Consider the following 57,671-nt stretch of genomic DNA (forward strand, 5'->3'; position numbering starts at 1 on the left):
CGCAGCAAATTTCATCGAAAACATGCCCGATTCGCATAAACTCCAGAAATTCGGCGCCCGATGCCTGATGGGTATTGGTCATGAGCACCCTTTTTTTCACGCCGAGCTCTCCGATCGCCTGCATCAAACCGCCGTGAACCTCGAAGCGGTGCGGAGCAGCCAGCATTTCTCGACGCACTCTGTTAAAAGCTTCGTCCAGCTTCATGGCCGGCAGCTTGTATTTATGGCTGAACATGGCCGCAATGCACCACGGATCGCCGATATGAAGCAGTTCCCCGTCCAGGATCGAATCGAATTTATACACCTTTTTGCGCATCGGGACGGATGAACCGTCCCAGGCATATCCCCTCGCTAATCCATCCTCCAGCCGAACGACCAGGAGATCGTCTTTCAGATGGTAAAAGTGGCCGAGCCCGAAAAAATGCTCCCCGGACCGGATCGCTTTTCCCATGCTTATGGCCGCCTCCGTATCCGCTTCATGCTCCGTTCCTTCGAGCAGATATCGGATATACCGCTCCATGAAGGTATCTTCCTGATACAACGTGCCGTCCATATCGAAAATAACGACCTTGATCTTTCCCAACCAGTTGTCTTCCGTCATACCGGACATGTTCCTTTCTATTTGCCGAGCAGTTTGTTGGCTTTTTCAGCCGCTTCATTGAGCGCGTCCTGCGGGGTCGTCTTCGGATCGATGATCGCCTTTTCGATCGCATCACCCAAAATGTCCGCCACTTCCGGATAAGCGTTCTCCATCGGGCGCGGTCTTGCGTATTGAAGCTGGTCGACGGCTACCTTGTACTGCGGATATTGCTTAAAGTGTTCCTGCAGCTCTTCGCTTTCGACCGCGGACGTGCGCGTCGGCAAGTAACCGACGTGTTTGTGCTGGTAAATCGTGTTTTCTTTGGAGGTCATCCACTTGATAAACTCCCATGCCGCTTCCTTCTCTTCGGGTTTGCTCTTCGAGGTCATGACAAGCTGACAGCCGCCGGTCGGAACGCCGTAATCCTTGTTGGCAGGCATGAACGCCGTTTGCAGCTCAAAGCCGTTGCCCTGGGCGATTTCCAGGCTCTCCGCCACGCCTGCGGTCGAACCGAACTTGAAGGCGGAAATTTGGTTCGCCCAATCCTTGTCCGCGGTCGCTCCGGCCTCATCGCCGACCGGCATTTTGATCAGGCCTTCGCTGGAGAGCTTTTTCCAAAACTCGACCGCCGCGACTCCCGGCGCTTCGTTGAAAGCCGCCTTTTTGCCGTCCTCGCTTAGCATCTGTCCGCCGCTTTGGGCCACCAGCGCTTCGTAAAACCAGATATCCACCGGAACCGTCATGCCGAACTTGCCTTTTGCCTTCAGCACGCGCGAGTATTCCTCCAGCTCCTGCCACGTTTTCGGGCCGGCAGGGTCCAACCCGGCGTCTTTCAGCATCGTCACGTTTTTATACATAATCGGGGTGCTGCGCATAAAAGGAAGCCCGTACAGCTTGCCGTTGACGTAGGCGTTCCCCATCAAACCCGGAATAAAATCGTCCAGCTTGACCTGATCCTTATCCTTTTCCACGTACGGCGTCAGCTCTTCCAGCATGCCGGAATTGGCGAACACGCCGGTCGAAGCGATCTCGAGATCCGTCACGGCCGGGGCGTTGCCCGCGGCAAACGCGGCCTGCACTTTGGCATGAAGATCGTCGTATTTGCCTTGATGTTCGGCCACGACCTCGTATTTGTCCTGCGATTCGTTAAAGGTTTTGACCATGTGCAGCTTCGCTTCCTCGATTTTGTCCCCGTAGGCGTACCAGTATTTGATGACCACCTTTTTGGCCGGCGCAGCCGCTTCAGCTTTCCCTTCGACTTCGGCCGCATCGCCTCCGCCCGAACCGCAGCCCGCCAAAGACACCGCCATCAACGCCGCAAGCGTAAAAGCCGTTACCTTCTTCTTGAACACAGTCATTCCTCCACCCTTTTTTTGTAAAATAAGGCCGGAAGTAGCAAAAAGAAACCCGAAAAACGAACGGCAACATGCGTCAGCCGCAGCAGATCAGGTTTCTCCAAGACTCCAACCGGTTTATTTACTTGTCGATACCAGATTAATGGACAACTGTTAAATCTGTTCCCGCGATGCATTAATTTTCGGTCAAATTTCGTTCCGGTATGCCCCACAGCTCCGGCCGGGAAGAAGAAATGGCGGTTGCGCCATGGTTCAGGCAGGCTTCGGCGTGCGCTTCTTCGTACAATAAGCCTCCCGTAATGATGGGGAGCGACGTAAAAGACTTCACCTTGCAGATGATGTCCGGAATCCGGGCAGGCATCAGTTCGATGATATCCGGTTCGGTTTGCGAGAGGCTTTTGGCGATGTTGTCCAGCCCTTCGCTGTCGACGAGAAAAAAACGCTGGATGGTGATCAGCCCCATTTTTTTCGCGTTTTTGACGATGTTCGTTTTGGTAGAAATCACCCCGGACGGCCGGATGCTTTTAGCCAAATATTCCAGGCCGTAGCGGTCGGTGCTGAGACCGCCGATTTTCTCCAGATGCATAAACACGGGCAGGCCGTGCTCCTTGAATACGTTGACGTACCCTTTGACGACGCCGATATGCCCCATCAGCAGAAAAACGCCGCTCAGCTGATCCCGCCGGCGAAGGGCCAGCTCGATATGCCGAGGATCTTTGATGGAAGCGATGCGTTTATGTTTTTCGAGCCCCCGGCAAAAATCCTCCTTGGTGATCGCATCCTTCATTGCTGCAGCCTCCTTGGTTCCATTTGCAATTAGCGTCATCATTTCGCTTGTCGACGGCTTTTTTCAGTCCTTGTCCCTTCCCATCCATCGTACGCGTTAAAGGTTTCCTTAAGGTAAAATGAGGCTCATCGTTTTGTAAACGTTGGCAGGCAAAAACTTAAGGCTCGGGGAGCGGATCGCGAAAAAAGCCAACGTTTGAGGGGCGTCCTGCCTCCGCACGGTTGGCCCATGGTCAAAGGGGACGTCGACGCCCCTCGTCAAAAAGCCCGGAAGGTACGCCTTCCGGGCTTTGGCTATCCAATATATACAACGGCTCCGCCGCGCCTGTATGCCTTCGGCAGTTCCGCTTCAAGCAGCTCCAGCCTGCGCAGCATATGCTCCAGATCATCCCCGTGCATGTTGGCCCGCGCCCATTCCTTTAACCGGGAGACTTCGCCCAAAACCGCGGGAACGTCCTCCTGCTCCACATCCACGCCGTTCTCGAACAACGCCAGCCACTGAAGGTCCAGATCCGCGATGGCCGGCAACCAATATTGCCGATAAAACGACTCCGTCGCGACCGGAATCGTAAAGGAACGCTCGAAATCGTCCACGGGATCCACGATAAAAACCGCGATCGACATTTTATTTCACTCCAAACCGTATCGAAAATGTATAATCCGGAAATTCCTGCCGTAGCCGGTTCAAGCTGTTCTCCGCCGCCTCCCGCAGCGCCGGCGAGTCCCCGTCCAGCTGAAACTCGAAACGCCGGATGCCCCTGATTTGCTCAAGCGTCGGGATTTCCGCCGTTCCGTCCGGCGTCGCCCGCGTTCCCGCCGCTTTTTGAAGATTGTGGATCCGCACCTTCGTTTTCTGGTACAGCTGTTTATCCGTAAACTGCTGCGGCGTCTGCTGCGGTTTGCCCGTTTTCGGGTGGATGCGGTCGAGCCCCTCGGCCGACTTCGCTTCATAGAAAACGCCCCTATCCAAATCGATCCCGTCGATTTCCCCAAGCGGAGAATTCCGGCTGTCGTACAGCTCAACGCCGCGGTATTTCGCTTTGCTCCAGTGAACGTAATCGTCCGCATCGCCGCGCGGCGGATTCTCTTCGGGTTCCTGCCCGGACGGCCGTTCCTTTCCTTCAGGCTTGCGCCCCGGCTTCTTCCGCTTCGATCGATTAACCAGGCCTTCTTTTTTTAAGGAGTTAAAACTGACCAGTCAGTTCAAAAAAATCTTCAAAAGAAAGCGACGGTGTTACGCATGGAATGGAATGAAAACGGTCTGCTGCCTTTGGATTGGTTTAAGCAAATGCGCAACGGCTCTCCTGTCGTTCAATCCGAAGGGACTGGACTTTGGAGCGTTTTTAAGTACGAGGACGTTAAATACGTCTTCACGAATTACGACATCTTCTCTTCCCAAGGGTCCCCGTCGTCGGAAGATCCGCTCGAATCGAGCATCTTGCGCCAGGACCCGCCGAAGCACCGTCAGCTCCGCAAGCTGGTCTCGCAGGCGTTCACCCCGCGCGTGGTCGAATCCCTTGCCCCGAAAATCCAAGCGATCACCGACGCCCTTCTTGACGAAGCCGAACAAAGGGGCCGGATGGATGCGATCGCGGATTTGGCCAGCCCGCTCCCGATCACCGTCATCGCCGAAATGCTCGGGGTATCGATGGAACACAGGGAAAAGTTCAAGGAATGGTCGGACGCCCTCGTCGGCGACCATCCCGAAGCCTATTACGCCTGCCAGCGGGAGATGAGCGCCTATTTTGCGGACATCGCCGAAGACCGCAGGCGGCATCCGCAGGACGATTTGATCACCAAGCTGGTGCAGGCCCGCATCGAAAACGAACATTTGACCGATTTGGAAATCATCGGGTTTTGCATCCTGCTGCTCGTGGCCGGCAACGAAACGACGACCAACCTGATCGCCTCCGCCATGCTGGCCGTCGACAGTCTGCCGGAGGTCCGTTCGCAGCTGCTTGAAGACCCCGGATTGATTCCGGGCGCCATCGAGGAAACGTTCCGTTATTTCTCCCCGGTGCAGCTCATGTTCCGCCATGTCAAGCAGGATACCGAACTGCGCGGGCAAAAGCTGAAGCAGGGACAATTCGTCCACATCTGGATGGCATCGGCGAACCATGATGAAGAAGTGTTCGAGCACCCGGAACAATTCGACATTCACCGGAATCCGAATCCGCATCTGGGACTGGGCAGCGGCATCCATTATTGCCTCGGTTCCCAGCTCGCCCGGCTGGAATCGAAAATCGCCATCGAAACGCTGCTAAGACGCTTCCCGGATTTCCGCCGCGACCGTTCCGCGGAGCTTGTCCGCCAGGAAAGCACGATGATGTTTGCGCTCAAGGAGCTGCCGGTGATTTTGAAATGACGCGGTCCGAGAGAGCACTCCTATTTTTCATATAAAAAAATCGCGCATCCTGCCCGGAAGCAGACATGCGCGATTTTTTGCACCCAAAACGAAATTAGAAGTTAAAATTGTCCGGATCGGCCCCAAAACGGCGGTTTTCGTTCAACCCGTTGATTTGCTCCATTTCGTCCGCCGTCAATTCGAAATCGAAAATGTCGGCATTTTCGACGATCCGCTTCGGATTGACCGATTTCGGAATCGTCACGATTTCATTTTGAATGTCCCAGCGAAGGATGACCTGCGCCGTGGATTTGCCGTATTTCGCGCCGATCGTTTTCAGCACTTCGTTATCTAGCAGATGCCCTTGCGCCAACGGAGCCCAGGCTTCGATCTGGATGCCTTGCGATTTGCAGTATTCGCGCAGCTCGGCCTGGTTCAGCAGCGGATGCAGCTCCACCTGGTTGACGGCAGGCTTCACGCTCGCATCCTTCATCAAATCCTCCAGGTGGTGGATATGGAAGTTGGATACCCCGATCGAACGGACTTTTCCGTCCTGCTGCAGCTTCTCGAGCGCCCGCCACGTGTCTTTGTATTTTCCTTTGACCGGCCAGTGCACCAAGTAAAGATCCACGTAATCCAGTCCCAGTTTATGGATGCTTGTTTCAAAAGCCTTCAACGTGCTCTCGTATCCCTGATCCGAGTTCCACACTTTGGTCGTAATAAACAATTCCTCGCGCGGAACGCCCGATTCCCGAACCGCTTGCCCAACGCCTTCCTCATTGCCGTAAAGCGCAGCCGTGTCGATGCTCCGGTAGCCGTGGGCTATCGCCGTTTTGACGGAATCGACCACTTCCTGGCCTTCCTGCACCTTGTATACGCCCAGCCCAAACCATGGCATGGCATGGCCGCTGTTCAAGGTTGCCTTCGATTGAAGATTTTTCATGAAAAGACGCCTCCTTCGGATGATTCAGTGAGGGATGTCCAAAGACACCCGGTACAACCCAAGATAAACCAGCGGCGCGCCAAAGTCAAAACCATGTCATGCATCCCGCCTTCGGAGTTGCAGAAAGAGGTTTTTCGGCTGCAAAATGGACCCAACGTACAGAGACCCGAAGGAATTGCTATAATAGATTGAACCATTTGGCAGATCCGCTGTTTCTTGCCGCGTCAATCCTGGAAAAGCATTTTTTTGAAACCCAGCAAAAAAAAGAAAAAAGGAGCTTAAACCACATGCAAAGAAGCTTGCAAGACGACGTGATTTCTACGGCCGAAAGTTTTGCCGCCAATTTCGCGGACCGGGGGAATTTTGATTTCGGCGTGGAAAGCCTGCGCCTGCTGGACGATCTGTTGGACGAAATCCGCGATTTTGTGACGGACGACGATCCCTTGGATTCCGTATGTTCCATGGCAGGATGTTATATTTTCGAGGTGGCCCGGCGGAATTACGGCGGGAAATATTATTGGGCGGCGGAAAAGGAGCAACCCGTTCTGGTTACCGGGGAGCCTGCTTTTTCGGTCTCGATCTTCGCTTTCGACAAAGTGAGGGGAAGAATCGTCAACGGCAGCGAGGACGATATCCCTTTTTATTTTGACGGATATGTCAAAGCCGTGGAGGAAGGAAAAAAGACGGGGTACTGCGCGACGATCGTGTAGAAATTTTCTGCAAAACGGTTACGAACGATGTTCCGCAAGCGTTTAGCTAAAAACGCCGATCATCGTCTGCATTTTTCTTTTTCTCTTTTCGATTGTAAGAAGCATATAATGTATGATGTTTGTTCATGCAGGATGTAACCAAAGAGGCGCCAGTGAAGCGAAAATTGCCAACCGCTGGTTCGCATCATAGGGCAGCAACGGAACTGGTTGCTAATTTCAACGGAAGCCTGTTATAGATTCATGACCACCTTAAAAGAGCTGCATTCCAAAAATACGCTGGCATAACATGCCTGGGAGGAGGAAGCATGATCCGTGCACAAGAGCTCGACCAGATCGAGTCGCTCATGGCCTCATTCGCAAAGCCCTGGTTCATTGCCGGGGGCTGGACGATCGATTTGGCCGTCGGAGAAGCGACTCGAAGCCATAAAGATATGGATATTTGCATTTTTAGAGAGGATTTGGAGTATGCGCTCTACTTCTTCAAAGATTGGGACATCAACGTAGCCATTCCCGGGGAACACAGGCTGGATCCGGTCCGTCATTTGGGAGATGTCGAACTGCCGCGATATTGTCTGCACCTGTTCAAAGGCCCGCAATTTCTCGAAATTCTCCTGACCGAACGAAACCAAGAGCAAGTCATTTTCCGTAAAAACCGGAACATCACCATGCTACTCGACGACTTTGCGATGGGAGACTTGCCCCGGCCTTACGTCAATCCGGCGTGGCAGCTGCTGTTCAAAAGCCTGGGCACGCGGCCGGAAGACGAGCATGACTTTCGCGTCTATTTGGAGCGGATCGATGATCGCCGATCGAAGGCGTGGCTGCTGAAGCATCTGATCCAGGCGGGCGGGAACAAGCTGTGGGTTGAAGCGCTGAAAGATGATTTGGAACGGGAGAATGGTGCATAAATCACATCCAAATACATACCGCCTCCAATCCATTTTGCGTTTGCATCATGAAAAAGAGGCGGTATTTTTAACTGGCATATTTAAACGTACATACTCCACGCATGTACCGCTCTCCGCCGATTTTCACGCTATCTTCCGAAATCTCTGCGATCCGCCCGGCGCCGACGAGTTCATTCCCGATAAAAACGACGATCGGCACGCGTTCAGCCATCGCGGTATACAGGTGCAGCGAAGAGGTCAGCGGCTTCATAAAACGGCTCATTTCGATCACCTCGCATATGCTTCCCTAAATTCTACCATAAGCGCGCCCTCTTGTCGCAGTTTGAGGCTGGCGGCAGACGGCCATCGACCGTAACGGTCTGACACGAATCCTGCTTTCCCCTATCGTTTAGCCGGGGATATTTTCGTTTTTATTTCGAGAGAGGACAAAAAAAGCGTCCACCGAAAGCCGAGACTTTTCGTGCACGCTTTTTCCTGTTTGATGAATGGAACTCGATCGGAGTAGCGGGATTTGAACCCACGGCCTCACCCACCCCAAGGGTGCGCGCTACCAGACTGCGCCATACCCCGATGAAAGAGGAATGTATGATTCAGTGCTGTTATGCATCTGCCCTTTGTATTTCAACGATTCCAGGCATATGACCACTTCTCACTTGCTGTAATTATTTACTATTATAAAATGATCGTATTTATGTGTAAAGAGGACGAAAAATCATTAGAGTATCGCCTCCATCCCCTCTTCTGCTAAAACGCTTAACTTTTTAATTCATTAACACTTAATTAAATTAGAAGACACTTTGAGGAGGAAAATAAATAGATACGATTATGATTTTTAGCTTACGGACGAAATATAAAATGATACGGAAAACAAAAAAAGATCAAACTAAGAAAGAATGGATGCCAACCTCCTTTAATTTTTCCATGTCTTCCTAAGTACAGTTATTAAAACAAACGAGTGAAGCCGTCTCTTTTAAATTGTACATAAAACAATTAACAAGCAGCACTTTAACTACAAGCAAAAATATGATTCAATATGTCTATAGGAAAATATATCTATTTTACGGAGGAATTGTCTAGTGCAGAATATCAACGGCTATGAGATTATCCGAAATTTAGGTGGGGGAACCTTTGGTACTACTTATCAAGTTGAAAAAAACGGAATCTATTACGCTTTGAAATTAATTCGGGAAAACATTATGAACAAAGAAGCTATAGATTCTAGAAGAATTGAAAGGGAGATTAGAATCCTTAAAGAAATAGATAATCCATATGTGGTGAAATATATAGACGATGGTTTTATTAGTGATGGACTTCAAAAGTACCGCTATATCGTAATGGAGTACGCTCAAGGGGATACACTAGAGGAGTATTTAGCAAAAAACACTCTTACTATACAAGATGCCTGCTTATTAGCAAAAAACCTTTTCCTCGGTATAAACGCTCTTCATAAGGAAAATGTAATTCATCGTGATTTGAAACCTGCGAATATAATGGTGACCAATAAACATCACGATATAAAAATATTAGATTTTGGCATATCAAAGCTAATCGATGCAAGTACTCTAACAGTCACAGGACATATGATGGGTACATATGCTTATATGCCTCCTGAGCAACTTAATTCTGCAAAAGAGATTGATTACAGAGCAGATTATTACTCAGCTGCTGTAATTTTGTATGAAGCAATTGCTGGGGAGAGACCTTTAAAAATGAGCAACCAGTTAGAGGCGATCAGGAAAATTCTTACCGAGATTCCTGAACCATTGGCTAAATTAACCCCTACTGTTCCAATCGATATTTCTGAAATGGTTGAAGTCTTACTAAAAAAAGAACCGTACGAACGTTCTATTTCATTTGAGGAAATAATTCTTAGACTGGATAGACATAGACGTTTTACAAACAGAACATCTTCTAAAATCACCTCTGTTTATTTTAATACTAACTTAGAATTTCTCCCTATGACGATTCATAATGATGCAAAGTCAGTAGTCACCTACCATAATCAGAACAAAATAAAAGGAGCTATTTTTAGTGCTCCTCAACTAATACAGTCACCCAAGAACTTTCAAATACTAGCTAAGGAACAAAATTTAAAGCTGATAATTGACCCTTCTACACAAACATTAGGTTACTCAGCTTTCACACAAAAGACAACTTATAGGAAACTTCCATACTTAATTAACACATTAAGAAAGGAAACACCTAAAGATTTCCTAACTTCAACAGCCATTCAGCAACGAGTTAAGGGGGCTCTAGATTACCAAATGAAATTCGGCGCAACTTTGCTATTGTCTCCTTTTCACTTCATAAATAAGGACGACAGCGGTTGGATAAACGTGGACTATAACACGTTTAAAGAAAGTAAATCATACTTATTGGACAAGAACATTAAATTACCTTTATATTATGGTATTTCACTCGATATTGAACAGTATGAGGAGACCGACAAAATAAAGGATCTGGTTAATCTAATTACTTCGGCGAATCCAGACGGATATTACCTACAAATCGCAGGAAGCTTTGATTCAACGAATAGCAATCATTATTACTCCTATGCTTTTCTCGTAAAATTGCTTGCTGAAACAAAAAAAGAAATTATTTTAACTCGAATTAATGATTTCTCACTAGGCTTATTAGCCTTGGGAGCCAATACAATAGCTACTGGCTTGGGCCAAAGCGATAATTTCCGTGAAGAGTTGCTAAATAAAGCTGAAAAAACAGCTGGTGGGGCTGTAAGGAGATATTATGTTGAGACTTTAATGGGACTATTTAATAAAAACATCCTCCAAGATATTCTTTCGACTAATGCAGGAAAGAAATGCATATGTAACTGCATGTACTGTAATGGTTCTGTCAATCCTGAGCAACTAAGTCAGTTCAGCAATGCAATTAATCACCACTTATATACAAAACTCCAACAAATGGAGCGACTTTCAGCTTTAGAACCACAGGAAAGATTAAATAAATTCATTGAAAGCACTTCTTCAGCTATTCAATTAATTAAAGATATTAATCGTGAGAAAAGAATTAAAAACTTTGGATATGCACATATAGAAACGTGGAGAGATGTAATTTTAGAAGTTTCCAAAGTTAAACTAAATAATGTTTCTCAGTTTTAGCAGCTTTCTTATTTTTCAAAATGATTTCTTCTGACACTTTATATCGCATTATCGAGTCAGATGGCTTTTGATCGGAAGGCTTGACAAGTTCTTTTATTTTTGTCCCAACTGATAGCAATCCAACATTATATTTACTAAACTCACTCTTGTCAGCCCTATGAACATATTTTTCGTCCATTGCTACGTAGGTCTTATTAGCAAATCGTTGATACCTTATTGCTTGTGCTAAACCCTTGTTCCAATCTTCAAGCTTTGCTTCTATAGCGGTAACTGTTGGTGAAAATAACTTAAATGAGGGGATTCTATAATATTTAGAATCACCTCTTTTTATTGCCCCCACGTCTTCAAGGTTCTTTATAATAGAGTATTTCATTTTTGTTTTGGATATATAGTGTTTAGAGATTAGTTCTTCTAAATCAACTCCATTTCGTTTCCTTATATATTCAAATACTTTGATTTCGTCAATATGTTTTAAATGAACTCCATTTCTTGCTTCAAGAAACCGAAACAGGTCTGCTTTATTTCGAACTATTACTAAATCCGATATCCCATACCCAACGCCAAGTTCTTTAACTATAAAATACTTCTGATAATACTGAACTAATCTATCGACTAACTCTGCTTCAGTTCGAAACACGTCAATTCACCTTTCCTCAAATATATAAGAACAATCAATCTAAAATTCATTATATCCCTAATCTAATAAATACATCTATAACGTGTTCTAAAATATCATTACGATTAAAATCAGGACACACACAGTATATTTCCAAAAGAATGTAATATAATTTATCCAAATTATGAAAATTAAAATTTCATTACACTTCACTCGCAAATTTAGAACCAGACAGTAAAGCCCATGACAAGCGTCATGGACTCATTAATCGACAAAATATTTCATTCTTGAATACTGCTCACAATCCCGTCCTCCAAATATACATATCTCCCACCGTAATAGACCCATTGTTCATAAACACCATATCGGGTTGTAGTTTTATTTATCTTCTGTGGTTTCCCCAAGTTGACTCAAGGACTTTTTCGGCAGACATTCCAATTTCGGGAACAAAGTATTTATCATTATACTCCTTCAATGACCTATTTTGTTTCTCTTCTAATTCTGCAATTCTTTTATTTTCTAGTGTTGTAATTAATAGCAACTTTTGGTTGTTATCGAGGATATTCTTATCGTGCAGATAAAGGACACTTTCTGAAACTTTACCACATTCATCTGGCAATGCTGAAGTGCTCATACATGAAGCATATGTACTTAATACCGATATAACTTTATCTTTTTCCTTATCATTGGCTGATAGCAGTTCCTCCACTTGAGAATAAAGTTTATTTTCAATCAAACAAAATGCTCGTTCTGATAAATTTTCTTGATTACACACCGGAAATCTTTCTAACTCTGTTTCTTTTATATTTGTGGTAACCTCTTTTTGTCTATCATCGTTTTCGGCATTGTTCTCAGGCTTATTTTTATTGCTGACACAAGCTGTTAATAATATTACTAGCACCATAATTATTGATATAACTTTGATTTTCACTTCTTTCTCCTATCTGCTCAAAATTTTTATAAACCACATCTTATAGACTTTATCACTAATAAAATCAATAAAATTCCTTGATGCTCCTACAATTTGCTCCCTACCTTCGTCTATGATTTTAACGATAGGTACTGGGCTTAGAAACATCCGATTTAATCAGGCTCTTTGGTGATCTATCAGAATATTTCGTAAAAACAGCCACCCGTTCGTTCATAATATAATAAATGGGTGATATCGTAATGTTTTGTTATCTCATTTTGACAATATAATAAATACTACTATTTAATAGTTATTGTTGTAATATCCTCAACGTTTTGAGTTTCTTCTATGCGATAAAAACGTTTGAAATTCATTCAACACCCTTGAGTACCAATCAGCGGTAAATTCGGAAATGTCATTTAACTCCCTATCCTTCATAAAGTCCTCAATTGCATATTTTAGCAACAAAAAACCACTTCCTTCACTTTATAAAGGGTGCTGAGTGGGAAGTGGTCTCCAGCATCTGTATAGTTTTTTATTTTTTTAATTGCGGCTGCTACTACCTTTTCCAAAAGGAATAAAACGACAAACAGCTTGATACATAAACAACGATCGGAGTAGCGGGATTTGAACCCACGGCCTCACCCACCCCAAGGGTGCGCGCTACCAGACTGCGCCATACCCCGATGATCGCGGGAACCTTTGTCGGCTCCTTACAATCTCATTATATGCAACCTCTTCCATCGATTTCAACAACAAAATGTTTGTTTCGCAAAATCCCGCAGCGGGTATTTGTGAACAGAACGTGAACGCTTTCAATTGCGAACTTGTGAACGTTTTTTGAAAGCCGGAACCGAATCCAACGAAAAACGTTATATAAGATAGCGGTTACAAAACGACCCATGACGCGAAACCAAAGGGGGTGAAATGATGACAACAAGGCAGATGCATTCCGTCGTCGCGGCAGTCATGACCTTCAGCATTCTGATCGTCGGTTGCGCAGAAGCCAAACGGGCCGAGCAGCCTCCCAAAGCATCCGTGAAGCCGCCTCGAAGCGAGTCTGCCCAACCCAGCAATCAGGGACGCTAAACTCCACTTTGGCTTGATAACCAAACGGATTCCAAACCAACACGGTTCACAGTAAGTTGTTTTTCATAAAAGTTGCGTTAACCTCATGCCCTCCCGAACCTCTTCAGACCGGCGGTGCAGTTATGTATCCTTTTCACAATGCAGCAAACCGGGAATATGCCATTCATCCAAACGGCTTCCTATCCAGCCGAGACCTGAATGTGATTAGTTTCTTCTCTGCTCCTCCTTTTCACACCCGCATCTTGACCGAACTGTTTAGCAAAAAAGCCGATGCCTCTCGCATTCGTTCTTGCCTTTTTAAACCTTATTCACCGTAAGGACCAATCCGTCCATACCGCAATAAAAGAATGCGTAAATACCTGCCAAACGCCCCCGTCCGCGCCAATCCCGAAGATTGCATGAAATGTAGAAGTCGAAGGTTTCGCAGGAGTTCATATTCGCGAAAACGAAATTTTCGAATGGACAGACGCTGGGCGAATCCTGTCGTATAATAGATGGTGCTCGACAACAACAGGATCCGCTGACAACTACTCTAATAACGGGGACGGTAGTTTCATGAAGAAAGCAGCCATATTACTGATATACATAGCCCTGCTCCTTTGCGTGAGATGGTTCTGGTCCGATACGTTCGGGACGGAACAACAGCCCAAAGTGGAGAATGGCGTGCTTGACCTGCGCGGAATCCATCTGGACGACAGGCATTCCATCGTGCTGGACGGAGAGTGGGAGTTTTACCCGGACATGCTGATCTCCGGCAACAGGCAGGCCGACCAGGCAAAAGACGGTCGCCGCTACATTCAGGTTCCCGGCGATTGGAGTACGGCTTGGCCCGACACAAACGGCTCATCGTTCGGATACGGCACTTACAGGCTTCGCATCCTCGTGGACCAGCCGCTGAACCAGCCTTATGAATTATGGGTCAAGGAAATTAAGGCCGCTTCAACGGTGATCGTCAACGGAAAAACCGTGGGCAAATTCGGAAACCCGGCAGCGACTGAACAGGAGTACACTCCGGAGCTGGTATCTTTCATTAATACCTTTGTCCCGGACAAGCAAAACGTGATCGACATCATGATCCAATCCGCCAATTACAGCGATCCCACGAGCGGGGGGATCATCCAATCCCTGCGGTTCGGCACGCAGGCGGCGATCGATTTTCAGTGGTGGTATTCGATCGGCTTTCAGCTTTCCGTTTTCATGATCCTGCTTCTGCATGCGCTGTATGCCGGCATTATGTACCTCATCAACCCGAGGGAGAACATGCTGCTTGCCTTCGTTCTGCTGCTCGTCTTCGCAGGCCTGACGATCGTCTCGGACCATGAATACGTGCTTTTGCGCTGGTTCCCCCTCAATTACACGTGGATGTTGAAAATCCGCATTCTTTCCTATCTGGGCATTACGTTCTGCATGCTGCTGATGGGCAGGAGTTTTGTCGGACGAACCCGGAAGGGGCCTTTGTTTATCGGATTTGCAGGCGCTGCCGCCCTGTACGTCTTATTCGTGCTCATCGCGCCCGCCAACTTGGTCCATCTGTCCAGGGCCTATCATGTTTTTGGCTTGTTCTACCTGCTGCCGAGCTTCTGGTTTTTCTATCTTATCGGCCAAATGGTGCGCCGGAAGCAAAAGGATGCGTTTATCATCCTCCTGGCGGCAACGAGCGTCATGTCGAACATTCTATGGGGATTCGTGAATTTCGATTGGAATTTTACGCCGATTTATTATCCGGTCGATATTCTGGCTGCCATCGTCGGATTTTCAGCCTACTGGTTCAAACGGTATTTCCGGAACGCGGCGGAAAACGCCAAGCTGAACAAGCAGCTCCGAGAGGCGGATGAACGGAAGGACCAGTTCCTGGTGAACACTTCGCACGAGCTTCGGACGCCGCTGCACGGCATTATCAATATCGCCCAATCGGTGCTGTCCCGCGAGCAGCATACGATGACGGAGGAAGGCCACAAAAACATGGAGCTCCTCGTCACGATCAGCCGCCGGATGGCTTACCTGCTCAGCGACCTGCTCGATGCCGTCCGATTGAAGGATCAAAGGATCATGCTCCGCCGGCAGGCGCTGCAGGTTGAACCGGTCGTATCCGGCGTCATCAGCATGCTTGCCCATATGACAGAGGGCAAACCCGTCCAAGTGAAGATGGCATTGCAGGAGATTCCTTCGGTATATGCCGATGAACAGAGACTGACCCAAATTTTATTCAATTTGCTTCACAATGCCATCAAGTTCACCGACGAAGGCGTCATTGAAGTCACGGCCAGCCTGAACGGAGAGCAGGTCGTCATCCACGTGTCGGATACCGGGCGGGGGATCACGAAGGAAGCGCTTGAACGGATTTTCCTTCCTTACGAGCAGGGGCATGGCGACGATGAAAACGGCGGCATCGGCTTGGGCCTCAGCATCAGCAGGCAGCTCGTCGAACTGCATGGCGGATGCCTGACGGCCGAGTCCACCCTTGGAAAGGGGACAACGTTCAGCTTTTCCCTGCCGATCGCGGAAAGCCGCACGGAAGAAGCCTCCGAAATCCGGGAGGAACAACGCGACGAACCGAACCCGGCCGAACGCGTGCCGGACAACCTGCCGATGCAGGAAACCGCGGCAGCCGCAGAACCGGGCCTGATCACCGAAACGGCCGATATGACGGAACGTTTCTCCAAAGGATTAAAAATTTTGATCGTGGAAGACGATCCCGTCAATCTGCGGGTCCTTACGGGCATTTTTGCGGAGGAACATTATGAAATCCAAACGGCCTTGTCGGCGAAGGAGGCGCTGAATCTGCTGGAATCCGCGTCTTGGGACCTGCTCGTTTCCGACGTCATGATGCCGCATATGTCCGGATATGAGCTGACGCGGATCGTCCGGGAACGTTACAGCAGCTTCGAGCTGCCGATCCTGCTCCTGACGGCAAGAAGCCGGCCGGAGGACATTTATGCAGGTTTTATCGCCGGTGCCAACGATTACGTCGCCAAACCGGTGGATGCGATGGAGCTGAAATACCGGGTGCTTGCCTTGGGCACGTTAAAAAAATCCGCGGAAGAAAGGCTCAGGATCGAGGCCGCTTATTTGCAGGCGCAAATTCAGCCGCATTTCCTGTTTAATACGATCAATTCGATCATGTCCCTAAGCGAAATCGACTTGGACAAAATGCGGGATTTGGCCGACGCGTTCACCTCGTATTTGCGGATCAGCATCGACTTCCTGAATTCGGAACAAATCGTCCCTCTGACCCACGAACTGGATCTGGTCGAAGCGTACCTTTACATCGAAAAAGAACGTTTTGGAGAACGGCTTGAGGTCGTATGGGACATTGATCCGGAAATATCGCTGTTCATTCCTCCGCTGACGCTGCAGCCCCTGGTCGAAAATGCGGTCAAACACGGACTGCTGAGCAGGCTGCAGGGCGGCACGCTTGAAATCCGCATCCGCCGCCAGGAGGATGGGACAAGGTTCGAGGTTCGGGATAACGGAAAAGGCATGTCCGAAGAGGAAGCCGGGCGGCTGCTTCACCTCGACCCCGACAGCATTCAGGCATCCCGCGGGATCGGATTGCTGAATACGAACCGCAGGCTGATGCAGCATTACGGCAAAGGCCTGCATATTGAGAGCAAGCTGGGGCAAGGCACGGTCATGTCATTCGTCATACCGAATCCTAGCTCCGAGCCGGGCCGAAACCCGGAATTTTTCGACGAATAGGAAAAAGCAGCCTGATCCGTTCAGGCTGCTTTTTCTATTTGATTGACTTTATGCGCCGCTGGCGACGCCTTGTTCCCATTCCAGGTACCAGGACGTGATACCCGCGCTTGGGGACATGGCATATTCGCCGTCGAACACGTCCCTCAGCTGTTGATACAGCCTTCTTACTTCTGCGTAATTATGCAAACCGGCATACATCTTCATCAAGCCGGCATAGCCGTCCTCCATAAAAGGCAGTCTTTCGATCATCTGCTGATACAGCTTTGCAGCTTCGGCATACTGCCCAAGCCCGACGTGGCACTCGGCGACGGGTTTGGCATAATTGAGCCACAGCAGCCGGATCCGTTCCTGTTCCGGTTCTGCCCATATATAGCGGTGCTCCTCCAGAAAATCGCCGGTGTACTTGTCCAGTGTTCCTAGATGGCGGTGAAGCGTATCCGGGGTTACCGGCGGCGCGTCGCGAAGGCTGTTCTCCCACGCCTCGACGTCGAGTTCTACTTGGCCCCAAACCAGGCGGTATCCCTCATCATGGTACTTGATTTGAAGATCCAGCCCGCTTGTTTTGATCATTTGCCTAATCTGATAGATTGCCGTATGTAACTGAGTTGTTGCTTTTTTCATGTCTTGCTCCGGCCACAGCAAATCGATCAGAGCCTGTTTGCTCACCATCTTGTCCCGGTAATAAATCAGATACGCAAACAATTCCGGCGCTTTCAGCGTCTTCCATTGGAAGTATTTCGGTTGGCCGTCCGGGTCGCGGTAATGCAAACTTTGCAGGCAGCAAAGCATTGTCTTTGCAGCTTGATCCTGATTTGCGCCCGCAGCGTTCAGAAGCGAAAATCGGACGACCCTGTTCAACGTCACGTTCAAGCGCGACGCGTTCACGGGCTTCAGCAAATAATCGAGTGCGTTGACCTCGAAAGCTTTAATCGCAAAATCCTGATAGGCGGTAACAAAAACGATCTGCATTTGCGGCTGGATCTCCAGCAGCTTCTCCGCCAGTTCAAAACCGGAAACCTCCGGCATTTCGATATCCAAAAAAGCGACATCGGGCCGCACTTCCCGGGCGGCGGCAAGTGCAGCGTAAGGATCCTGATAAGCTCCCACCAGTTCCAAATGAAGGTTTGCCCCGATCTGTGAATGCAGAAGTTTTTCCAACTTCAATAAAGCCAGTTTTTCATCATCGACGATTATTACCTTCAAGGCTTCTCTCCTCCTGGGCAGCGCTGCATTCTCTTACTTTCATTTTAACAGCAAAACGTGTCCAGTTGAACCGAGAAACCCGACTCTTCTATGATTCTTTTTGCAGGATGCGATCCTCTGTTTCCTCTTGGACGACCGAACAATTTTCCCAATCGTCCATTGCCATGTACCCGCGCCGGACGAGCGCGAAAATGGTGTTGGTCGTGCAATACCATTCCAAATCGGACACGCTTGGAGAACGATCCCTTAATTTCGATACGGCTTCCTCATACGTCCAGTATCCGCCTTGCCTCCAGCGGACCAATTTTCCCCCATGCTGCTGCGCCTTGTTCAGCGCCTCCTGCTGTATTTCAGATAACATTAATTGATCACCACACAAATCTTTTACGTTATTTGCTGCCAAGACAATCGATGGAATCATTACGCCCCCCTCCCATTTCAGCGAGTATAAGGCTATTTAAGCATAGGGCTCTGAATATATTCTGAAAAATGAACGCTAGGACCAAAGAAACAGGTTCAGGGCGGCCGCAAAAAACATGCCGAAAACATAAAAAGAAATGCTTTAAAAAATTTTTTTCGAAATGACCTGGCATCCCCAATCGCCAAAAAAGCTTGACCCGGTGCAAGCACCAAATCAAGCTTTTGTTCATTTCTGCGCAGTATCTTTGCCAAAAGCGCGCCTATAAAGATTTTCGGGGCTGGACGGCCGCCCGGGTGGATTCCGGCGGATTTCGGCGTCCCGTCAGTAACAGCATCAGGAACGAAATCGCGACAATGGCCGCCGTCCATGCCCATGCCATCGGCGTATTGCCCGCATCCACCGCCACGTAGATCGCCGTCGGGATGGTTTGGGTTTTGCCCGGGATGTTGCCCGCGATCATGAGCGTCGCCCCGAATTCCCCGAGCCCGCGCGCGAAGCCGAGGATAAAGGCGGTACCGACCGCATGGATTGCAAGCGGCAGCGTAATGTATCGAAACACCTGCCATTCGCTAGCGCCGTTCGCGCGCCCGGCGTTTTCGAGTTCGGGATCGACGGTGGCAAAGCCGTTTTTCATCGTTTGGTATACCAGCGGAAAAGATACGACCACGGCGGCGATCACCGCTGCCCACCAGGAGAAAATCACCGGCGCGTCAAACAGCCGTTCGGCGGCCTGTCCGATCCAGCTTTTCCGTCCGAGCAGCACCAAAAGCAAAAAGCCGACGACCGTCGGAGGAAGCACCAGCGGCAGCATCAGGACGGTTTCGAGCACGATTTTGCCCTTGAATCTTCTTCGGGACATCCACCAGGCCGCAGCCGTGCCCAGGATCAGCACGATCACGCTCGACAACGCCGCCACCTGAAGCGAAATGCGGACGGGGGGCCAAAAATCATGCCAGTTCATATCCACACATCCTTTTTACTCCGGAACGGAAAAGCCGTATTTGACAAAGACGTCAAGCGCAGCTTGCGACTGCAAATATTCGTAAAAATCCTCCGCTTCCCGCGCATGTTTGGTGGCTTTGACGATCCCGACCGGATATTCCACCGCCGAATAGGAGGCCTGGTCCACCGTAAACGCGATGCTGATTTTCGAAGAAGACAACGCGTCCGTTTTATAGACGAACCCGGCGTCGGCATTGCCCGTTTCGACGTATTGAAGCACCTGCCGCACGTCTTTGGCCTGGACCAGCTTCGGCTGAAGCGGCTCCCACAGCTTCGCGTTCGTCAGCGCTTCCTTCGCGTAATTGCCTGCGGGCACGCTTTCCGGAATGCCGATCGCGATCCTTTTGACCTCAGCTTTGCCCAAGTCTCCGATGCTGCCGACCGGACTGGCGGAATCCGCCGGCACGACGGCGACCAGCTCGTTTTTCAGGAGGGTCGTCTCCTTGCCTTCCCCGATGAGTCCCTGCTCGACAAGCGGCTTCATGTTTTTGACGGCGGCGGAGAGAAACAGGTCTGCCGGGGCTCCCTGCTCGATTTGCTTTTGCAGCGCGCCGGAGCCGCCGAAATTGAAATTCAGCTCCACGTCGGGATGGGACTTCTCGTAGGCGGCCTTGATTTCCTCAAGCGCACCGGTCATGCTTGCGGCCGCGGAAATCGTCAAGTCCACTTTGGAAGACGGCTTCGCATCCGGTGCCGCTGGATTCGAACCTGACGCTGCTTGAGGGTTGGCATCCGTTTTTGTCGCGTTTCCGCAGCCTGTCGCCAACGCCAGAATCAGCGCAAAAACAAACCAAACCATACTGTTTCGATACATTTTTCGCATGTTAGCACTCCAGATCATTATATTTAGTTATAAATAGTTATAATTGATATAAATTATATGGGGCGTTACACGCATTGTAAACCTATTTCAGAAATGTTTCACAATCGGACAACAAATCCGTTGGGCCGCACTCCGCTTGATGATCAAGAAGCAGTATGTTTCTTGGCTTTTTGCAAAATCGGCATGTTACAATGGAACAAGGATCATAAGGCTTTTGCCAAACGAGCGTTTGTTTTGAACGAGGAGGATTTCCATGTCCAGCGATATATCCTATACAACCGAAGAAATCGCCAAAATGCTGAAAATATCCAAGCTCACCGTTTACGATCTGATCAAAAAAGGAGAGCTTCCGTCCTACCGCGTCGGCAAACAGATGCGCGTGGACGCGGCGGATCTCGAAGCTTACAAGCAGCGGGCCAAAGGCACCCGAACGGCGTCAATCCCCGTCCAAGCGGCCGACAACCTTCCCCTTTCCGCCGCGCCGGCCATGAACGGAGTTCGCCCGCTGGTCGTGACGGGACAGGATATCAGCCTCGACATTTTGGTCAAATATATGGAAAAGGGCATTCCCGGCGTCCGCCCGCTGCGCGCCTACGTCGGAAGCCTGGACAGCTTGATCGCCATGTACCGCGGGGAGTCGGACATCGTCAGCACCCATTTGCTGGACGGGGATACCGGCGAATACAACATCCCGTACATCCGCAAGCTGCTTGTCGGCTCTTCCTACATGGTCGTGAACCTGCTGTCGAGGCAAGCCGGGCTGTACGTGCAAAAAGGCAATCCGCTCGGTCTCGGCGGCTGGGCCGACCTGGGCCGCCCCGGCCTGCGGCTGATGAACCGCGAAAAAGGCTCCGGCGCGCGCGTCCTGCTGGACGAGCAGCTCCGCCTGCACAGCATCCGGCCGCAGCAGATTGAAGGGTACGAAGAAGAGCAGACCAATCATCTCGGGGTGGCGGGCAAGGTCGCTTCCGGCGAAGCCGACGTCGGCGTCGGCATCGAAAAAGCCGCGGCCATCGTCGGGCAGGTCGATTTTATCCCGCTCATTCAGGAGCGCTACGATCTGGTGATGCTGAAAAAGCCGGAGAATAGGGCATGGATCGGGGCGCTGCTGGACATTTTGCGTTCGGAGGAGTTCCGGAAGGAGCTGCAAACGATCGCGGGGTACGACTTGTCGCGCACGGGGGAAGTTTTGTTCGAGACGTGACCGCCTTCTCATAATTAAAAGGAGCTGCCCGGGTCCAAAGCGACCTTTGGGACAGCTCCTTTTTCCTTCCATAAGAATTTAGACTCTCCGGCGCCCCCGCAAAGTACCTGAATCGGCTTCGAGGCCGTCGGCCCGACTTTTGCGGGCTTATTCCGCTATCCTTTGAGCAGCAAAAGAAGCGTTCCTGCCGTCAGCAGCACGAGTCCGGCCGTCGCTTTGATCGACAGCTTTTCCCTCAGGAACACGAAGGCAAACAGCACCGTAAGCAAAATGCTGAGCTTGTCGATCGGTACCACGACGCTTGCCGGGCCGTCCTGCAGCGCTTTGTAAAAGCATAACCACGACAGCCCCGTCGCCAGTCCGGACAAAATGATAAACAGCCAGCTTTTCCGGTCGATCCGCTTCATGTCGCCCTGCTTTTTCTGGATAAACACGATCAGCCAGGCCATGATGAGCACAACGACGGTCCGGATCGCCGTCCCGAGGTTGGATTCGACGCCTTCGATCCCGATTTTGCCCAAAATCGAAGTCAGGGCGGCAAACAGCGCCGACAAACAGGCGTAAATGAGCCAGCTTCCGCGGACGGCGGCCGCGGCCTTTTCCGATTTGCTTTTCTGGATCATCAGGTACGTTCCGGCCGCAATGACGACCATCCCGATCGCGTTCGCCCAGGTCAGCCGCTCGCCGAGAAACATAAACGCCAAAATCATCGTAAGCACGTTGCTTGATTTATCCACCGGCACGACCTTGTTGACGTCCCCGAGCTGCAAAGCCCGGAAATAACAAATCCAAGAAGCTCCCGTCGTCAGGCCGGACAACAGGAGAAACAGCAAGCTTTTTCCGCTTAAAGCCGCGATCGTGTTCTGCGACCCGACCACAAAAACCATCAGCCAGGAGAAAATCAAAACGACCCACGTGCGCAGCGCGGTGGCCAAGTTAGAATCCACGTTGCGGATCCCGATTTTGGCAAGAATCGATGTGATGCCGGCGAACAGCGCCGCCCCAAATGCAAAGGCAATCCACATTGCCGATCAGTCCCCCTTTGATGCCAAGATGCCGCCGATCCGATCTTTATGTATCTGACCCTTAATTGTATAGCATATGGATTTTAAAGCCGTTTACTCGCCGGGAGGCCCATAAATTCCCTGCCTCTTCACCATATCGGAAACGCAGTCAAGGCAGAAAACCCTTGCCGCAAAAGAAATCGCCCTATCCCTTGTCCGCCAAAATCTCTTCAAGCCTGCAGCAGGTCACACACGCCGCCCAGGGTTCCAGCACATAGCTAGTACAAATCACTTTCCGGTTAGGACCACAGCAAAGGACCATATGATGAGTGCCACCTCAAACGCTGTCTTGCTGACACCCTTTGGGCTGGTTGCTAATTTCGGCAACAGAGCTCTGAGTTGGTATTCAACAAACTGTTAAATGGGTTATTTTATTTAAATTCGTATTTACTGTAATCCACATTGATTCACACACTGCTGCTAAGGATTGTACAGATACATGCTCTCGAAAATCATCGTTAAAAATCCACTCCTTGGGGCTTATATTAAAAAAGTTCTGTGTGCTTAAATACGTTGATTTAATAAACTTCCAAGCCAGTTCTACTTCTCGATTATATGTTTTTGAAATTAAAGATAGATTAACATTATACACTTGGGAATCGTATTGTGGAAAATTAGTGATAATTTTCTCTTGGCAGTCTGATCCATAGATATCAATCAGAAAGTCGGTAAGTTCATTATTATATAAGGATTTTATAAACGTTTCCCTTGATTCCTGGCGTATTTTTTCAATATTGAGTGTTTTGCATAATTCCGTTTCAGAGAAGAAGCGATAGCATATTCACTGTCGTTAAGGGGTAATTTTCGAAAATGGTATTATATGGATGAATAAAAGGGCAGACTTGCAGAATTTTAGAACAGCTCGTTTTTTAAGCGGCAGCCCGTTTTGAATGATGAGAAACGGCGAGCGCAGATGCAAGCAGAACAATGGCATTCAAATACTGGTGAGTTGTGACTTTCTGAATGCCCCGGACATGTGCGGCGTCTGCCGTCAAATAGGTTTTCAATCGGGAGTTGCAGCGTTCTACGCTGGTTCGTTCATTGTAAAGTTCCTTCCAACGCTTTGTATCCCGATGAGGGATGCTGTATCGCCGGAGATCATCCTTCGCATTTACTTTGACGACCATTCCATAGTTTGAAGACGAGCAGGCAGCCATGCCAAGCGGACAGTCGACTTTACCCGTGGCATGCGGGCAGCGAAATTTATGCATATCGCCGTCAACTCCCCAGTATGTCATCGCATAACCCATGGAACAGCACGGTGTTCCGTTCGAGGTCATGCCAGCAGGCGGTTCCTTCTCCCCCCGAAGATTAAGGGGAATGATGGCTTGTGCCTTGACGTTGCGGGCGGCCTCATAAACTTTCATTTGGTCGTAGCCCGCATCGAGTATGAAAAATCGTGTGCTCGTCCTGGACGCTGTTTTCTCGATCAGGCCCGGCGCCATTTCTCCATCATTGACATGCGCCGGCGTTACTTCCAAGGCGATCGGCAATTCACTTTTCGTATCGACCGCCAGATGAATTTTGTAACCAAACCATGTGATTTTATTGCCGAAGGAATCAATTTTTGCGCCCCAGTTCGCATTACCCGTTTGCTCGCTTTTGCGTTTGGGCTGCTTTTTCTCGTAAGCGCGGAGAGCGGCGCTGTCTATGGCGACGTTACTGCCTTCTATGATACCTTCCTGCTGACAGCGTGTGACCAAATCCTCAAAAAGCCGTTTTGCCAAGTCCTTTCTCGTCAGTTCTGAGAAAACTCGGCTTAATGTGGATATGGAAGGAGCTTCTCGATCCAGCGGAAGACCACACTGATAACGAAACCGGAGATCCGTATCCAAACGCTTATGCAACCCTGAAAAGGTACTTATTCCTTCAAGCGGCGCAGCCAAGAGTGCTCGTAGAATACCTTGTCTGCAGTATCCCTCAGCGCCTCGGGGTGAACGGCTTCTCAGTTCCTTGGCATACGGTCTCAGATCGAGAGAGCTGAAGAAGATCGGCAATCTCTCCTTGGGTTGAATTTTTAAAAGTTCTTCGAAGGAAAACAGACATTCTTGGAGAATATACAAAGTGACTTCCTCCATCCTTGAGGTTTTTGGGTTTGGTCACTTGAAAACTTCTCCAAGTTGGGGTGAAGTCCCTTTTTTATGTCCGAAAATCCTTACGGCTCAAGGCCTCAGATTACTGCAAAACGCTCAATATTAATATAAGTTATACTTGGATAAGAAATTTTTAGGACATCCTCGAAATGCGGGGCAATCTCAGAAACAACAATTCTATAGTCAGTCTTTTTTTTGATAGGTAAGCTGATAAGGGTATTGCTGTAATTTAAAACATAAGGTGCCGTGAAAAAAAGCCCCAGGGTTGTTAGTTCGTGATCTACTGGATCTACAGGTAATTTATCGATTTTTGGCCGTTTTTTTTCTGTATGACTTAATATAGGGCTTGCTGAATAATCAAAAAATCCTTATCTCACAAGGGTTTAGAGGCACTATTGTCGAATTCATCTGCAAAGAAAACACGGAAAATCGGTAAAAAACCTTGCAGATGGAGTGAGCGAAAGTGTTCGTGCTGAATCGAGATATGGCAGACTTGTTGGAAAACTTCTATTTGCCCTTTGGCGGAAAATTAAATCCAACCAATCGGTGGGTGCAGCTTGCGGCGATCATCCCTTGGGACAAAGTAGAAGAGAAATATGTGAGCTCGTTCAAGTCCCCAGCCATCGGCCAAAAGGCGTACTCGGCACGTATCGCCCTCGGCTCGCTCATCATCAAAGAGCGCCTTGGTTTAAGTGACCGCGAGACCACCTTACAAATCCAGGAAAATCCATATTTGCAGTTCTTCTTGGGCTACACCGCGTATGTCGATAAAGTGCCGTTTCATCACTCCCTGCTCACGCATTTTCGGGAACGGCTCGGCTTGGAAATCCTAGCTGAAGTCAACGACTGGATCGCCCAAGCCGCGCTGCAAGCAGAGCGAGAGGTCGAGGCGAAACCGAAATCGTCCAAGCGGGATCGCGATGACGACGACAACGACGCGGGCGGCTCGCAGCTCACCATGGAGGTAGGGGACGCTTTCTCTATTCCCGAGGAGCCCCCTGTTGTGGCGAAGAACCCCCGCAACATGGCGAAAAAGCTACACGCCCTGCCATCTACAGCCGCACCGACAGCGGAAGTCATGAACAAGGGCACCCTCATGCTGGATGCGACATGCGCGCCTGCGGACATCAAGTATCCGACTGACTTGGGGCTGCTGAATCACGCCCGTGAAATCCTGGAAGACATCATCGACGTGCTGCACCGTCCCCATGTCGGAGCGATGGAGAAGCCGCGCACGTACCGCGAGAAAGCCAGAAAATCGTACCTGAGTGTTTCCAAGCAACGCAAGGCATCGGGCAAGGTGATCCGCAAAGCGATCAAAAAGCAACTTGGCTACGTGGGACGGAATCTGCGGATTATTGAAGCCCTCGTAAAGTATACGCCTCTCACGGAACTGAGCAAAAGACACTATCGCCAGCTTCTGATCATCTCGGAGCTCTACCGTCAGCAGCGCGAAATGCTAGAGAAGAATACGCATGTCGTCGCCGATCGCATCGTGAGTATCGAACAGCCGCATGTACGTCCGATGGTTCGAGGCAAAGCTGGAGCGAACGTGGAGTTCGGCGCCAAAATCGCCGCCAGTCTGGTGGACGGTTACGCTTGGATCGAAACGGCACAATGGGACAGCTTCAACGAGGCAACCACGCTGCAAGCATCGGTGGAAGCGTACAAACAGCGATTCGGGTATTATCCCGCCGTCATTCTAGCCGATAAAATCTACCGCAATCGAGACAACCTGAACTATTGCAAAACGCTAGGGATTCGCCTTAGTGGCCCGAAGCTCGGCAGACCCTCGAAAGAGCAAAGTGAAGTCGCCGATCGTCGGCAAGAGCGCCAGGACGCTGTACAGCGTAATGCGATCGAAGGAAAATTTGGAGAAGGCAAGCGCAAATTGGGCCTAGGTCGCATTCGGGCGCGTGGCGCCGAAACCAGTTTGACCGTCATCGCCCTTCAGTTTCTGGTCATGAATCTGGAGCGGCGACTGCGTGTTCTCTTTTTGCATTTTTTCAGACTGCTTGGGTTTAGAGACTTGCGTTGGGTGTAGATGGAACGAATCTTGTTCAGCAAGCCCTAATATAGGCCGCCGAACATCACCAATTACTTGATTAGCTTGTACCTCAGTAAATAACTCCATTTAATATCCCTTCTTTCAACCTGCAGTATTTAGTAAAAAGAGTAACACAACAAATGGCACATTGTTGTGTTACTCTCACAAATAAGTACAATCATACTTTAAACTATTTTAAAGTAAACTGATTTGTTTGATGGAACTACCATTGCTACACCTTTATTTGTTAGTACTTCGCCACTTATTGTAGCAGAAAATGAACCACCTTGGGTACCAATGAAAATATACCACAAAACTAAATGTATATAAATGGTTTTAATGTAAATAAAGTAATTATTTTTTTCTTTTTTGTCATAACTTTTTTTGTTTATTTACGTTGTATGATTTAATGCAAAGACCCTGCCGGCTACGCCAAATGAAGCGCACAGCCGGCAGCCAAAAAACGACTTCGTTTCCGAAAAACTATAATCAGGCACAAGCGGTAATTCGACTTCATTTTGCGCCAGAAGACGGCTCTGCTCGAACGATGCAGTATCCTGTCGTGTCAAATCCCCGATTAGGATAAAATATCTACACAGAAGTCCGCTAAACGAAATAGTCGTTAGGACCCTTGTTCGACCGCCGCGATCTCAAGTATGCTCTTGCTGCATCCACACGACACTGGATCAAGACCCGTGGCTCCGGAGCCTCGAAGCAGCGAATCGGAAATGGAATGCTTTTCCCACCCAAAAGTTTAAGCACTTAAACTTTAAGAGAAAACCGAAAGAAGGGATTGACACCAAGCATTTATTTTTACTGTGGTCGTTTTTTATACATCTAAAGTTAAAGCGTTTTTACTTTTATCGAAAAAATCGACCGCCGTTTTTGCCATTCATCACTTTTGGAGGGATAATCCATGAACAACGCCAACAAACAAGCCACCGCAAGAAAAAAGTTAACCGTATTTCTGCTCAGCTTTACGCTGCTGGGTTCCATGATCGCCATGTCGGGCCCCGTTCCGGTGAAGGCTTTTGCCGACGAGCAGGTTTCGGATGCGGAGCAGCTTGAACCGACGGAGATCTCCATCCCCATAGAAACGGATATCAATGCTGAACTCAACGCAAGCCCTTCGGCCGGAGCCTCCGAGGCGGACGTCCAAGCCTTCGCCGCTGCGGCGGGAAGCCATGACGCCAACTTTTCGCCGGAAACGCTGCAATTTCTGAAAGCCAACACCGGCCTTGACGGCGAGCAGTGGGACAACATCATGAAGCTCGTCAACAAACCGGAGCAGGACGACCTCAACTGGACGAAATATTACGGATATTGCGAGGATATCGGAGATGACCGCGGGTATACCATCGGTATTTTCGGCGCGACAACCGGGGGGCCGAACGACGAAGGGCCGGACGGTCCCGAACTTTTTAAAGAGTACGACCGCGCCAAGGGCGCAAGCAATCCAAGCGTCGAAGGCGCCCTGAAGCGTCTTGGCATCAACGGCAAAATGAAAAACGGCATCCTGGTCATCTCGGACAGCGAAAGCAAATTCGTCAAAAAAATCAACAGCCTGCAGAATGACGCGGCCTGGCGGGAAGCGATGTGGCGCACCTTCTATAACGTATACATCAAATACAGCGTCGAGCAGGCGAAAAAACGCGGCTTCACGTCGGCGCTGACGATCGGCTCTTTCGTCGACACCGCTCTTAACCAAGGCGCCACGGGCGACTCCGGCAGCCTTCAAGGCATCCTGTCCCGCTCGGGAAGCAGTAAGGACGAAAAGACGTTTATGACGAAATTTTACGCCGAACGCACCAAAATCGTCGACACGAACGACTACAACCAGCCGCCAAACGGGAAAAACCGCGTCAAACAATGGAGCACGCTCCTGAACATGGGCGAAACCGATTTGAAAAATGCCGATGCGGCGATCCAAAAGGTCACCGATTGGGAGCTGAAATAAGGCGGATCAAAAAAGCAGGGGCATCGCTCAAGATGCGCCCTGCTTCATGCCTTATTCGTACCAATATCCCTGAATCCCCTTCGACATCCTTACCAGCGCCTCCAGGTAATAATAATCTCCCCAAATCATGTAATCGTCGGGGCCGATGCCGCCGCGGACATGATAAGAGCCATGCTGGAGCAAGCCCTCCGCGTCCGGCATGCCGATCGTAGAATAGTTTTCGACGAGCGACGCCATCATCCGCTGCAAAGCGTCCGCGAAATATGCGCGCTGCGGATCGCGTTCGTCCATCAGCTCAAGCAGCTCCAGCAAACCGCAGGCCACGATGGCCGAAGCGGAGCTGTCGCGCGACGTTCCCGGTTCGGCCGGCGCGTCGAAATCCCAATACGCCACGTCGTCCTCCGGCAAATGTTCGATAAAATAGCGGGCCATGCGCTTGGACGTATCCAAAAAACGCTCATCCCGCGTGTACCGGTAGGACAACGCAAAGCCGTATATTCCCCAGGCTTGCCCCCGAGTCCACGTCGAGCCGTCCTGATACCCTTGATGGGTACCACCGCGGATGGCATTGCCGTTTTCCTGGTTGAAATAAAACGTATGGTACGACGAGCCGTCGCCGCGAACGAGGAAACGCCGGCTGAGGAGCGCGTGGCGGTATGCGATATCGTAATATTTTTCGTCGCCCGTCTGCAAATGGGCCCAATACAACAGCGGCAGGTTCAGCAGGCAGTCGATGATGATCCGTCCCCCGTTTTCCGGATCGCCTTCGGGTCCCCAGGCCTGAATCGCCCCGATTCGCGGGCGCCAGCGCAGAAGCAGCTTATCCGCCGCCTGCAGCGCCAGCTCCCGGGCTTTTTCGTCCTTCAGCACGCGCCACTGGGCAACCGCGGATAGGGAATACAAAAACCCGATGTCATGATGGTCGAGGCTGATATGCTTTTCCAGACGGTGGCGGTATTGCTCCAGCTGCGCCGCCGCCGACTCACGAAAAAACCCGTCTCCGTCGTATTCGTAACAAAGCCACATCATCCCGGTATAAAAGCCTTCGATCCAGTCCTCGTTCGCGCCCCACTCGTAACGTTTCTCTCCGTTTGCGCTCTGCCCGACAATATGAGGGAACAGCCCCGGATGGCGAACCGCATTACGTTTGATTTTTCCCGCTGCATCTTCAATCGCCTTTTGCCACATCGTCCGTTGATTCTCCTTTTCAAGTTCATTCATGGTTTGAAGCAAACCTTCACGGCTTTCGGCCTCATCCTCGCGAAAAAACCATGGCCATTTCCTTCATCGGAAGCGGAGATTTGCCGCCGTATGCGCTTTCAATTGTATGTCGGCGGGGCGCAAAGAGGGGCGCTTACCGCCCGTCTTTTGCCTCGTTCATGCGGATACCCGCGTCAACGGATCGCCGTTTTCCGGTAAGCCCCAAGAAGCGGACGCTGCTTGGAGCAGGTAAAATAGCGCTGCTGTGCGCGCCGAAATGCGCTTATTAAGATAATAGGCACCGGTCGGCGGATTTGTCCATACCTTTATATCCGTGAACAAACGAACTGCCCCCGTACCTCTTCGCGCGTCCGCTTTGTCCTTAACGGCTTTGCAGCTGCTTCCACACCTTTTTGTTGCTGTACCTTTTGTCGGAGCTGATATCCCGGCCGAACCACGCCGGCGGAACGAAACGTTCCGCCTCCGAAACGGAAGCGAATTCCACTTCCAATACCCGCAGTTCGATTTGCTCGTATTCGTCGATTTCGATCAGGCGGTTTCCCCAAGCGGCCGTCGTGCGCTTTTTGATCAGCGGCACCGCGCCGTGTTTGGCGATCATTTGCTCATAGAGCCCTGCGGAGATGGAATATTCCACTTCCTCCCGGGCAATGCCGTGGCCTTTTTTGAACGTATGGGTGTATTCCGTCAGGCCGGTCTTCACGTCGGAGATTTTCCGAACCCGCAGCTCCTGGTCTTCATGGATCGCCAGATACGTCTGCTCGATCATCTGCTCCTTTTCGATCCGCAGCCCCTGTTCGTCCAGCAGCGCCGCCGGAAATTCCGGCAGCAAAAATTTGCGTTCAATCTCAAGCGCCATCCGTTTGCCTCCCGTTATGTCTTTTTCGGTGCTGCATGTACTATCCATTATACGGGCGGGGCCGGCGGGGAACAATGAGCGAACAAGCTTGCCAGACTCAAAAGCCCGGCTCATGCCGCCACCGTTTAGCCGCGAAACCGTTCCTTATAAAAAACAAAGACCCGGACAATGATCCGGGCCTTGCCGTCATTTATTTTCAAACAAACCGAGCCGGTTCCGGAAGGAACCTTGAAGCCGGGCACGCTGTTTGCCTTGTTCTTCTTCGCTGCTTAAGCCCTCCAGAAGTCCCGTCAGTTCGTCGAACCAGGCTTCATCCCACGTGGACAAGGCAAGGTCGATCAAGCTTTCGAGATTCTGCCGGTCTGTAAGGGGGGCTGCCGGAAGCTGCTTCAGCCACGAGCTGCGCACCGCGACCGTTTTGCCGACCGCTTCTTCATGATCCGATTGAACGATGCGTACTCGAACGATCTCCTGCTGGGCATCCAGCGTCTCGATATATCCGTGAATAAACTCTCCGTCTACCGTCTTCCCTTGAACCCAATCGCCAATTTCGAATTTCATTCTTCCACCGCCTTACCTTAAATTGGTATACAAACTGTAACTGCGTATATAACAAAAAGAAGATTACTGTAATAATACTAAACACAGTTAGCTATGTCAAATCCGGGTGGCGCGAAAAAAGCATCAAGCAGCGATTTGCTTCCTATCTTCATTGTATTCAATTCCCGGCCCGCAGTTCCGCTTTTCCTCACGTGACATCCCTCCTTTATTCATCCTTTCCGCATGAGCTGATCCTTATGCCCCGACCCCCGGCACCCGCAGCCAATGGAAGGCGCAAGACCATCCTCCTTGTTCAAAACCCCCCCCTTATCAGGTTCACCCTAATATTGACAGCGTTTACATGGCGGTGACATAATGTGTACTAAATTCCACATCCATGGGAGGAGTCGCGTGCAAAAATGGTTTGTCTCATTCAAGCATATGAAGATCAAAAACAAACTTTCCCTGCTGATCGCCTTGATCGTCGCGACGACGTTCGCTTTTGCGCTGGTTGTTCTCCAGTACGCCTTTTCCGTGTATGACGAGCAGCTGTACCAAAAGTCCTCGCAGGTGCTGCATTTGTCTTCCTCCGCGATCGAAAAGGAGCTGGAGCGCATCGAGCAGCTGTCCTTCAGCGTCGCGACCGACACGCAAATCCAGTCCCTGCTCCGTTCCATCGCCGACAGCGATTCCGACTACGACCGCCTGACCCTGCGCCAGCGCTTGGTCGATCGGCTGCTCAATTACGTCGGCTCCGAGCCTTCCCTATATTCCATCCATGTCGTGGATGCCTACGGGGCCCAGCAGGATCTCGGCAGCATCATCCCGATCGCCCCGGACAAACGGGCCTCCATCTTAAAGCTGGCCGCGGAGGCCAAAGGCGAAGCCCGGTGGACCTATCCCGACGCTTCCGACCCTGCCCTCATCCTGTCGCGGGATATCCGCTCCTACTCCGGAACGCTGTTTGACCTGAAGGAAATCGGCACGATTTTTATGCGGATCAACATGGACCGGATCATCCAGGAGCTGGCGGCCGAGGAAGGCGTCTTCATGATGACGGCGGGCACCGTCGTGATTTACCCCTCCAGGCTTGATTTCGACCCGTCCGCCTTGCAGGACGCGCTCTTCGCGGGAGCCGGGTATTTTATCAAGGAAATCGACCATCAAACCTATTTCGTCGCTTACAACCGTTCGGCGGATACCGGATGGACCTACTTGAACGTCACGCCTTTCAACCGGATTTTCAAACAAATCGTGTTTATCAAAGAGCTTGTCGTCATCGTGTTCGTTTTCATTTTCGCCGTGGCCATCCTTTGCGGAATCCGCTTCTCCCGCAGCCTGACCCGTCCGATCGAAAATTTGATCGCCCGCATGAAACTTGCGGAAAAGGGCAATTTCGCCGAAGCGAACGTGCTGGCCTCGGATCAGGAGCCGCCGGCCATGGATGAGCTTGGACTGCTGCACCGGACGTTCCGCCTGATGGTCGAACGAATCAACGCGCTCATTACCGAAAACTATGCCAGCCGGCTGCTCATCAAGGAGACCGAATTCAAGGCGCTGCAGGCCCAAATCAATCCCCACTTTCTGTACAACACGCTGGAATCCATCAACTGGATGGCAAAGGTCAACAAACAAACCCGCATCTCGCAAATGGTTCAGGCGCTGGCCTTTTTGCTGCGCAACGCCGTCAGCTTAAAGAAACCGATCCTGACGCTGGGGGAAGAACTGGAGATGGTGCGGAATTACGTGACGATCCAGAAATTCCGGTTCGAGGATCGGTTGTCCTTCCGCATGGAGCTCGAGGAACGGGAGTATGCGCGCAAAATCCCGAAGCTGACCCTGCAGCCGCTGCTCGAAAACGCAATCCACTACGCGCTCGAGCCTTCGGTGAACACCTGCACCATCGCCATTTACAGCCGGTACGAAGCGGATGCGTTTTGCCTGATCGTCGAGGACGACGGGCCGGGCATGCCTCCCGAAACGCTCGAACTGCTGCGGGAAGGAAAACTCGTTGCGGCAGGAAACGGGATCGGGCTGTTGAATATTGACGAGCGGATCCGGTTTGCCTTCGGGGAGCGGTGCGGCGTGGATATCGACAGCGCCCCCGGCCGAGGAACCCGCGTCATCATCAAGTTGCCAAAAGAATTGGAGGGATAAGCAATGTATAAAGTTCTTCTGGTAGACGACGAAAGGATTATTTTGGACGGCATCTCCCAAATGGTCGATTGGTCCGCATTCCGGACGGAGCTGATCGGAACGGCGCAAAACGGGATTCAGGCTTACGACAAAATCGTCGAGGCGGCGCCGGATATCGTCGTCAGCGACATCCGGATGCCGGGCCTGGACGGTCTGGAGCTGGTCGCCAAAACCCATGGCACCCACCCCGCCGTCAAATTCGTGCTGCTCTCCGGTTACGGGGAATTCGAATATGCGAACCGCGCCATGCAATACGGCGTGAAGCATTATTTGCTGAAACCGACCGACGAGGTCAAAATAGCCGAAGCGCTCAGGGAGGTCACGGAAGAGCTCGACCGGCAGCAAAGCAGGGAGACGTTCATCCGCGACATGAAGCGGCGTTTCGAGAAAGTTATCCCCCACGCGAAAGAACAGGTGCTCAAGGAATTTGTCACCAACAAAACCTACGGAACGCGCGACCTGGAGGAATACCGCGGGCTGTTCCCTTATCCCTTCGATCAGCCGATCCGGCTTCTGCTCTGCCAGCTTGAGGGCGAAACGGATTTCGAACACCGGTTTGCCGTCAAAAACATTGCCGAAGACGTGCTGCAGACGACGTTATTGAGCACGACGATCGGCGACCACGTGCTGATTTTGATTGCCGATCCGCAGGATCAGGAGTCTTTTTACCTCCGCCTTCAAGACGTCCGCAGCACCTTCAGCCTCTACTACAAAACGAACGTGACCATTGCCGTCAGCGATCCCGGCCCCATGGCGCAGGCCAGAAGGCTGTACCGCGAAACGCTGCGGTGCCTGGATTACCGGTTCTACCTGGACGAAAGCGGCATCATTACAAGACAAGATGCGCTCTCCCCGGGCAGCCAAGACGCCGAATTTGATTTCGACGAAGAACGGCTCATCCTTCCGGTTCGCTCCGGCCGTGCCGAAGAAGCGGCGCTGGCCTTATCCGAGTTCATCGCCGAAATGAAACGCGCCCAGCTCGGCATCGACATGGCCAAGTCGCACGCGATCCGGCAGTACGCTTCCCTGATCCGGCTGGCCGATCCGGAACGGATGGACGAAGCGTATAAACGCATCCCCGAAATCGCCGAAATGGAATCGCTGCAGGCGATCCATTCTTTTCTCGAACATGCGGTCCAAGAAATCTCGCGCCGCACGATGAAGCGGAGCACGTGCAAATATAACGCCATCGTCCGGAAGGTGATCGACATCGTGGAGGAGCATCTGGGAAACTCCGCGTTGTCCCTGAACATGGTCGCCCATGAAATGCTTTACATGAACGCCGATTATCTCGGCAAGCTGTTCAAAAAAGAAACCGGCGAGAAATTTTCCAATTACGTCATGCGGATCCGGATTCAGCGGGCAACCGAGCTGATGGCCGCCGATCCGGACGTCAAAATCTTCGAAATGGCCGAAAGGCTCGGCTTCGGCGACAATCCCCAATATTTCAGCCAAGTGTTCAAAAAACAGGTGGGCTGCACGCCGTCGGAGTATATCCGCAAAGCCGCCTTGGATTGGGGCCGCGCCAACGCGTGACCCGTATAAGGACCGGGCTCGGCTTGAAGTTGTACATACAACCTGTCAGGCCCTGTCCCGCCCTTTTTTCCCTAGCGGCTTGCAAAAAACCGTGGAGGCCCCGCCAGGCGACACCTCTGCTTTTTAAACAAACAGGTCGGTTTTTTTCCTTACCCCGATGGAGGCAAATATCGATAATGAACTTGTAAGCACAATCAGTTTAGGAAACGGTTCACGATAAGGGGAGGAAATACGATGAGAAAAACGTTCACTGCCGTATTGCTGTTTTCCTTGATGGCCAGCCTCATCGGTTGTTCGGGGGGAGGAACGGCGGATAAATCGGGCGGCACGGCGTCGACGCCGGAACCGGCGAAGCAGGAAGCTTCCGGCGATAAAAGCGGCGATAACAAGGAGCCGGTCAAGCTCCGCATCGCTTGGTGGGGCGGCCAGTCCCGGCACGATTACACCCTGAAGGTCATCAAAATGTACGAGGAAAAACATCCGAACGTCACGATCGAGCCGGAATACGCGCCATTCGACGACTATTGGAAAAAGCTCGCGCCTCAGGCGGTGGCCGGCGGCCTGCCCGATATCATCCAGATGGACATCTCGTATTTGAGCCAATATGCCGGGCGCAACCAGCTGGCGGATTTGAAGCCTTTTACGGACAGCGGCGTGCTGGACGTCAAAGACGTGAGCGAAAACGCGCTGAAAGGCGGGGAAGTGGGCGGCAAGCTCGTAGCCATGAACCTCGGGGTCAATGCGCTGCAAACGACGTTCGACGTGGAAACGATGAAGAAAAACGGCATCGATATCCCGTCCAAAGAATGGACATGGGACGATATGGACAAGATGGGCGCCCAGGCGAAAGCCAAAGGGTTGCAAATCGGCGGCTTTGCGTTCCGCCACGACGTCTTTTTCCCTTATTACCTGAGAACGATCGGCCAAAAAATGTACAGCGAAGACGGCAAAACGCTCGGATACGCCGACGACAAGCCGTTTATCGATTATTTCACCCGCTACCAAAAATGGTACGACAACGGCTACATTTTGTCCCTGGATAAAGAAGCCCAGAAAAAAGGCGTCGCCGAAGAGGACGAAATCCTGCTCGGCCACTCCGTCTCCGGCACCGGCTGGTCCAACCAGTTCCTGGCCGTCGCCAACCTGGTGAAGGACCGTCCGCTGGAGCTGAATCCGATGCCGGGCCCCGGAACGAAAGAAGGCCTGTTCCTGAAGCCCTCCATGTATTTCTCCATCGCGGAGACGTCCAAACAGAAGGAAGAAGCGGCGAAATTCATCAGCTTTTTCATCAACGACATCGAGGCGAACCAGCTCATCAAAGGCGAACGCGGCGTACCGGTCTCCTCCAAGGTAAAAGAAGCGCTGAAGCCGAATTTGACGGAAAACGAAGCCAAAATTTTCGATTACGTCACTTGGGTCGAATCCAACAGCAGCCCGATGGATCCTCCGAATCCGATCGGAGCGGTGGAAATCGAAAAGCTGCTGCGCGATCTGAGCGAAAAGATTTTGTTCAAGAAAATCGCGATCGACGAGGCGGCCGCCGAATTCCGCAAAGAAGCGAACGCCATTTTGGCCCGAAGCCAGAAATAACCCAGCAGCCTGACAAAGAGAGCCGAAAACCGGTGGCGGTTGACGGGCTCTCTTTTGTTGTGCGGAAATATGCATTTTCCGTGATTCCACACCTCTGCTTTTTGAACAAAGAGCCCGGTTTTATCCATTACTCCATCCGCCGCCCGTTTCTATAATCGAGATATACCAAGGATTTTCGCTAAATCCTGAACCATGTTGAGCCTAGGAGTTGACGTTATGAAAAAGCTGCGGGATAACGAGCACATCACCGGTTATATTTTTACCGCCCCGTTCGTGCTTGGCTTTCTGATCTTTACGCTGTATCCGGTGTTGTCCTCGCTGTATTACTCCTTCACGGATTACAACCTGATGGAGGCGCCGAGATGGCTCGGCTTCGACAACTACCAACGGATGTTCATGGACGACGAAAAAGTCGCCAAATCGTTTCAAGTCACGTTTACGTACGTCCTGGGCAGCGTGCCGCTGCGTCTCATTTTCGCCCTGTTCGTGGCGATGGTGCTGAACACGGCCACCCGGGCCGTCGGGCTGTACCGCTCCGCCTTTTACCTGCCGTCCCTGATCGGGGGAAGCGTGGCGGTGTCGATCATGTGGCAGCAAATTTTCGGGGACCAGGGGCTGGTCAATTCCTTCCTGACGCTGATCGGCATCCCTTCCTCGACCTCGTGGATCGGCAATCCGAGCACCGCGCTGTGGACGCTGATCGCCTTATCCACCTGGCAGTTCGGCTCGTCGATGATCATTTTTTTGGCGGGGCTGAAAAACATCCCGAAGGATTATTACGAGGCGGCCAGCGTGGACGGAGCCAATGCGGTCCGCCGCTTCTTCCACATCACGCTCCCGATGCTGAGCCCGATCATCCTGTTTAACCTGACGCTGCAGACGATCTCCGCGTTTATGACGTTTACGCCGGCGTACATCATTTCCCGCGGGGAAGGCGGTCCGCTCGATCAGACGCTGCTGTATTCCCTTTATTTGTACCGCAAAGCGTTTTCGCATTTTGAGATGGGTTACGCCTCGGCGCTGGCCTGGATCATGCTGCTCATCGTCGGCGCGCTGACGCTGCTGATCTTCAAATCATCGACCCGCTGGGTTCATTACGAGACGAAGGGAGATTAACCCCATGGCCATGTCGAAACCGAAACGCATCCTCTACCACGTGCTGGTCACGGTGTTCGCTCTGCTGATGATCTACCCGATCCTGTGGCTGGTGGCCAGCTCCCTGAAGCCGAACGACGAAATTTTTGCGACGTCCTACAGCCTCATTCCCAGCCGCCTCGAATTTTCCAACTATGCGACCGGCTTCCAGGGGTTCGGCGGCACGACGTTTGCGACCTTTTTCAAAAATTCCTTTATCATCGTCGTCATTTCGACCATCGGCGCGGTGGCTTCTTCCGCCCTCGTCGCCTTCGGGCTGGCCAGGACGAAATTTTTCGGGCAAAAGTTCTGGTTCGCCTGCATGATGGCCACCATGATGCTGCCCCATGACGTCGTCATCGTGCCGCAATACGTCATGTTCGCCAAGTTCGGCTGGCTGTCTTCGTTCAAACCGCTGATCATCCCGCATTTTTTCGGGACGCCGTTTTTTATCTTCCTGATCATGCAGTTTATCCGGACGATTCCGAAGGAGCTCGACGAAGCCGCCAAAATCGACGGCTGCAGCAAATACGGCGTGTTTTACCGCGTGGTCCTGCCGCTGATCGGGCCGGCGCTCATCACAAGCTCGATCTTCTCCTTTTACTGGCGCTGGGACGATTTCATCAACCCGCTCATTTATTTGAACAGCCCGGACAAATATCCGGTGTCGCTCGCGCTTAAGCTGTTCCTGGACGGCGAATCCCTGAACAACTGGGGCGGCATGTTCGCCATGGCGACGCTGTCGCTGCTGCCGGTCGTCATCGTCTTCTTCGTTTTCCAAAAATACATCGTCGAAGGCATCAGCACCACCGGGCTGAAAGGCTGATCCGGCAGGGAGCGCCGAATGGAAAAGCGAATCTATTCTCCAAGCGACGAAACCAATCTCGAAAGGGGCACGAACCATATGCCAGCACTCGTATTTGACGAAAAACAGATTCTTGAAACGATCGACCGCGTGGTCGACCGCACGTTCCGGATGGACTTCAGCTGGGACTGGCCGGGGGGCGTCGCCTTTTACGGCGTCTGCGAAGCTTATCAGGCAACGGGCAAAATCGAATACCTGGAGCCGCTTAAAGCCTGGGTCGACGAAAACATGGAGGACGGATTGCCCAAACTGTCGGTGAACGGCGTCTCCATCGGGCATTCGCTGCTCACCTTGTACGAGGTATACAACGATGACCGGTACATCAAGACGGCGCAGGAGATGGCCGACTATTTGACGCATGAAGCCGTCCGCTTCGGCGACGGGATTTTTCAGCACACGGTCAACTCGGAGACGTACAATTTCCCCGAGCAGGCGTGGGTCGACACGATGTTTATGGCCGGTTATTTCCTGCTCCGGATCGGGGCGGCACTGCAGCGGGACGACTATTTCGAGGACGGCCTGAAGCAATACCACGGCCATGAAAACGTGCTGCAGGACCCGGCCACGAATCTGTACTACCACGGATGGGACAACATCGCGGGCAACCATATGTCCGGCGTATTCTGGGCGCGCGGCAACGCGTGGGCGGCCTTGACGATGGCCCGGGCGCTGGAGCTGGTGCCGGTGACGCACCCGTCCTTCATGGTCATCGAAGGTTCGCTGCGCGACCAGCTCAGCAGCCTCGTCCGGCTGCAGGACGAATCGGGGCTGTGGCACACGATCGTGAACGATCCGGATTCCCCGCTCGAAACATCCGGCTCCGCCGGGATCGCCGCCGCGGTTTTGACCAAAGGCCGGATTTACAATAAATACACGCAAAAATCAATCGACGGCATCCTGTCCAAAATTACAAGCGACGGCACCGTTACCGGCGTGTCCGCCGGCACCGCCGTCATGAAAGACGCCGCCGGATACAAAGGCGTGCCCGACAAGCGAATTCAAGGCTGGGGACAGGGACTAACGCTCGCGTTTTTGTCGGAGCTGCTTAAAAATAATCCGTATTGATGGGAGGTTGGCATGAAGAAGGGCCTCTACCGCTGCAACGGTAAAGGCCCGGGACTTTTAAAGGCTGTGGATGCCACGGCGCGATAATATTGGCTGTTCAAGCGAAAACTACCACCGTTTAGGCCCCCAGCCTGCTTAACGGTGGTTGTTCGCTTGTTTCCAAGCTTTTTTGCGTACCAAAGGTAAAGCTTAAGGATGCTAAACTACAGGGTTTATCACCGTAGCCAATCCATCGGATTACATAGGGTGCGAAATTGAAGTTAGCATTGCCCCAGTCGGTAGGGCATTTAATCCACGCACCTGCGTAGGGTGCGACCTGCCGAAGGTGCTGACCGCAAAGATATATAACCCAATTTCAATCCACGCACCCGCATAGGGTGCGACTAGCCGCGGCGTAAATCGCCGGACGACCAGCGAATTTCAATCCACGCACCCGCATAGGGTGCGACTATTTTTCGGGAATCCGCAGCAACGAGACGTGCAATTTCAATCCACGCACCCGCATAGGGTGCGACAAGGGGTCGACGATAAATCGTTGGCCGCCCGTCGGATTTCAATCCACGCACCCGCATAGGGTGCGACCATTCAATCGCTCCTTTTTCACCTTCATTGTTCAAATTTCAATCCACGCACCCGCATAGGGTGCGACTCAACAGCAAGGGACGACAAATAAAAATTAAACATTTCAATCCACGCACCCGCATAGGGTGCGACCACGAGTACAATAACGGTAAGCGCCGCGAGTTTATATTTCAATCCACGCACCCGCATAGGGTGCGACAATAAGCGGGACTGGCAAGCAGATATGGCACTATGCATTTCAATCCACGCACCCGCATAGGGTGCGACTTTTCCGGTGCTCTGTATCCACCGCATAGACATGATTTCAATCCACGCACCCGCATAGGGTGCGACCCTTTGACGCGATGTGCCACGTAGAAGGCCAACGATTTCAATCCACGCACCCGCATAGGGTGCGACAGGATTTTGTAGGCTGTCGTCCGATTGATCGGGAGATTTCAATCCACGCACCCGCATAGGGTGCGACTGTAAGCCTCTTTAAAGAACAGGACTTAGAGAAGAATTTCAATCCACGCACCCGCATAGGGTGCGACCGGCAGCCATACTGGCGTATTCGAGCGCGTGGGCAAATTTCAATCCACGCACCCGCATAGGGTGCGACAGGGCCGCGATCGTCTCGCTGTTGGTCAGTCGAGGATTTCAATCCACGCACCCGCATAGGGTGCGACTTGGGAGGCGGATGACTATGAAGTGGGAAGCTTTTATTTCAATCCACGCACCCGCATAGGGTGCGACCGCCATGATAACGACTTCTTGCCAGTGTTCGATGATTTCAATCCACGCACCCGCATAGGGTGCGACGACTTGTGATCGGAAAGTGATCGAGCAGCTGCTTATTTCAATCCACGCACCCGCATAGGGTGCGACCTCTCGGCAACATCCACACCTGGCATCTCAGCCATTTCAATCCACGCACCCGCATAGGGTGCGACGGGATTTCGTTACGGAAGTGGAGGCGATTTTATGAATTTCAATCCACGCACCCGCATAGGGTGCGACGGAAGGGCTGCATGGGCTTTAGGGACGGTTTGAGAATTTCAATCCACGCACCCGCATAGGGTGCGACCGTTTAACCATCGGCAACATAGTTAGTGTAAGGGTTATTTCAATCCACGCACCCGCATAGGGTGCGACTAATGATCCGCAAATATTCGTCCTTCGTATCTGATTTCAATCCACGCACCCGCATAGGGTGCGACGATTTATTCGCCTGAGGGGCTGCTGCGGCCTTAATGTATTTCAATCCACGCACCCGCATAGGGTGCGACACAGACGTGCAACCATTGCCAAAAACAAACAAAATTTCAATCCACGCACCCGCATAGGGTGCGACAAACATAATTGACACGATGGAAATAACATCGAAGATTTCAATCCACGCACCCGCATAGGGTGCGACGCAACAAGTCAGGGTGTCGTGAGTTGACGTCTATTTCAATCCACGCACCCGCATAGGGTGCGACGGACGAACCAATCGAATTTGGATGGCTCGAAAAAATTTCAATCCACGCACCCGCATAGGGTGCGACACAGGAAGTCGACAACAATTTGAGCGGCCAAGTTATTTCAATCCACGCACCCGCATAGGGTGCGACCTAAGCAGCAAGAGGACAGACCTGCGACGCCGAAATTTCAATCCACGCACCCGCATAGGGTGCGACCGACAATAAGGCGCTGATCGACCTAGTCCAACAAATTTCAATCCACGCACCCGCATAGGGTGCGACGACCATCAAATGACCAACAAATGACCACAAACAAATTTCAATCCACGCACCCGCATAGGGTGCGACGCGATAATCGGTACCGGTTCGCCCGGCGATCCTTATTTCAATCCACGCACCCGCATAGGGTGCGACCCACTCGGCCACCAAACAAAAACCAAAAGGAGAGATATTTCAATCCACGCACCCGCATAGGGTGCGACAATTGCGTCAACCTTGCTGGTTGTGAGGCCCTGCAGATTTCAATCCACGCACCCGCATAGGGTGCGACGGTACGTTCATTTTTTGGATTTGCTCAACTTTATTATTTCAATCCACGCACCCGCATAGGGTGCGACGATTGACACGATAATGGAGGCGGTCGCGGAGTGAATTTCAATCCACGCACCCGCATAGGGTGCGACACCGATTTTTAAGCCAAAATGCCGTAAAAACAGTATTTTAATAATCAAAAATCAATTTTCACAAAAATAAATTTCAATTATTTTACATTAATGGGTTTTATCTAAGGTTTTTTTGGTGCGAACCTCCCTGAGAAATCATGTTCACTTGGCATTCGCACTATAAAATAAGGGGGCCTTCAAGATCAAGCGACTCTTTTACGCCTATATGCTCAACTTTGTTTTTATAATTATTACCGAGTTGGTAGAACCGAAGGCTGTCCTGATTTTGATCAATCTCATCTGCAAGCTTCATCTTTAGTGCCGCAAACTGCGTAGCATCTACAATGCACTCAAACACAGAATTTTGGACGCGTTGACCGTAGTTTTGACATGTTTTTGATACATTGCGTAATCTTCTTTGTCCTTCGCTATCCATTGTACTTACATCGTAAGTAACTAAAACAAGCATAGGATACACCTACTTCCATAGAAATGGAGGGTACTCGTCCAGATCTCCTCGCAGAAAACGTGCTAAAAACAGGGATTGAACATGCGGCAATAACCCCCATGATATTTTCTCGCCTAAAAACGGATGGGTGATCTTATCTTGTTTTTTATTCTGCCATGCTGTCAGAAATTTTTTCCTGGCATCATCCGTCATGATTACGGCTCCGTTTTCCTTAAAGACGAAATCACTGGGATTGACCACTTTCGTATTAATTAACGACAGAACAAACCTATCCGCATAAATGCCTCGTAACTCCTCCATTACATCCAATGCAAGCGAAGCTCTACCAGGACGGTCCCGATGCAAAAATCCGATATAAGCATCAAGCCCGACTCCCTCCAGAGCTGACATCATATCATTCGAGAGCAGAGTATATGCGAGTGAGAGCATCGCGTTCACAGGATCTAGTGGAGGCCTGCGGGATCGAGAACGAAAAAAGAAATGCTCCTTTTGCTGCAAAATCATTTGGTCAAAGCGCTGATTATAAATTAGAGCAGCTTGTCCTTCCAGCCCCCTAAGCCGTTCCAAGTTTTCACATGCTCTGATCTCTGCCATGATGGATGACAATTGCCGAGAAGCTTCCTTAAATTCTTCAACATTTATGCGTAATGGGTAATCTCGGGTCATTCTTTCTAGCATCCATTTATGGTTAAATATTTTACCAATGATAAAATTCCGGGCAATTCTCGCCGAAAGCATTTCGTCTTCGGATACCAGAGATTGCTTCTTTCTCAGGACGACGTTCCCTTTGCTCGGACCGATTACTCTTGCAAGAAATCTGCCATTCATCGTTAAGAAATACCAGACAACATAAGGTAGTCATCTTCGTCATTAAAGGCCATCTACTATCTCAACCTTTAGCCCTTCCAGTTCGGTTAATTCAATTACATAGTCTTCAAAAGCTTTAGGTTGGTCTATCCGTGGTTTAACTGATAATGAACGATGTACCTTGGCCGAAGAATATTGCCCCAGCTTTGATTGATGCTCCCACCAATACACCTTATATTTCAATCCACGCACCCGCATAGGGTGCGACACCGATTTTTAAACCAAAATGCCGTAAAAAAAGTATTTTAATAATCAAAAAACAATTTCCACAAAAATAAATGGTTTTAGTCAAGGATTTTTTGGTGCGAACCTCCCTGGCAAATCATGTTCGCTTGGGATTCGCACCATAAAATAAGGGGGCCTTCATTGTCTGGCAATTCACATCCTATTGAATTATCCATAACAGTTTCCAACACGAGCCCTAGCGTTGGTTATCGAATTGGGGATTTTTTTAATTCTTTGGTCTTCAATTATTACAACAATTCATGTATCGTGACACCTTGTGGAGCTTCGCCAATAGAACATACATAATCTGCATAAGACCGAGCAACCTCAACCTCACTCTTTCGCTCTATATGAACAAGGTTAAACAATTTATGTGCTGGCGCATTACCTAATTTGCTTTCATGTTCAAAAACAATTAGTTTTTGTGCAGACATTTTTCCTCTTGCTGCAGAACGATCATGATCAAACATATTTACAAGTGCCGACCACAATAATTCCAAGTCCTCTTCACTAAAATTCGTCTGGTTTGCAAGAGAGGCCGATACAAAACCTTCCATTCGATACAATCCATATGGAACAATACTCTTACGGCCCATCGTCCGTTCCTTTTCAGCATCTTTTTCATTCGTGACAGCCATTCGAGTAATTGTTACATCTAACGGAGAAATAGGATCAATACTTTTTGCGAAACCAAACTGTACTGGCCCCCGAACCTGTCCGCAATTTACGCCGGTTGTCATGACCGCACCAAATGTACGAATATCGTAATACTTATCGCACATCCATTGAGCCAGAGTCATTTGATCTTCTTTCTTCTTGGCTTCGATCTTGTCTGATTTTTTATCTTTTAGTTCAATATCCGGATGATGATCAAACGCTTCTTTATTCAGTTGATTTAATATAGCACCTTCTTTTACATAGATTTCATAGCCATTCTCATTCTCTTTTGCTAATTCAACATAATTTCGAACTTTACGTTTCATGCACACGTCAGTAACCAGTCCGCATCCGGTCTCCGGATCAATACGGGGCAAATTTCCCGCATCCGGATCTCCATTTGGGTTTCCGTTTTCAACATCGAATAATAACACAAACTCATATCTCTTCGTTAAAGCTGTATTTTCACTCATGTTCTGTTCCCTCTTTCACTTGTTTTGATTGATTTGGATTATAAAAACTTTGCCGTTGATGATAGTAACCTAACGCGAACATTCCCTGCTCTTCTAGCGTCAATCGACGTGGAAAGACTTCAGGTAATGCATTCATCACTTTCTGAATCTGGTCATCGTTATAACGTCCCCACTTATCATCTTTTGCGATGTGATGCCTGGACAAACTGATCAACCGCGGAAAAACGGTTGCAGGTGAGGCTGAAGCCGCTCCCCAAAATCGGTCACGAATGGATGCATTAATGCCTTGTCCCAATGCGTTTAGCTGTGTTTTTTCCAAACATGCAAATAATCTTCCCAGATGGTAGGGGGTACTGGTGGAATTTTCATTTAGGGACATCGTTAACTCTCCTTCTAAACTTTGATCATCATTGTGGCGGGCTTTACGGATAAGGTATGCTTTTATCATGGCTGCACGAAGTGGTCCTATTTTATATTGATTTTTTTTAGGATCATCCGTCTCTGAACGAATACGATTGATCAATTGGGCAAATATTGCACTGGAATATGGAAGTCCGTGTAGAATAGATCTAACCAATTGTCCTTCCATATTAGGAGGGATTTTCCCCCAATCATGTCCGACTGCGATTTCCCGAAGTAATTGCCGTACAGTTGGTGCCCGGTCTAACCCGGTAATGCTTAAATCTTTATAATGTTGCCACATTCGCTCACCAATTTCACCGAGGGTGCCTGTATACCAGAAACGAACCGACAATCTTGCAGCATTTGGCGAAAGACCCAAGACATAAAATCTCGTATTCATATCCATATCTTTAAATGTCTCTTTAAACGTCTGCCCGTGCTGAATACGTACTAAAGCATTTTTCACACGCGTACGTACATTTTCAGCATCCTCCTGTTCATACTCCGAAGCTTCGTCCATTTCTCCTTGGAACAACAATGCAAACAAGCTCTGTTCTCGCTCTGGCGCTGTCTCTGCCCAAAAAACTACCGTCGTGTCATTCATTCGAATGCGATGATCCGGATCCGCCAAGAATTTATTCAAAACATACCCATAAGCATCGGCTGCCTCTTGGGACGCTGGAGCATTGTAGGATTGTTTTCTACCATAGGAGCAAAAAGAGTCTTTATTAAAAGAAACAATAGCTGCCCCTGATGACTGAGCACCGAGTACATTTTTTATGCTGGGATGCAGCCTTGCGATTTCGTGTTTCGGTATCATCTCACCTGAGATAAGGCACATTTGCTTCTCATCATTTGTGCCTTCATTTTTTTGACCATGGTAATAACGCTCCCACGTTCGTTTAATCAGACCGTCATCATGCAAAAATCGTCCTGTTGGGGCATATTTCAGAACACAAAGTCCTCCTTTGCGCAACATATCCCTAATTTCTTCGTTGGTTACAGCATCTAGTTGAGCTGCCAACTGTTCCGAAGACTGACTCACAAAAGCATGTAATGCCCGAACCTCTGGTGAGTGTGATGTACAATATTGCAGGACATGATGACACAATTGTTGCATCCCAATTCGGCTTTGTTCACGCATAGATAATGCCGATCCGAATAAATAATCCGCTTTATCGCATAAAAAATACGGCTTGGCTCCAGTTCCGGAACGTTTCGCCTGTTTCGGGACATTAAATGTAAGCCTAATGTTTTTCCCTTTTTCATCCGTATAAGGCCTGACCGAAGTAACTTCTCCAGATTCACTTAAATAAATTTCAAAAGACACCTCAGCAGACGAATACTCTTCTCTCGGTAAACAATTGTCTTCTTGGTCCTGTAAGGTCTTGTAGTAGGAATAAAGCGCCTGTAAAATCATCCAGTCACCTCCCTTAATTGCGGGACTTCAATGATTCCGTCGACCATTTGGGCTCTAAAAAAATGCGGAATAACCTCCTTTACCTCCCCTTTTGAATTTAAAATGAAGGTCTGGTCGAGCAACATATAGCCCAAATCAACGATTCCAGGATGAACAGTTTCCTTTACTTCTATTTCATCTTCAACCAGCTCAAAATGAACGGGAAACTCCCTCGTGCCAAAATAAGGCTGATGAAAGCATTGCCCCTTTCTTGCACGTCGTAAGAAAATATTATAGTGCTTCTCAGGATGATCTTCCTCGCCTTTACGATCCGTCATTTCAAAGTGCCCTTCTATTATGTACTCGACGTCACGAAGGACAAGAGACGATCGCAGTTGTCGCTCTTCCGAAACGTTGATAAACTTTTTTTTGCGCGATGCGAGAGATTCTACTTCGTTTCTTCGAATACTTTCAAACCGAATTGGTTTTTTCACATGGATACGGTCAATAACCCACCGGATAGCCGGTTTCCAATGAAGTGCTTCCAAAATTCCTCGTGCTGCCGAAGGCGTCATGACATCATAACTCACGCGTTCAACTTTCATCTCTGGACGCGTAAAACAGGCATAATCCCCCCACACGCGCAGTTTAATCCCATATGCCATACATATAACTCCTCCTTAATGTCGCATTGGTTCTCGAAGCCCTGTTGCTTGATCATAATAGTTCATATCATTTAAATACCAAATACCTCCAGCATCACTTAATAAACCTTTATTCATCCACTCAGTATATTCTCGCTTATAAACTGAAACTGAATAAGATTGCAACTGGCGAAATATATCCGAACGATGGACTTTGCTTTTGGCATGTAAATGAATTAAATTACGAGCAAACTCATCAAAGGGAATAACAATCGAAAACATTTCCCCCTCGATCATTTCAAACCGACTAGCAATCTCTTCATATGGGATTTCCAAATTTTTGTTTTTGTCCCTTGATAATTCCATAATCCTTTTGCTATCTGTTATTTCCCTGACCCTGCCATCAGCAACCCCGTATATTCTATCAAAATACTGCTTCATAGCTTCCGGTGACAACGGATCTACCTGTTGATATTTCAACACGTTTTGTGCTTCAATAGCTGTCTCTTTCATCCACCCATAGAAAGGCATGCCGTGCGACTCAGGATAAAACACATGTACTTCCCCAACAGATTGCTTTCCCTCCCGGTTGCACCGACCAGCGGCTTGAGCAATGGAATCAAGTCCGGCAAACGCTCTGATGACTATTGGAAAGTCCAAATCCACACCTGCTTCGACTAATTGTGTAGAGATAACGTGACACGGTTTTTCGTGAATAAGTCTGTCTTTGATTTCTTTTAATATTTCCATACAATGTTTGGAGCACATGCGACCGCTTAGATGATAAACCCCAATTAATTGTTTTTTAATAGATAGATCGAACAACATCTTGGCATGCTTTCGGGTATTCACAATGGTTAACGCTTGCTTAACTTGTGACATCCAATCTATTGTCATTGAATCAGGAATACTTTTCGTTGCTCCCCCATGCATTGTAACCCGGACTCTTTTAAATGTATCAACCAATTGCTGAGACAGTTGATCTTGTATAATTGCAGTCGGACGAATCCCTAGCGCTTCCCAGGATGGATGTGTTGCAGTACACAATACGACGGTACAGCCGTACGATTCCACTAATTCCTCAAGCACTCTTAAACAAGGGGTAAGGAACCCCCTAGGGATACTTTGGGCTTCATCAATAACGATGACAGATTTCACGATATTGTGGAGTTTCCTGCACCTACTTCTTTTATTAGAAAACAACGACTCGAAAAATTGTACCGAAGTCGTAACCACAACGGGGACATCCCAATTTTCCGCAGCCAATTTCTGTTTTCTCACTTCTTCTACACCATAATTCTCCCGATATTCTTGTTCATCAAAGTTGCTATGATGCTCTAAAACTGCCTCGTTACCTAGCGCATTTCGAAAAATCTCTACTGTCTGGTCAATAATACTTAAGAAAGGAATCACGTAAATTACCCTCTGTAACTCATGCCTTTGTGCATGATGAAGAGCAAAACATAACGAAGATAACGTTTTCCCGCCGCCTGTAGGTATAGATAATGTGAATATCCCCTGGCCATCTCTTGCCCTTATCCTGCAATTTTCAAGGATCTGATGTCTTTTGTTGTTGATTATCGTTTTTTCTGCCTTCTTCTCTAGCTCAGATATAAAATTATCAATTCGTTCCAACAATTGAGAAATTGAAGGTAAGCTTCTTTTATACATTAAACGCCGATCCTCATCATTGCAGTAGTCCCGGGTATCAGTAGAATCGGCATCTACCAGGCAAGAATAAAGCATTCTGCCCAAAATGCTATATTTCCAAGCAATGTTACTGGTCGTTAGATTTCCGAAGCGAAGCATGGGGTTACTTTCGAGAGGTTGCGAGCAGATGGATAACTCCGACCACGCTATAGACCAATCAGGCACTTCTTCTTTCGGTTTAGACAAGCGATGTTTTAATGATCCCTCCTCATCAATTGAGCCATAGTTGCTCAGCCCACCATGATGTCCGGCTACCACATATGCAATCAGCCGGGCTAAATACGGTGCGAATCCAAACTTACCAATATACTTAATAACTACCTCAGGCTTCATAATCCACTGTGCCCCGGCAGTCGAGTGATCGACCGGGATCTGAGAGCCACGAACTCGTTGTTGAAACAACTCTGAATACTTTCCAACATCATGAATTAAACCCGCTAAGTAACCTAGCTCACTCATACCAAATAATCCCGCAAACGTACGAGTCAGAGCCGCTACTCCTTCGAGATGCTCCTTTAAATATTGAAAATCGCCTGATTTTTTACTGTGTGCGTAGAAAAACAAGGACTCACCTTCTTTTTTATATACCATATTATACCATCAAATATTTCACTTTGTAAATTACGTTTAAGTAGATATTATATGAACAATATTATGATTTTATTACGAATAATATCCGGTACACCTATTGATTCCTGTGGTATAATAAACTGTCGCTAAGCAAGCGTGGATTGAAAAATATAGTATCTACTCAAGAAAACCTATCTTTCCCTTCAGGATAGGTTTTCATTCTATCATCGGAATCAATCCGCGACATTTGAGTGATGACCAAAATGTTAGTCCCATCCCCCTTCTTCCTAATCGGTTAGTAGATATGCGTCCGCTCAAACTCTTCTAACGAGTTGTCCCTTTTGTCACGTACACGCTTCAAATAGTTCGACTCTAATTCGGGATTGAGAAAGTCCTCGAGGTAAGAATGATGTGAAATGATTGCATTACCTACGATTTCAGCCAACAATCCTTTGATTGGGTGGATTTCGCCAGCATGAAAAAGGTTATACAGAAATTTCCCACCTGCCGTTGAATGATCGACGCTTCCTCTTTTCGGCGGGAAGTCTGGGTTGTTTACAGCTGCTAAAATATAATTCCTGAAAGCATCTGTGTATTTCCCCATATCGTGCAGCATCCCTGCCAATCCGGCGATGTGCGAAACTCCCAATTTCTTTCCGAACGATTCAGCTAATGCCTGTACGCCTAATAAGTGCTCCTCCACTGTTTGGTGCTGCCTGTCAGCTTCGCGAATATGTGCTATATAATTCAAACAGTCTCCTCCTCGAAATATAGAGTCGTTCAAGCCCTCGTATAGTCCGATGTGCCTGCGACAATTTTCCTTATTTTAACGAGATTCGACAGAAATTTGAGATATCCTTCCAATTTGTATGTAAAATTTTGTTTTATTTGAAAAATCTATTTCAATCCATTCACCCATACAGGGTTCGACTAGACTTCAAGGAATCCGCGTCAGGTTCGATCTTACTATTTCAATCCACGCACCCACACAGGGTGCGACTTAAAGAGCAAGCAAGAGTATATAATCCCTTGATGAGATTTCAATCCACGCACCCACACAGGGTGCGACGGGCGGCCCATTTGAACACGTCAGCTACCCACTCCTAATTTCAATCCACGCACCCACACAGGGTGCGACTCAAATCCTCAATTAATTCAGGCAGGTCTTGCATATTTCAATCCACGCACCCACACAGGGTGCGACAGGAAATACGAGGAACACCGGTATCCAGGCAATGTATTTCAATCCACGCACCCACACAGGGTGCGACTAAATTTTAAATCAGTGTGCGATACTCTGATTCCAATTTCAATCCACGCACCCACACAGGGTGCGACCACACACTGCATTAGCTGCGGCGTTGTCGTGCCCATTTCAATCCACGCACCCACACAGGGTGCGACTGGCTACGAAGACATCGAAATCTCTAATCTCGGCATTTCAATCCACGCACCCACACAGGGTGCGACCACAAACGCGGCCTCAAGTCGCTCTACTATACGCATTTCAATCCACGCACCCACACAGGGTGCGACGAATTTTGTCCCCTCTTACGTATGCTTGCCATAATTTCAATCCACGCACCCACACAGGGTGCGACCCAATACATGGTCGACAACGGCTACTACTATCCGATTTCAATCCACGCACCCACACAGGGTGCGACGGGGGTGGTAATCGTCGTCCAAAAATCACCCGTGGATTTCAATCCACGCACCCACACAGGGTGCGACAACGGCCCCAGGTCTTCGCGCTCGATAAATTCCAGATTTCAATCCACGCACCCACACAGGGTGCGACCCATGTACGGATTGGTCGTATACAAGACCAGCTGACATTTCAATCCACGCACCCACACAGGGTGCGACCAAGGTGACTCGTCACTATCCTCGCCTTGCAGGAATTTCAATCCACGCACCCACACAGGGTGCGACTGGAGGTATTTTACTTCCCTTGGGGCGAAGGGATATTTCAATCCACGCACCCACACAGGGTGCGACCAGGCAATCAGGTGGAGTACAAGAACCAGCCGAAATTTCAATCCACGCACACACACAGGGTGCGACACCGCTTTTTCAAGCAAAAAGCCCGAAAAAGCGGTTTATGACACTCCATTCCCCAACAATAAATTGAATTTATTTACATTGTTGTAAAAATATCAAGATTTTACAGGTGCGAACCCCCCTGAAAATCCATGTTCACTACACGTTCGCACCAGTTCATTTCTTCCATATTTTCACTTTATGGTTTCGACAAAAATCCTCCAAAACCTCCCATGAATCCACACACCATTTTTAAATCATGAATGCTTGCATTCTCCCGTTTTTCCTTTTAAACCGAGTTGCTTTGTCCCCACCGCAGCCCTTTGGAAAAAGAAAATAGGCGATTGCGTTTCTTTTTGGGTTTTTCCGCGAATACGTACTCCTGCTCGTTTTGTACGACATTATGCGCAATATGCCGGAAGCGTCGGCCGCTCTCCAGCTCGGGATCCAGCGCGATGGGAATCCCTTTGGCTACCGAACGCATAATATCCATGTCCATATGTATGACCCCAATTAAACCGATATTGAGAATATTCATGATGTCTTCAAGCTTTAGGACCCGATCGGCCGGATCATCCGCCATGTTGACGATAAGCTGCGGGGGAGCATCGATCATATCGCTCATCAACCCGATGACGCGGTCCGCATCCTGAATCGCCGTCCGGTTCGGCGTCGTGACGATAATCGCCTCGTCGGCGGCGTATACGGCATTACGGAACCCGTTTTCGATCCCTGCCGGGGAATCGATCAACACATAATCATAGTCTTGGGCGATAAAATGAACCACGTCCCGAAACAACCCCGGGTCCTCATCATGGTCGGCACTCCCGCTGCAGGAGATGAACGATAGGTTGGACAGGCGCTTGTCTTGGATGGTTACTTGATGCAGGCCGCATCTGCCCGCCATAAAATCGGAAATATCATAATTCAATCTGCTGCTCAGCCCGAGCGGAATGTCCAAATTCCGGAGGCCGAAGTCCGCATCGATCAAACAGACCTTTTGTCCCAAGCAAGGGATGTCCCTAAATTGGCGGTGACCGTCGTTTTGCCTACCCCGCCCTTGCCCGAAGTAATACAAATGACTCTTGCCATTGAAGCAACACATCCTTCTGACCAAAATACGTGCTGTAACATTTATAACCATCGCACTAGGACGGCTATAACCTACTTACTTTATCATAGAGAAATATACAAAAACTCTACAAAAAGATGCCGTTTTTTTACATTTTTATCAGTGTCTATCGCATTGCAACAAAGAACAGGGAGAAAACAACGCAAAAACCCGCCATTTCCGGACAGGCCATTTGAAAAATCCTATCCGCCAAACCGCCAAATCCTGAAGGCAAACTGCAACTCCGAAACTTTTTATTTCTTGGATCATAAAAAAAACGGCAGAACCCGAACCGGCGGGTTCTGCCGCTTATGCTGCTTGCCATTATGGCTTGGCTTGCGTCAATTTGCTCATGAAATTATAGATCATTTGGGCGCTTTCCGCCCGCGTCGCCGCTCCCGTCGGATGGAAGCGCTGCGGCGATTGACCTTGCATCAGTCCCGTAGCGTATGCGGCCTGCACCGCCTCCTGTACCCAGGCCGGCGAAGAGGCGACGTCGGTAAACGCGGCCTTGCCGGCGGAACCGCCGATTCCGGATGCGCCACCCGCCAGCTTATACGCGCGGGCGATCATGGCCGCCGCTTCCTGGCGTTTGATCAAAGCGTTCGGCGCGAAGCTGTTTTCGCTGACGCCCTGCACGATCCCGGCCTGCACCGCCGCCGATACGGCATCCGCATACCACTGGTCCGCTGCCACGTCGGCAAACGGCGTCGTGCCGCCGCCCTTCAGATTCAGCAGGCGTACCAGCATGGCGGCCATTTCCGCGCGGGTCACCGGCTGGTTCGGCGCAAACCGGCCGGCGTCGATCCCTTCGATCAGATGTTTCGCCGCCAGCTCCCGAATGACCTCCGCAGCCCAGTGATGTTCCGTATCCGCAAAGTTTTTGCGGTATTCCAACACGCCATAGGCAGGATCAAGATCGAAGATTTCGGAGGTCAGCTTGCCGCCGGAAAGCGGGCCCCCGACATAATCGAGCACGCCCGTGCCGGTCAGGCCGTAGATTCCGGACAGCCTCGCATTGACGTCCGTCGAGATCGGCAGCGTCAGCATGATCGGCTGCTTCAAATCGGTCAGCGAATATACTTGGCCGTCCTTTGCCGTGATGCTGAGGCTGAACCTCAGGAAATCGCTGCCCGTGCGGAGCGAAGCCCCCGCTTTATTCCCGGCTGCCCCCATCCGCTGCGCTTGTTCGCTGCCGCCAATCGGGTTCACGCTGAATCGGATTCGGCTTCCCGCACGTTGTCCTTCAGGGACCCGTTCGCTTACAGCCTGGAACACGGCCGCCGGAATCGTCAGCGAGACCTGGCCGGCCTGAATGTGTACCGGCTTGTTTTGCAGAATCGAAGCGGCACTGCCGGGCACAACCAATTCCGCGAACGGTTGATCCGTTTTGAAGGAAACGTCGCCTTTGGCAAGCGCGGACAGCTCGCTTTCCGATACGCTCCACGTTCCTTCATGTTTCGGAGGCGTCACCGGAGCTGGCTTACCGCTGCCTCCGTTATGGCCGCTGCCCTCATTGCCGTTAGTTCCGCCAGGATTTCCTCCCCCATTGCCGTTATCTCCACCCGGATTGCCCGGTGCTTGAACGTTCAACACATATTCCGCTTGGAACGCCTCGTAGGTTGCCGAAATAACGGTGGTTCCTTCCGCCAAAGCGGTGACCAGCCCCCGTTCATCGACGGATGCGACGTCCTTGCTGCTGCTGTCATAGATGACGCCTTCCAGCAGCGGAATGCGGGTCCCGTCCTGATAGACCGCTTCCGTGACGGTCTGGTCGGTTTCGCCGACTTTCAGGCTGCCTTTTCCCTTCAAATGCAATGAATCCATCTTGCCATCAGGAACCCGGTCCACGGTAATCGTTGTTTCTCCGTACAAGTTCGGGTTGGCGGCGCTTGTTGCCCTGACGACCGCCGTGCCCAGCCCCCGGGCCGTGACCAGTCCCTCGGCCGACACGCTGACCACCTCTGGATCCGCAGGGTCGGAGCTGTACACGGACCAAGTCACGCGCTTATCCGTCGTCTGCTCCGGCTTCACCGTCGCGGTAAGCTGGCGCGTTTCGCCGACGGCGAGCTTAACGTCCTGCTCCTTGATTTCCACGCTTTCCGGAGCCGTCATCTGTTTGGACAACGTAAACTGATCGACGATGCGCCCTCCTACCGTTTTCGTCACGAACTTGAGCAGGTCCCCGTCGACTTCGACCGAGGCGTACATTTGCGTCGCTTCATCGTCTGTCACGCGCTGCCAATCCCGCTTCGTCAGCGAATAAAACTTCGGCCCCGTCGAACCGGCAACGACGTACGTCGTGCCTTGGCCGTCGCCGACGATTTGGTTGTCCAGCATCGGGTACGTCCGCAAATAAATATGATCATGGCCGTTCAGGACGAGATCGACCCCGTGCTTTTCAAGTACCGGCGCCCATAACTGGCGAATTTCGGCCGTATCGTAGATGCTTCCGTACGGGCCGCGGTGGAAAATCGCGATTTTCCACGGTTTCGTCGTGGCTGACAAATCTTTTTCGAGCCATTTCTGCTGATCTTCATACTGATATTCGCTGTTCAGCACCACAAAGTGGATGTTTTTGTAATCGAAGGCGAAATGGCTTCCCTTCAAGCTGTCCAGTCCGTTCCCCGGCTGATTGAAATGGGCCAGGAAATCGTTGTTTTCCTTCGTGCCCATCACCTCGTGGTTGCCGATCGCGGCGACGAGCGTCGTGTTCAGGAACGCCTCCTGCGCTTCGCTGAACCACCATTTCCATTCCTGCTCGTTGAAGCCTTTGTCGACCATATCCCCGACATGGACCATAAATTCGGCGTCCGGCGTATTTTCAAGCGCTTTTTTAACCGTGTTCCCCCACAGCTGGAACCCTTTCAGGTCGCCTGCCTGGGAATCGGCAAAATACAGAAAACTCGTACGGTCCCCGGACGCTTCGGCGGTTTTGAACGTCCCTTGCTCGCTGTAACGGCCTTGACCGTCCCCTACGCGATACACGTATGCCGTTCCCGGTTCCAGTCCGTCGACGGTCGCTTTATGCACGCGCACGGTTCCGAGGTCCAGCGTTTGGTACAAGTAACTCGTGCCGTCTACTTTTTTGACGTTGGCCTGATCGAATCCGCTAAACTCCGACTGCTTGGCAACTTCCACGACGGTCGGCTCCGTGCCGGGATGGGTATGCCAGGTGAACCCTCTGGAGGCGGCCGGGTCCGCGCCCATGCTGACGTTGATGTTGTACGGCGTTTCCGTTCCGGATAGCGGGGACACCTTGAATTCGGCTACCGGACTGTACATGCCGCCTTTAGCCGCTTGTACCTTGTACGTTTGCACGCTCGACGTCAGGGATTTTGTTTTCAGCTGCCCCTGCGCGTCGGTCATGCCGATGGCCGCTTCATCGGCCAAAATTTGCGCCCCTTCCACGGGAGCCCCGGACTCCTCTTTCACCTGGAACACCGTCTCGTATCCTTGAATGTTTCCGTCCTCGTTCCACGATAACGTCAGGCCGCTTTGGATCGCGGAGGACAGCGGCAGCCCAAAGAAGGTGTATTTCACGTCGCCCGTGCCGACGAACGAAACGCTGCCCGACTCGAAACGAATGACATGCTCGCCCGTCGCATCCTTTTTGACGTCGTATTGAATTTGTCCGATCAAATCCTGGTCGGTCAACGCGGCTTCGTTCAGCCTGCTCATCGTCAGGACGACCGTGCCCGCATTGCCGTCGATGCCTGCCTGAGCCTGGGAAGCATCCAGCTTATGCCCCGGGACGAACCGCAGGTTTTCCACTTTCGTAGGATCAAAAGCAAGCTTGATTTGCGCGTCCTTCAATTCCGATGCTTTGACGCCTTTAAAATCGACCGAATACGTATTTCCGGTATAAATCCTTTTTGGCGTGTCATAGGTGATCTTGGAAGCGCCGGTATCCACGTTGAACGTCCATGCTTCGGTCGTCCGGTTGCCGGACCGGTCCTTTACCGTCACCCGCGCCTGATGAACCCCGTCCGCAAGCGGCGTGGCCGGCGTGTAATAAATTCGCCCTTCCGGCGGATACAGCGTATGCTGCACCCGGACCCCGTCCACGTCGAAACGGATCGAATCGGGATCGATCAAGGTCGTTCCGGGATGCTGCGCCGGATCGTATCCGGCATCCTCGGCGTACACCTTGATGACCGGCTGGTTCGTACGAACCGTTTCTCCCTCGGCCGGGGAGAAGTTTCGGAGCACCGGAGGCTCCAGATCGTCTTCCGCCGGGCCGTACAGCGCGCGGATTTGGTCCACGTAGATGACGCCGGCGTCTTTTTTCGCTCCCGAAGTCTCCATGTAACGCACGGGCATGTCCATCGTCAGCGGCAGCGTTCTGCCCTTAGGTACATCGGCTTCGACGTACTTCCAACCTACCCAGTTCACCCCGGTGTCTTGAGGAGTCAAATCGAGCGGGATCGCTCCTTTGCCGTCGCGCAGCTGCGCACGCAGCCAGTGGGCTTTGCCGTCCCCGTACACCCACATGCTGATTTTCTCCGGATACCCCGGAATCGCGATCGGGGCGTT

Annotated in this window: 39 protein-coding genes, 2 tRNA genes, 4 pseudogenes and 2 CRISPR repeat arrays (2 of these 47 running past the window's edge); of the genes and pseudogenes, 15 read left to right on the top strand and 30 right to left on the bottom strand. The window is 50.2% G+C overall.

Features of this window, described 5'->3' with window-relative positions; translation table 11 throughout:
* The 5 genes from NYE48_RS22275 to NYE48_RS22295 all read right to left on the bottom strand — a co-directional run.
* On the bottom strand, positions 1 to 601 hold the 5' portion of the coding sequence (locus NYE48_RS22275; RefSeq protein ID WP_340999986.1) for an HAD family hydrolase. 281 nt of this gene lie to the left of the window's left edge; 601 of the gene's 882 nt are visible here — the first part of the coding sequence; the start codon lies at positions 599 to 601; its stop codon lies beyond the left edge, outside the window.
* Positions 602 to 618: 17 nt separating this feature from the next.
* A complete protein-coding gene (locus NYE48_RS22280; RefSeq protein ID WP_246537234.1) occupies positions 619 to 1,932 on the bottom strand; it encodes an ABC transporter substrate-binding protein in 1,314 nt (437 codons plus the stop codon).
* Between the two features lie 178 nt (positions 1,933 to 2,110).
* Positions 2,111 to 2,722 carry a glycerol-3-phosphate responsive antiterminator gene (locus tag NYE48_RS22285; protein ID WP_339323632.1) on the bottom strand — a complete coding sequence of 204 codons (612 nt, stop codon included), beginning with the start codon at positions 2,720 to 2,722 and terminating at the stop codon, positions 2,111 to 2,113.
* A gap of 293 nt (positions 2,723 to 3,015) precedes the next feature.
* Positions 3,016 to 3,345: a hypothetical protein gene (locus NYE48_RS22290; RefSeq protein WP_340999987.1), complete on the bottom strand. Its 330-nt coding sequence runs from the start codon at positions 3,343 to 3,345 to the stop codon at positions 3,016 to 3,018.
* A 1-nt stretch (position 3,346) separates the two neighbouring features.
* Positions 3,347 to 3,691, bottom strand: coding sequence for a hypothetical protein (locus tag NYE48_RS22295; protein ID WP_340999988.1), 345 nt, complete (start codon positions 3,689 to 3,691; stop codon positions 3,347 to 3,349).
* Positions 3,692 to 3,961: 270 nt separating this feature from the next.
* Between NYE48_RS22295 and NYE48_RS22300 the strand changes: the two genes are divergently transcribed.
* Positions 3,962 to 5,086, top strand: coding sequence for a cytochrome P450 (locus NYE48_RS22300; protein ID WP_340999989.1), 1,125 nt, complete (start codon positions 3,962 to 3,964; stop codon positions 5,084 to 5,086).
* A gap of 94 nt (positions 5,087 to 5,180) precedes the next feature.
* On the opposite strand, the gene NYE48_RS22305 is transcribed toward NYE48_RS22300, so the two are convergent.
* Complete coding sequence (locus tag NYE48_RS22305; protein ID WP_212952384.1) at positions 5,181 to 6,008, bottom strand: aldo/keto reductase; 828 nt, start codon at positions 6,006 to 6,008, stop codon at positions 5,181 to 5,183.
* 287 nt (positions 6,009 to 6,295) lie between these two features.
* Here NYE48_RS22305 and NYE48_RS22310 point away from each other — a divergent pair, with 287 nt between their 5' ends.
* Together NYE48_RS22310 and NYE48_RS22315 are read left to right on the top strand one after the other, a co-directional pair.
* A complete protein-coding gene (locus NYE48_RS22310; protein WP_212952383.1) occupies positions 6,296 to 6,718 on the top strand; it encodes a hypothetical protein in 423 nt (140 codons plus the stop codon).
* 305 nt (positions 6,719 to 7,023) lie between these two features.
* On the top strand, positions 7,024 to 7,626 hold the full coding sequence (locus NYE48_RS22315) for a nucleotidyltransferase domain-containing protein (protein ID WP_340999991.1): 603 nt from the start codon (positions 7,024 to 7,026) through the stop codon (positions 7,624 to 7,626).
* A gap of 67 nt (positions 7,627 to 7,693) precedes the next feature.
* On the opposite strand, the gene NYE48_RS22320 is transcribed toward NYE48_RS22315, so the two are convergent.
* Positions 7,694 to 7,888: a hypothetical protein gene (locus NYE48_RS22320; RefSeq protein WP_246537348.1), complete on the bottom strand. Its 195-nt coding sequence runs from the start codon at positions 7,886 to 7,888 to the stop codon at positions 7,694 to 7,696.
* A 234-nt stretch (positions 7,889 to 8,122) separates the two neighbouring features.
* Positions 8,123 to 8,196 (bottom strand) — tRNA-Pro (locus NYE48_RS22325).
* A 506-nt stretch (positions 8,197 to 8,702) separates the two neighbouring features.
* Between NYE48_RS22325 and NYE48_RS22330 the strand changes: the two genes are divergently transcribed.
* Entirely contained in the window at positions 8,703 to 10,745 is a 2,043-nt protein-coding gene (locus NYE48_RS22330; RefSeq protein ID WP_340999993.1) for a serine/threonine-protein kinase, read from the top strand.
* Here the strand turns inward: NYE48_RS22330 and NYE48_RS22335 are convergent.
* The 3 genes from NYE48_RS22335 to NYE48_RS22345 form a co-directional block, all read right to left on the bottom strand.
* On the bottom strand, positions 10,717 to 11,382 hold the full coding sequence (locus NYE48_RS22335) for a hypothetical protein (RefSeq protein ID WP_340999994.1): 666 nt from the start codon (positions 11,380 to 11,382) through the stop codon (positions 10,717 to 10,719). The two genes, NYE48_RS22330 and NYE48_RS22335, sit on opposite strands and share 29 nt — an antisense overlap.
* A gap of 361 nt (positions 11,383 to 11,743) precedes the next feature.
* Positions 11,744 to 12,292, bottom strand: a complete 549-nt coding sequence (locus NYE48_RS22340; protein ID WP_340999995.1) for a hypothetical protein — start codon at positions 12,290 to 12,292, stop codon at positions 11,744 to 11,746.
* 591 nt (positions 12,293 to 12,883) lie between these two features.
* Positions 12,884 to 12,957 (bottom strand) — tRNA-Pro (locus NYE48_RS22345).
* A gap of 241 nt (positions 12,958 to 13,198) precedes the next feature.
* Here NYE48_RS22345 and NYE48_RS22350 point away from each other — a divergent pair.
* Both NYE48_RS22350 and NYE48_RS22355 read left to right on the top strand, forming a co-directional pair.
* On the top strand, positions 13,199 to 13,360 hold the full coding sequence (locus tag NYE48_RS22350) for a hypothetical protein (protein WP_340999996.1): 162 nt from the start codon (positions 13,199 to 13,201) through the stop codon (positions 13,358 to 13,360).
* A 555-nt stretch (positions 13,361 to 13,915) separates the two neighbouring features.
* The gene (locus NYE48_RS22355) at positions 13,916 to 17,059 is read left to right on the top strand and encodes a hybrid sensor histidine kinase/response regulator (RefSeq protein ID WP_340999997.1); all 3,144 of its coding nucleotides are present in this window, start codon (positions 13,916 to 13,918) and stop codon (positions 17,057 to 17,059) included.
* A gap of 48 nt (positions 17,060 to 17,107) precedes the next feature.
* Here NYE48_RS22355 and NYE48_RS22360 read toward each other — a convergent pair whose 3' ends face one another.
* The 4 genes from NYE48_RS22360 to modA form a co-directional block, all read right to left on the bottom strand.
* Positions 17,108 to 18,262 carry a response regulator gene (locus NYE48_RS22360; protein ID WP_340999998.1) on the bottom strand — a complete coding sequence of 385 codons (1,155 nt, stop codon included), beginning with the start codon at positions 18,260 to 18,262 and terminating at the stop codon, positions 17,108 to 17,110.
* An 88-nt stretch (positions 18,263 to 18,350) separates the two neighbouring features.
* Positions 18,351 to 18,623 (bottom strand): hypothetical protein, encoded by a 273-nt coding sequence (locus NYE48_RS22365; RefSeq protein WP_246537303.1) that lies wholly within the window; start codon positions 18,621 to 18,623, stop codon positions 18,351 to 18,353.
* A 319-nt stretch (positions 18,624 to 18,942) separates the two neighbouring features.
* The gene (gene modB, locus NYE48_RS22370; RefSeq protein WP_340999999.1) at positions 18,943 to 19,644 is read right to left on the bottom strand and encodes a molybdate ABC transporter permease subunit; all 702 of its coding nucleotides are present in this window, start codon (positions 19,642 to 19,644) and stop codon (positions 18,943 to 18,945) included.
* A 15-nt stretch (positions 19,645 to 19,659) separates the two neighbouring features.
* Positions 19,660 to 20,508 (bottom strand): molybdate ABC transporter substrate-binding protein, encoded by an 849-nt coding sequence (gene modA, locus NYE48_RS22375; RefSeq protein ID WP_341000000.1) that lies wholly within the window; start codon positions 20,506 to 20,508, stop codon positions 19,660 to 19,662.
* 253 nt (positions 20,509 to 20,761) lie between these two features.
* On the opposite strand from modA, the gene NYE48_RS22380 reads away from it, so the two are divergent.
* Complete coding sequence (locus NYE48_RS22380; RefSeq protein ID WP_036715565.1) at positions 20,762 to 21,712, top strand: helix-turn-helix transcriptional regulator; 951 nt, start codon at positions 20,762 to 20,764, stop codon at positions 21,710 to 21,712.
* Positions 21,713 to 21,867: 155 nt separating this feature from the next.
* Here NYE48_RS22380 and NYE48_RS22385 read toward each other — a convergent pair whose 3' ends face one another.
* Both NYE48_RS22385 and NYE48_RS22390 read right to left on the bottom strand, forming a co-directional pair.
* The gene (locus tag NYE48_RS22385; protein ID WP_036715568.1) at positions 21,868 to 22,737 is read right to left on the bottom strand and encodes an EamA family transporter; all 870 of its coding nucleotides are present in this window, start codon (positions 22,735 to 22,737) and stop codon (positions 21,868 to 21,870) included.
* Positions 22,738 to 23,645: 908 nt separating this feature from the next.
* Complete coding sequence (locus NYE48_RS22390; protein WP_016311143.1) at positions 23,646 to 24,839, bottom strand: transposase; 1,194 nt, start codon at positions 24,837 to 24,839, stop codon at positions 23,646 to 23,648.
* Between the two features lie 514 nt (positions 24,840 to 25,353).
* Between NYE48_RS22390 and NYE48_RS22395 the strand changes: the two genes are divergently transcribed.
* Both NYE48_RS22395 and NYE48_RS22400 read left to right on the top strand, forming a co-directional pair.
* Positions 25,354 to 26,913, top strand: coding sequence for an IS5 family transposase (locus tag NYE48_RS22395; protein WP_340996292.1), 1,560 nt, complete (start codon positions 25,354 to 25,356; stop codon positions 26,911 to 26,913).
* A 919-nt stretch (positions 26,914 to 27,832) separates the two neighbouring features.
* Positions 27,833 to 28,873, top strand: a complete 1,041-nt coding sequence (locus tag NYE48_RS22400) for a chitosanase (RefSeq protein WP_341000001.1) — start codon at positions 27,833 to 27,835, stop codon at positions 28,871 to 28,873.
* Positions 28,874 to 28,924: 51 nt separating this feature from the next.
* On the opposite strand, the gene NYE48_RS22405 is transcribed toward NYE48_RS22400, so the two are convergent.
* The 3 genes from NYE48_RS22405 to NYE48_RS22415 form a co-directional block, all read right to left on the bottom strand.
* Positions 28,925 to 30,061 carry a glycoside hydrolase family 88 protein gene (locus NYE48_RS22405; protein WP_341000002.1) on the bottom strand — a complete coding sequence of 379 codons (1,137 nt, stop codon included), beginning with the start codon at positions 30,059 to 30,061 and terminating at the stop codon, positions 28,925 to 28,927.
* 394 nt (positions 30,062 to 30,455) lie between these two features.
* The gene (locus tag NYE48_RS22410; RefSeq protein WP_212953243.1) at positions 30,456 to 30,950 is read right to left on the bottom strand and encodes a CYTH domain-containing protein; all 495 of its coding nucleotides are present in this window, start codon (positions 30,948 to 30,950) and stop codon (positions 30,456 to 30,458) included.
* 186 nt (positions 30,951 to 31,136) lie between these two features.
* Complete coding sequence (locus tag NYE48_RS22415; RefSeq protein ID WP_341000003.1) at positions 31,137 to 31,511, bottom strand: hypothetical protein; 375 nt, start codon at positions 31,509 to 31,511, stop codon at positions 31,137 to 31,139.
* Positions 31,512 to 31,901: 390 nt separating this feature from the next.
* Here NYE48_RS22415 and NYE48_RS22420 point away from each other — a divergent pair, with 390 nt between their 5' ends.
* The 6 genes from NYE48_RS22420 to NYE48_RS22445 all read left to right on the top strand — a co-directional run bounded on the left by NYE48_RS22420 (position 31,902) and on the right by NYE48_RS22445 (position 39,876).
* A complete protein-coding gene (locus tag NYE48_RS22420; RefSeq protein WP_341000004.1) occupies positions 31,902 to 33,647 on the top strand; it encodes a cache domain-containing sensor histidine kinase in 1,746 nt (581 codons plus the stop codon).
* 3 nt (positions 33,648 to 33,650) lie between these two features.
* Positions 33,651 to 35,222 carry a response regulator gene (locus NYE48_RS22425; protein ID WP_212950977.1) on the top strand — a complete coding sequence of 524 codons (1,572 nt, stop codon included), beginning with the start codon at positions 33,651 to 33,653 and terminating at the stop codon, positions 35,220 to 35,222.
* 234 nt (positions 35,223 to 35,456) lie between these two features.
* The gene (locus NYE48_RS22430; protein ID WP_212950976.1) at positions 35,457 to 36,812 is read left to right on the top strand and encodes an ABC transporter substrate-binding protein; all 1,356 of its coding nucleotides are present in this window, start codon (positions 35,457 to 35,459) and stop codon (positions 36,810 to 36,812) included.
* 192 nt (positions 36,813 to 37,004) lie between these two features.
* A complete protein-coding gene (locus NYE48_RS22435; RefSeq protein ID WP_341000006.1) occupies positions 37,005 to 37,928 on the top strand; it encodes a carbohydrate ABC transporter permease in 924 nt (307 codons plus the stop codon).
* Between the two features lie 10 nt (positions 37,929 to 37,938).
* A complete protein-coding gene (locus tag NYE48_RS22440; RefSeq protein ID WP_212950992.1) occupies positions 37,939 to 38,772 on the top strand; it encodes a carbohydrate ABC transporter permease in 834 nt (277 codons plus the stop codon).
* A gap of 78 nt (positions 38,773 to 38,850) precedes the next feature.
* Positions 38,851 to 39,876 carry a glycoside hydrolase family 88/105 protein gene (locus NYE48_RS22445; protein WP_341000711.1) on the top strand — a complete coding sequence of 342 codons (1,026 nt, stop codon included), beginning with the start codon at positions 38,851 to 38,853 and terminating at the stop codon, positions 39,874 to 39,876.
* Between the two features lie 284 nt (positions 39,877 to 40,160).
* A CRISPR array of direct repeats spans positions 40,161 to 42,586; the repeat unit is 32 nt; unit sequence ATTTCAATCCACGCACCCGCATAGGGTGCGAC.
* 157 nt (positions 42,587 to 42,743) lie between these two features.
* Here NYE48_RS22445 and cas2 read toward each other — a convergent pair.
* The 10 genes and pseudogenes from cas2 to NYE48_RS22495 form a co-directional block, all read right to left on the bottom strand.
* Positions 42,744 to 43,034, bottom strand: a complete 291-nt coding sequence (cas2, locus tag NYE48_RS22450; protein ID WP_341000007.1) for a CRISPR-associated endonuclease Cas2 — start codon at positions 43,032 to 43,034, stop codon at positions 42,744 to 42,746.
* Between the two features lie 9 nt (positions 43,035 to 43,043).
* Positions 43,044 to 43,871, bottom strand: a pseudogene (cas1c, locus tag NYE48_RS22455) (type I-C CRISPR-associated endonuclease Cas1c); the annotation flags it as partial.
* A 33-nt stretch (positions 43,872 to 43,904) separates the two neighbouring features.
* Positions 43,905 to 44,078 (bottom strand): annotated as a pseudogene (locus NYE48_RS22460) (type I-C CRISPR-associated protein Cas7/Csd2); the annotation flags it as partial.
* A gap of 296 nt (positions 44,079 to 44,374) precedes the next feature.
* Entirely contained in the window at positions 44,375 to 45,256 is an 882-nt protein-coding gene (gene cas7c, locus NYE48_RS22465) for a type I-C CRISPR-associated protein Cas7/Csd2 (protein ID WP_341000008.1), read from the bottom strand.
* Complete coding sequence (gene cas8c, locus NYE48_RS22470) at positions 45,249 to 47,078, bottom strand: type I-C CRISPR-associated protein Cas8c/Csd1 (protein WP_341000009.1); 1,830 nt, start codon at positions 47,076 to 47,078, stop codon at positions 45,249 to 45,251. Before cas8c ends, cas7c begins: the two co-directional genes overlap by 8 nt.
* Positions 47,075 to 47,722: a type I-C CRISPR-associated protein Cas5c gene (gene cas5c / locus NYE48_RS22475; RefSeq protein ID WP_036712949.1), complete on the bottom strand. Its 648-nt coding sequence runs from the start codon at positions 47,720 to 47,722 to the stop codon at positions 47,075 to 47,077. Before cas5c ends, cas8c begins: the two co-directional genes overlap by 4 nt.
* A gap of 15 nt (positions 47,723 to 47,737) precedes the next feature.
* The gene (gene cas3 / locus NYE48_RS22480) at positions 47,738 to 50,002 is read right to left on the bottom strand and encodes a CRISPR-associated helicase Cas3' (protein ID WP_341000010.1); all 2,265 of its coding nucleotides are present in this window, start codon (positions 50,000 to 50,002) and stop codon (positions 47,738 to 47,740) included.
* A gap of 286 nt (positions 50,003 to 50,288) precedes the next feature.
* A pseudogene (locus NYE48_RS22485) lies at positions 50,289 to 50,732 on the bottom strand (CRISPR-associated endonuclease Cas3''); the annotation flags it as partial.
* Between the two features lie 148 nt (positions 50,733 to 50,880).
* A CRISPR array of direct repeats spans positions 50,881 to 52,048; the repeat unit is 32 nt; unit sequence ATTTCAATCCACGCACCCACACAGGGTGCGAC.
* Positions 52,049 to 52,313: 265 nt separating this feature from the next.
* Positions 52,314 to 53,158, bottom strand: a pseudogene (gene minD, locus NYE48_RS22490) (septum site-determining protein MinD).
* A 301-nt stretch (positions 53,159 to 53,459) separates the two neighbouring features.
* Positions 53,460 to 57,671 carry the 3' portion of a phosphodiester glycosidase family protein gene (locus NYE48_RS22495; RefSeq protein ID WP_341000011.1) on the bottom strand. The gene runs 1,905 nt beyond the window's last position, so the window shows 4,212 of its 6,117 coding nt (coding positions 1,906-6,117); its start codon lies off the right edge, out of view — the gene reads right to left on this strand; its stop codon occupies positions 53,460 to 53,462.

The sequence above is a fragment of the Paenibacillus sp. FSL M7-1455 genome (assembly GCF_038004655.1).
GTDB classification, from domain to species: Bacteria; Bacillota; Bacilli; order Paenibacillales; family Paenibacillaceae; genus Paenibacillus_AQ; species Paenibacillus_AQ cookii.

Excerpts from the sequence above, each read along its gene's own strand:
- NYE48_RS22305 (WP_212952384.1), bottom strand. The coding sequence starts at position 6,008 with ATGAAAAATCTTCAATCGAAGGCAACCTTGAACAGCGGCCATGCCATG.
- cas2 (WP_341000007.1), bottom strand. The coding sequence starts at position 43,034 with ATGCTTGTTTTAGTTACTTACGATGTAAGTACAATGGATAGCGAAGGA.
- NYE48_RS22445 (WP_341000711.1), top strand. The coding sequence starts at position 38,851 with ATGCCAGCACTCGTATTTGACGAAAAACAGATTCTTGAAACGATCGAC.
- NYE48_RS22410 (WP_212953243.1), bottom strand. The coding sequence starts at position 30,950 with ATGGCGCTTGAGATTGAACGCAAATTTTTGCTGCCGGAATTTCCGGCG.
- NYE48_RS22285 (WP_339323632.1), bottom strand. The coding sequence starts at position 2,722 with ATGAAGGATGCGATCACCAAGGAGGATTTTTGCCGGGGGCTCGAAAAA.
- NYE48_RS22415 (WP_341000003.1), bottom strand. The coding sequence starts at position 31,511 with ATGAAATTCGAAATTGGCGATTGGGTTCAAGGGAAGACGGTAGACGGA.
- NYE48_RS22395 (WP_340996292.1), top strand. The coding sequence starts at position 25,354 with ATGGCAGACTTGTTGGAAAACTTCTATTTGCCCTTTGGCGGAAAATTA.
- cas8c (WP_341000009.1), bottom strand. The coding sequence starts at position 47,078 with ATGATTTTACAGGCGCTTTATTCCTACTACAAGACCTTACAGGACCAA.
- NYE48_RS22430 (WP_212950976.1), top strand. The coding sequence starts at position 35,457 with ATGAGAAAAACGTTCACTGCCGTATTGCTGTTTTCCTTGATGGCCAGC.
- modA (WP_341000000.1), bottom strand. The coding sequence starts at position 20,508 with ATGCGAAAAATGTATCGAAACAGTATGGTTTGGTTTGTTTTTGCGCTG.
- modB (WP_340999999.1), bottom strand. The coding sequence starts at position 19,644 with ATGAACTGGCATGATTTTTGGCCCCCCGTCCGCATTTCGCTTCAGGTG.
- cas3 (WP_341000010.1), bottom strand. The coding sequence starts at position 50,002 with ATGGTATATAAAAAAGAAGGTGAGTCCTTGTTTTTCTACGCACACAGT.
- NYE48_RS22380 (WP_036715565.1), top strand. The coding sequence starts at position 20,762 with ATGTCCAGCGATATATCCTATACAACCGAAGAAATCGCCAAAATGCTG.
- NYE48_RS22400 (WP_341000001.1), top strand. The coding sequence starts at position 27,833 with ATGAACAACGCCAACAAACAAGCCACCGCAAGAAAAAAGTTAACCGTA.
- NYE48_RS22310 (WP_212952383.1), top strand. The coding sequence starts at position 6,296 with ATGCAAAGAAGCTTGCAAGACGACGTGATTTCTACGGCCGAAAGTTTT.
- cas5c (WP_036712949.1), bottom strand. The coding sequence starts at position 47,722 with ATGGCATATGGGATTAAACTGCGCGTGTGGGGGGATTATGCCTGTTTT.
- NYE48_RS22350 (WP_340999996.1), top strand. The coding sequence starts at position 13,199 with ATGATGACAACAAGGCAGATGCATTCCGTCGTCGCGGCAGTCATGACC.
- NYE48_RS22355 (WP_340999997.1), top strand. The coding sequence starts at position 13,916 with ATGAAGAAAGCAGCCATATTACTGATATACATAGCCCTGCTCCTTTGC.
- NYE48_RS22425 (WP_212950977.1), top strand. The coding sequence starts at position 33,651 with ATGTATAAAGTTCTTCTGGTAGACGACGAAAGGATTATTTTGGACGGC.
- cas7c (WP_341000008.1), bottom strand. The coding sequence starts at position 45,256 with ATGAGTGAAAATACAGCTTTAACGAAGAGATATGAGTTTGTGTTATTA.
- NYE48_RS22365 (WP_246537303.1), bottom strand. The coding sequence starts at position 18,623 with ATGTTATCTGAAATACAGCAGGAGGCGCTGAACAAGGCGCAGCAGCAT.
- NYE48_RS22435 (WP_341000006.1), top strand. The coding sequence starts at position 37,005 with ATGTTGAGCCTAGGAGTTGACGTTATGAAAAAGCTGCGGGATAACGAG.
- NYE48_RS22290 (WP_340999987.1), bottom strand. The coding sequence starts at position 3,345 with ATGTCGATCGCGGTTTTTATCGTGGATCCCGTGGACGATTTCGAGCGT.
- NYE48_RS22405 (WP_341000002.1), bottom strand. The coding sequence starts at position 30,061 with ATGTGGCAAAAGGCGATTGAAGATGCAGCGGGAAAAATCAAACGTAAT.
- NYE48_RS22320 (WP_246537348.1), bottom strand. The coding sequence starts at position 7,888 with ATGAGCCGTTTTATGAAGCCGCTGACCTCTTCGCTGCACCTGTATACC.
- NYE48_RS22385 (WP_036715568.1), bottom strand. The coding sequence starts at position 22,737 with ATGTGGATTGCCTTTGCATTTGGGGCGGCGCTGTTCGCCGGCATCACA.
- NYE48_RS22315 (WP_340999991.1), top strand. The coding sequence starts at position 7,024 with ATGATCCGTGCACAAGAGCTCGACCAGATCGAGTCGCTCATGGCCTCA.
- NYE48_RS22300 (WP_340999989.1), top strand. The coding sequence starts at position 3,962 with ATGGAATGGAATGAAAACGGTCTGCTGCCTTTGGATTGGTTTAAGCAA.
- NYE48_RS22440 (WP_212950992.1), top strand. The coding sequence starts at position 37,939 with ATGTCGAAACCGAAACGCATCCTCTACCACGTGCTGGTCACGGTGTTC.